At 69.0% G+C, this 55,566-nt stretch carries 55 protein-coding genes and 2 tRNA genes (3 of these 57 only partly in view); 30 read left to right on the top strand and 27 right to left on the bottom strand.

What is annotated here, in order from left to right; translation table 11 throughout:
- Both codB and TBIF_RS14285 read right to left on the bottom strand, forming a co-directional pair.
- On the bottom strand, nt 1-1,268 hold the 5' portion of the coding sequence (gene codB / locus TBIF_RS14290; protein ID WP_024795463.1) for a cytosine permease. 67 nt of this gene lie to the left of the window's left edge; the window shows 1,268 of its 1,335 coding nt (coding positions 1-1,268); its start codon is at nt 1,266-1,268; its stop codon lies beyond the left edge, outside the window.
- Entirely contained in the window at nt 1,265-1,729 is a 465-nt protein-coding gene (locus TBIF_RS14285) for a nucleoside deaminase (protein WP_024795462.1), read from the bottom strand. Before TBIF_RS14285 ends, codB begins: the two co-directional genes overlap by 4 nt.
- 142 nt (nt 1,730-1,871) lie before the next feature.
- Between TBIF_RS14285 and TBIF_RS14280 the strand changes: the two genes are divergently transcribed.
- Entirely contained in the window at nt 1,872-3,428 is a 1,557-nt protein-coding gene (locus TBIF_RS14280) for a helix-turn-helix domain-containing protein (protein WP_024795461.1), read from the top strand.
- 17 nt (nt 3,429-3,445) lie between these two features.
- Here the strand turns inward: TBIF_RS14280 and TBIF_RS14275 are convergent, their stop codons facing one another.
- The gene (locus tag TBIF_RS14275) at nt 3,446-4,717 is read right to left on the bottom strand and encodes an Nramp family divalent metal transporter (RefSeq protein WP_038171311.1); all 1,272 of its coding nucleotides are present in this window, start codon (nt 4,715-4,717) and stop codon (nt 3,446-3,448) included.
- A gap of 131 nt (nt 4,718-4,848) precedes the next feature.
- Here TBIF_RS14275 and TBIF_RS14270 point away from each other — a divergent pair, with 131 nt between their 5' ends.
- The 4 genes from TBIF_RS14270 to TBIF_RS14255 all read left to right on the top strand — a co-directional run bounded on the left by TBIF_RS14270 (nt 4,849) and on the right by TBIF_RS14255 (nt 7,702).
- Entirely contained in the window at nt 4,849-5,358 is a 510-nt protein-coding gene (locus TBIF_RS14270) for a MauE/DoxX family redox-associated membrane protein (RefSeq protein ID WP_024795459.1), read from the top strand.
- Nucleotides 5,359-6,120, top strand: coding sequence for a DsbA family protein (locus tag TBIF_RS14265; protein ID WP_024795458.1), 762 nt, complete (start codon nt 5,359-5,361; stop codon nt 6,118-6,120).
- Between the two features lie 166 nt (nt 6,121-6,286).
- A tRNA-Ala gene (locus TBIF_RS14260) sits at nt 6,287-6,359 on the top strand.
- Nucleotides 6,360-6,430: 71 nt separating this feature from the next.
- Nucleotides 6,431-7,702 (top strand): MFS transporter, encoded by a 1,272-nt coding sequence (locus tag TBIF_RS14255; protein ID WP_158506349.1) that lies wholly within the window; start codon nt 6,431-6,433, stop codon nt 7,700-7,702.
- A gap of 32 nt (nt 7,703-7,734) precedes the next feature.
- On the opposite strand, the gene TBIF_RS25435 is transcribed toward TBIF_RS14255, so the two are convergent.
- The 9 genes from TBIF_RS25435 to TBIF_RS25420 form a co-directional block, all read right to left on the bottom strand.
- Complete coding sequence (locus TBIF_RS25435) at nt 7,735-7,947, bottom strand: BBE domain-containing protein (RefSeq protein ID WP_051461555.1); 213 nt, start codon at nt 7,945-7,947, stop codon at nt 7,735-7,737.
- 33 nt (nt 7,948-7,980) lie between these two features.
- On the bottom strand, nt 7,981-8,577 hold the full coding sequence (locus TBIF_RS25430) for an FAD-binding oxidoreductase (RefSeq protein WP_051461554.1): 597 nt from the start codon (nt 8,575-8,577) through the stop codon (nt 7,981-7,983).
- Complete coding sequence (locus TBIF_RS25425) at nt 8,505-9,002, bottom strand: FAD-binding protein (RefSeq protein WP_158506348.1); 498 nt, start codon at nt 9,000-9,002, stop codon at nt 8,505-8,507. The genes TBIF_RS25430 and TBIF_RS25425 overlap by 73 nt, the downstream gene beginning before the upstream one ends.
- A gap of 293 nt (nt 9,003-9,295) precedes the next feature.
- Nucleotides 9,296-9,970 carry a response regulator gene (locus TBIF_RS14245; RefSeq protein ID WP_024795456.1) on the bottom strand — a complete coding sequence of 225 codons (675 nt, stop codon included), beginning with the start codon at nt 9,968-9,970 and terminating at the stop codon, nt 9,296-9,298.
- Entirely contained in the window at nt 9,967-12,453 is a 2,487-nt protein-coding gene (locus TBIF_RS14240) for a DUF4118 domain-containing protein (RefSeq protein WP_024795455.1), read from the bottom strand. Before TBIF_RS14240 ends, TBIF_RS14245 begins: the two co-directional genes overlap by 4 nt.
- A gap of 5 nt (nt 12,454-12,458) precedes the next feature.
- Nucleotides 12,459-13,049 carry a potassium-transporting ATPase subunit KdpC gene (gene kdpC / locus TBIF_RS14235; protein WP_038171305.1) on the bottom strand — a complete coding sequence of 197 codons (591 nt, stop codon included), beginning with the start codon at nt 13,047-13,049 and terminating at the stop codon, nt 12,459-12,461.
- Between the two features lie 5 nt (nt 13,050-13,054).
- Nucleotides 13,055-15,052 carry a potassium-transporting ATPase subunit KdpB gene (gene kdpB / locus TBIF_RS14230; protein ID WP_038171229.1) on the bottom strand — a complete coding sequence of 666 codons (1,998 nt, stop codon included), beginning with the start codon at nt 15,050-15,052 and terminating at the stop codon, nt 13,055-13,057.
- Nucleotides 15,049-16,707, bottom strand: a complete 1,659-nt coding sequence (kdpA, locus tag TBIF_RS14225) for a potassium-transporting ATPase subunit KdpA (protein ID WP_024795452.1) — start codon at nt 16,705-16,707, stop codon at nt 15,049-15,051. The genes kdpB and kdpA overlap by 4 nt, the downstream gene beginning before the upstream one ends.
- A complete protein-coding gene (locus TBIF_RS25420; protein ID WP_148302276.1) occupies nt 16,707-16,796 on the bottom strand; it encodes a potassium-transporting ATPase subunit F in 90 nt (29 codons plus the stop codon). Before TBIF_RS25420 ends, kdpA begins: the two co-directional genes overlap by 1 nt.
- A gap of 159 nt (nt 16,797-16,955) precedes the next feature.
- Between TBIF_RS25420 and TBIF_RS14215 the strand changes: the two genes are divergently transcribed.
- Nucleotides 16,956-18,374 carry a bifunctional phosphatase PAP2/diacylglycerol kinase family protein gene (locus TBIF_RS14215; RefSeq protein WP_024795451.1) on the top strand — a complete coding sequence of 473 codons (1,419 nt, stop codon included), beginning with the start codon at nt 16,956-16,958 and terminating at the stop codon, nt 18,372-18,374.
- Between the two features lie 29 nt (nt 18,375-18,403).
- Here TBIF_RS14215 and TBIF_RS23670 read toward each other — a convergent pair whose 3' ends face one another.
- Both TBIF_RS23670 and TBIF_RS14205 read right to left on the bottom strand, forming a co-directional pair.
- The gene (locus TBIF_RS23670; RefSeq protein WP_038171226.1) at nt 18,404-19,117 is read right to left on the bottom strand and encodes a Clp protease N-terminal domain-containing protein; all 714 of its coding nucleotides are present in this window, start codon (nt 19,115-19,117) and stop codon (nt 18,404-18,406) included.
- A 56-nt stretch (nt 19,118-19,173) separates the two neighbouring features.
- On the bottom strand, nt 19,174-19,734 hold the full coding sequence (locus TBIF_RS14205; protein ID WP_024795450.1) for a TetR/AcrR family transcriptional regulator: 561 nt from the start codon (nt 19,732-19,734) through the stop codon (nt 19,174-19,176).
- A 173-nt stretch (nt 19,735-19,907) separates the two neighbouring features.
- Here TBIF_RS14205 and TBIF_RS14200 point away from each other — a divergent pair, with 173 nt between their 5' ends.
- On the top strand, nt 19,908-20,969 hold the full coding sequence (locus tag TBIF_RS14200) for a hypothetical protein (RefSeq protein ID WP_200182715.1): 1,062 nt from the start codon (nt 19,908-19,910) through the stop codon (nt 20,967-20,969).
- Between the two features lie 74 nt (nt 20,970-21,043).
- Here TBIF_RS14200 and TBIF_RS14195 read toward each other — a convergent pair whose 3' ends face one another.
- Entirely contained in the window at nt 21,044-22,390 is a 1,347-nt protein-coding gene (locus TBIF_RS14195) for an NAD(P)/FAD-dependent oxidoreductase (protein ID WP_084611712.1), read from the bottom strand.
- A gap of 101 nt (nt 22,391-22,491) precedes the next feature.
- Between TBIF_RS14195 and TBIF_RS23665 the strand changes: the two genes are divergently transcribed.
- Nucleotides 22,492-23,358: a LysR family transcriptional regulator gene (locus TBIF_RS23665; RefSeq protein WP_038171223.1), complete on the top strand. Its 867-nt coding sequence runs from the start codon at nt 22,492-22,494 to the stop codon at nt 23,356-23,358.
- Between the two features lie 102 nt (nt 23,359-23,460).
- On the opposite strand, the gene nadE is transcribed toward TBIF_RS23665, so the two are convergent.
- Entirely contained in the window at nt 23,461-24,315 is an 855-nt protein-coding gene (nadE, locus tag TBIF_RS14185; protein ID WP_024795447.1) for an NAD(+) synthase, read from the bottom strand.
- 44 nt (nt 24,316-24,359) lie between these two features.
- Here nadE and TBIF_RS14180 point away from each other — a divergent pair, with 44 nt between their 5' ends.
- Nucleotides 24,360-24,917: a nucleosidase gene (locus TBIF_RS14180; RefSeq protein WP_024795446.1), complete on the top strand. Its 558-nt coding sequence runs from the start codon at nt 24,360-24,362 to the stop codon at nt 24,915-24,917.
- Between the two features lie 17 nt (nt 24,918-24,934).
- Here the strand turns inward: TBIF_RS14180 and TBIF_RS14175 are convergent, their stop codons facing one another.
- Entirely contained in the window at nt 24,935-25,780 is an 846-nt protein-coding gene (locus TBIF_RS14175) for an alpha/beta hydrolase (protein WP_024795445.1), read from the bottom strand.
- Between the two features lie 522 nt (nt 25,781-26,302).
- On the opposite strand from TBIF_RS14175, the gene nrdH reads away from it, so the two are divergent.
- From nrdH to nrdF, 5 genes are all read left to right on the top strand, one after another.
- Entirely contained in the window at nt 26,303-26,536 is a 234-nt protein-coding gene (nrdH, locus tag TBIF_RS14170; protein WP_024795444.1) for a glutaredoxin-like protein NrdH, read from the top strand.
- Between the two features lie 71 nt (nt 26,537-26,607).
- Complete coding sequence (gene nrdI, locus TBIF_RS14165; protein WP_024795443.1) at nt 26,608-27,087, top strand: class Ib ribonucleoside-diphosphate reductase assembly flavoprotein NrdI; 480 nt, start codon at nt 26,608-26,610, stop codon at nt 27,085-27,087.
- The gene (gene nrdE / locus TBIF_RS14160; RefSeq protein ID WP_235174762.1) at nt 27,063-29,204 is read left to right on the top strand and encodes a class 1b ribonucleoside-diphosphate reductase subunit alpha; all 2,142 of its coding nucleotides are present in this window, start codon (nt 27,063-27,065) and stop codon (nt 29,202-29,204) included. The genes nrdI and nrdE overlap by 25 nt, the downstream gene beginning before the upstream one ends.
- Nucleotides 29,205-29,794: 590 nt before the next feature.
- Nucleotides 29,795-30,259: a GNAT family N-acetyltransferase gene (locus tag TBIF_RS25715; RefSeq protein WP_158506347.1), complete on the top strand. Its 465-nt coding sequence runs from the start codon at nt 29,795-29,797 to the stop codon at nt 30,257-30,259.
- 65 nt (nt 30,260-30,324) lie between these two features.
- Nucleotides 30,325-31,332 (top strand): class 1b ribonucleoside-diphosphate reductase subunit beta, encoded by a 1,008-nt coding sequence (gene nrdF, locus TBIF_RS14150; protein WP_024795440.1) that lies wholly within the window; start codon nt 30,325-30,327, stop codon nt 31,330-31,332.
- 26 nt (nt 31,333-31,358) lie between these two features.
- On the opposite strand, the gene TBIF_RS14145 is transcribed toward nrdF, so the two are convergent.
- On the bottom strand, nt 31,359-32,447 hold the full coding sequence (locus tag TBIF_RS14145; protein WP_024795439.1) for an HtaA domain-containing protein: 1,089 nt from the start codon (nt 32,445-32,447) through the stop codon (nt 31,359-31,361).
- A gap of 43 nt (nt 32,448-32,490) precedes the next feature.
- The gene (locus TBIF_RS23655) at nt 32,491-33,627 is read right to left on the bottom strand and encodes an ABC transporter substrate-binding protein (RefSeq protein ID WP_051461552.1); all 1,137 of its coding nucleotides are present in this window, start codon (nt 33,625-33,627) and stop codon (nt 32,491-32,493) included.
- Between the two features lie 320 nt (nt 33,628-33,947).
- On the opposite strand from TBIF_RS23655, the gene ctaD reads away from it, so the two are divergent.
- From ctaD to TBIF_RS14125, 3 genes are all read left to right on the top strand, one after another.
- The gene (gene ctaD / locus TBIF_RS14135; RefSeq protein ID WP_024795438.1) at nt 33,948-35,711 is read left to right on the top strand and encodes an aa3-type cytochrome oxidase subunit I; all 1,764 of its coding nucleotides are present in this window, start codon (nt 33,948-33,950) and stop codon (nt 35,709-35,711) included.
- 80 nt (nt 35,712-35,791) lie between these two features.
- Nucleotides 35,792-37,066: a phosphoserine phosphatase SerB gene (serB, locus tag TBIF_RS14130; protein WP_051461551.1), complete on the top strand. Its 1,275-nt coding sequence runs from the start codon at nt 35,792-35,794 to the stop codon at nt 37,064-37,066.
- Nucleotides 37,066-37,836 carry an aminoacyl-tRNA hydrolase gene (locus TBIF_RS14125; protein ID WP_024795436.1) on the top strand — a complete coding sequence of 257 codons (771 nt, stop codon included), beginning with the start codon at nt 37,066-37,068 and terminating at the stop codon, nt 37,834-37,836. Before serB ends, TBIF_RS14125 begins: the two co-directional genes overlap by 1 nt.
- A gap of 108 nt (nt 37,837-37,944) precedes the next feature.
- Here TBIF_RS14125 and TBIF_RS14120 read toward each other — a convergent pair whose 3' ends face one another.
- Genes TBIF_RS14120 through TBIF_RS14110 form a run of 3 tightly spaced genes read right to left on the bottom strand, consistent with a single transcriptional unit; the run spans nt 37,945 to nt 41,921 of the window.
- On the bottom strand, nt 37,945-40,002 hold the full coding sequence (locus tag TBIF_RS14120; RefSeq protein ID WP_024795435.1) for an ATP-dependent DNA helicase: 2,058 nt from the start codon (nt 40,000-40,002) through the stop codon (nt 37,945-37,947).
- A 25-nt stretch (nt 40,003-40,027) separates the two neighbouring features.
- Entirely contained in the window at nt 40,028-40,603 is a 576-nt protein-coding gene (locus tag TBIF_RS14115) for an isochorismatase family protein (protein ID WP_024795434.1), read from the bottom strand.
- A 25-nt stretch (nt 40,604-40,628) separates the two neighbouring features.
- A complete protein-coding gene (locus TBIF_RS14110; RefSeq protein WP_024795433.1) occupies nt 40,629-41,921 on the bottom strand; it encodes a nicotinate phosphoribosyltransferase in 1,293 nt (430 codons plus the stop codon).
- A 106-nt stretch (nt 41,922-42,027) separates the two neighbouring features.
- On the opposite strand from TBIF_RS14110, the gene clpS reads away from it, so the two are divergent.
- The 8 genes from clpS to TBIF_RS14070 all read left to right on the top strand — a co-directional run bounded on the left by clpS (nt 42,028) and on the right by TBIF_RS14070 (nt 47,963).
- Nucleotides 42,028-42,324: an ATP-dependent Clp protease adapter ClpS gene (clpS, locus tag TBIF_RS14105; protein WP_024795432.1), complete on the top strand. Its 297-nt coding sequence runs from the start codon at nt 42,028-42,030 to the stop codon at nt 42,322-42,324.
- A 35-nt stretch (nt 42,325-42,359) separates the two neighbouring features.
- Nucleotides 42,360-42,944, top strand: coding sequence for an oxidative stress transcriptional regulator AosR (gene aosR, locus TBIF_RS14100; RefSeq protein ID WP_024795431.1), 585 nt, complete (start codon nt 42,360-42,362; stop codon nt 42,942-42,944).
- The gene (locus TBIF_RS14095) at nt 42,941-44,041 is read left to right on the top strand and encodes a P1 family peptidase (protein WP_024795430.1); all 1,101 of its coding nucleotides are present in this window, start codon (nt 42,941-42,943) and stop codon (nt 44,039-44,041) included. The genes aosR and TBIF_RS14095 overlap by 4 nt, the downstream gene beginning before the upstream one ends.
- The gene (locus TBIF_RS14090) at nt 44,038-44,670 is read left to right on the top strand and encodes a rhomboid family intramembrane serine protease (protein ID WP_024795429.1); all 633 of its coding nucleotides are present in this window, start codon (nt 44,038-44,040) and stop codon (nt 44,668-44,670) included. Before TBIF_RS14095 ends, TBIF_RS14090 begins: the two co-directional genes overlap by 4 nt.
- Before the next feature lie 14 nt (nt 44,671-44,684).
- A complete protein-coding gene (gene murI / locus TBIF_RS14085) occupies nt 44,685-45,500 on the top strand; it encodes a glutamate racemase (protein WP_024795428.1) in 816 nt (271 codons plus the stop codon).
- 91 nt (nt 45,501-45,591) lie between these two features.
- The gene (locus TBIF_RS14080; protein WP_024795427.1) at nt 45,592-46,392 is read left to right on the top strand and encodes a cyclic nucleotide-degrading phosphodiesterase; all 801 of its coding nucleotides are present in this window, start codon (nt 45,592-45,594) and stop codon (nt 46,390-46,392) included.
- Between the two features lie 144 nt (nt 46,393-46,536).
- On the top strand, nt 46,537-47,322 hold the full coding sequence (gene rph, locus TBIF_RS14075) for a ribonuclease PH (protein WP_024795426.1): 786 nt from the start codon (nt 46,537-46,539) through the stop codon (nt 47,320-47,322).
- A complete protein-coding gene (locus tag TBIF_RS14070; RefSeq protein WP_024795425.1) occupies nt 47,322-47,963 on the top strand; it encodes a non-canonical purine NTP pyrophosphatase in 642 nt (213 codons plus the stop codon). The genes rph and TBIF_RS14070 overlap by 1 nt, the downstream gene beginning before the upstream one ends.
- Nucleotides 47,964-48,077: 114 nt before the next feature.
- On the opposite strand, the gene TBIF_RS14065 is transcribed toward TBIF_RS14070, so the two are convergent.
- Together TBIF_RS14065 and TBIF_RS14060 are read right to left on the bottom strand one after the other, a co-directional pair.
- The gene (locus TBIF_RS14065; protein WP_024795424.1) at nt 48,078-48,470 is read right to left on the bottom strand and encodes a DUF3817 domain-containing protein; all 393 of its coding nucleotides are present in this window, start codon (nt 48,468-48,470) and stop codon (nt 48,078-48,080) included.
- Nucleotides 48,467-48,958, bottom strand: a complete 492-nt coding sequence (locus TBIF_RS14060) for a hypothetical protein (RefSeq protein ID WP_024795423.1) — start codon at nt 48,956-48,958, stop codon at nt 48,467-48,469. The genes TBIF_RS14065 and TBIF_RS14060 overlap by 4 nt, the downstream gene beginning before the upstream one ends.
- Before the next feature lie 64 nt (nt 48,959-49,022).
- Here TBIF_RS14060 and TBIF_RS14055 point away from each other — a divergent pair.
- The 3 genes from TBIF_RS14055 (at nt 49,023) to TBIF_RS14045 (ending at nt 52,247) form a co-directional block, all read left to right on the top strand.
- Nucleotides 49,023-49,107, top strand: a tRNA-Leu gene (locus TBIF_RS14055).
- Between the two features lie 206 nt (nt 49,108-49,313).
- Nucleotides 49,314-51,023, top strand: coding sequence for an AMP-binding protein (locus TBIF_RS14050; RefSeq protein WP_024795422.1), 1,710 nt, complete (start codon nt 49,314-49,316; stop codon nt 51,021-51,023).
- A gap of 87 nt (nt 51,024-51,110) precedes the next feature.
- A complete protein-coding gene (locus TBIF_RS14045; protein ID WP_200182716.1) occupies nt 51,111-52,247 on the top strand; it encodes a zinc-binding dehydrogenase in 1,137 nt (378 codons plus the stop codon).
- Here the strand turns inward: TBIF_RS14045 and TBIF_RS14040 are convergent.
- Nucleotides 52,228-52,845 (bottom strand): TetR/AcrR family transcriptional regulator, encoded by a 618-nt coding sequence (locus TBIF_RS14040; RefSeq protein WP_024795420.1) that lies wholly within the window; start codon nt 52,843-52,845, stop codon nt 52,228-52,230. The genes TBIF_RS14045 and TBIF_RS14040 overlap by 20 nt on opposite strands.
- Nucleotides 52,846-52,958: 113 nt before the next feature.
- Here TBIF_RS14040 and TBIF_RS14035 point away from each other — a divergent pair, with 113 nt between their 5' ends.
- Both TBIF_RS14035 and TBIF_RS14030 read left to right on the top strand, forming a co-directional pair.
- Nucleotides 52,959-54,530: an MFS transporter gene (locus TBIF_RS14035; protein WP_024795419.1), complete on the top strand. Its 1,572-nt coding sequence runs from the start codon at nt 52,959-52,961 to the stop codon at nt 54,528-54,530.
- A 10-nt stretch (nt 54,531-54,540) separates the two neighbouring features.
- Complete coding sequence (locus TBIF_RS14030) at nt 54,541-55,077, top strand: nuclear transport factor 2 family protein (protein WP_024795418.1); 537 nt, start codon at nt 54,541-54,543, stop codon at nt 55,075-55,077.
- A gap of 8 nt (nt 55,078-55,085) precedes the next feature.
- On the opposite strand, the gene TBIF_RS14025 is transcribed toward TBIF_RS14030, so the two are convergent.
- Nucleotides 55,086-55,566, bottom strand: partial view of a MarR family winged helix-turn-helix transcriptional regulator gene (locus TBIF_RS14025; RefSeq protein WP_024795417.1) — the 3' portion only. 2 nt of this gene lie beyond the right edge of the window; only the last 481 of its 483 coding nucleotides appear in the window; its start codon straddles the right edge of the window (only 1 of its three bases is visible, at nt 55,566); the stop codon is at nt 55,086-55,088.
- Nucleotides 55,561-55,566 carry the end of a hexameric tyrosine-coordinated heme protein gene (locus tag TBIF_RS14020; RefSeq protein ID WP_024795416.1) on the bottom strand. The gene runs 228 nt beyond the window's last position, so 6 of the gene's 234 nt are visible here — the last part of the coding sequence; its start codon lies off the right edge, out of view; its stop codon occupies nt 55,561-55,563. Before TBIF_RS14020 ends, TBIF_RS14025 begins: the two co-directional genes overlap by 8 nt.

Raw genomic sequence — 55,566 nt, 5'->3', positions numbered from 1 at the left:
GCGATGGCCGCCACGATGCCGATCAGCGGGGGGATCCCGATCTCGAGCTCGCCGGAGAGCCACGCGAGAATCGTGGCGATGGCGTAGACGCCGAGGTTGCGCCAGTGCATCGGCTGCGGGGTGTGGTCCTCGGGGATACCGCGGCGCCAGCGGCACAGGAAGTCTCCGATGATCACGCCGCCCAGCGGGGGGATGAAGGTGCCGAGCAGGCTCAGGTAGTCGACGAGGTGGTTGTGCACGCCGGTGAGCGCGAGCACGGTGCCGATCACGCAACCCCCGATGATGAATGGGGTCTTGCGCGGGTTCCGGAACATCTCGGCGCCGGCCACTCCGAAGGCGTAGGCGGTGTCGGCGTTGCTCTTCCACAAGTTGCCGAACAGCAGCACCAGGCCCCAGCCAACCAGGCCGAGGTTGTAGAGCACCAGAACGAAGTCGCCCTCGTGGAAGGTGATGGCGCCGATGGCCCCGAACAGGATCATCATCCCGTTGCCGAGGAGGAAGCCGATCACGCACGCCCACGCCGCCTGCGATCCGGAGCGGGCGAAACGGGTCCAGTTGGGCGCCTGCGTCCCGGCCGACACGAAGGTGCCCACCACCGTGGTGATCGCAAGTGTGATCGTCATCGTGGTCGTGGGCGTCGCCGAGGTCAGTCCGGAGAACCCGCCGACCTCGTCGAGGGACTTCGACACGACCCAGCACGCCAGCGCGATGATCAGCGGCGTCGAGACCAAGGACACCCAGTACATCCCGCGGTATCCGTAGCACGCGGTGACGCACATCAGCACGCTCGCCGCGATCATCACCGCGGCACGGGCGGAGTATGACTCCCAGCCCAGGGCTTGCGCGGTGAGTGCGCCGATAGTGCCGATGATGACGCCGTACCACCCGATCTGGGTCCCGCCGAGCAGCAGCGAGGCGAGCTTGGACCCGCTGGTGCCGAAGCTGTAGCGCGCCATCACGACCGTGGTGAGCCCCGTGCGGGCCCCGACGTAGCCCATCATCGCGACATACACGCCCAAGATCGCCGAGCCGGCGGCGATCACGATCATCAGCTTTCCGAATGAGAAGGCCGTGCCGAGTGTCGCTCCGGCCAACATCGTCGGGGTGAAGATGGTGAACCCCAGCAGCACCACGGCCATCGAGAAGAAGGACTTGCGCGCGCTGAGCGGAACTGGCGAGACGGGGTAGTCCGGGTCGATGGGGTCCGCGGGGGCTATGTGGGCGGGCGGACCCGTGTCGACGGCCACTGGGTCGTCGACGCTGCTCATGCCTCCTCGCCGATGTCCTCGAGCCATACGCTCGGGCGCTCGGCCAGCATGCGTTCCATGAGCGCGACGCACTCGGCGTCGTCGACGACGTCGACCTGGAGGCCGGCGCTGCGCAGCCACCCCTCGGAGACCTCGAATGAGCGGTTCTCGCCGACCACGATGCGCGGGATCTCATACAGCCGCGCGGTCCCCGCGCACATGTAGCACGGCGACAGGGTCGTGTAGAGGACAGAATTGCGGTAGACGGAGGCCGGGAGCCGGCCAGCCTGCTCGATGCAGTCTGTCTCGCCGTGCCGGATCGCGCTGTTCATCTGGACCCGGCGGTTGCGGCCGACGGCGAGGACCTCGCCGTTGTGGACCAGTGCCGCGCCGATCGGCACCCCACCCTCCTCCCAGCCGATCCTCGCCTGTTCGATGGCGAGTTCGAGGAAGTGTGCGTCGGACGGTGCGGGATTGCTCATGTGGGCTCCTGGCGACTTCGATGAGGTGGGTATGGCCTGTGTCACAGTCTGGCCAGGGGTGCAGTGGGCTGCCAAGGGACAACCTGTCAGTTCGGCAGAAGTCACCCTATGACGAACTGTCCCCCTGGCCGAAAATGAAGTAATGCTGCCCACACTGCGTGAGGTCTTGGCGCTGCCGTCCTTCAAGGCCGCCGACATCGAGGTGCTGGCGGGCTCCCCGGACACCACGGTGGTCCGCTGGGTCCACTCCTCCGAGGTGTACGAGATGGGCGGGCTGCTCGCCGGCGGGGAACTCCTCCTCACGACGGGCCTCGGACTCCACGGGCGGTCGCCCGAGCAACTCACCGCGTATCTCGACCTGGTGGCCGACGCGGGCTGTGTTGCGCTGGCGATGGAGGTGGGGCGCTCGTTCCTCGCGGCACCGCCTGAGCTGGTGGAGGCTGCTCGACGCCGCGACTTGGTGTTCTTGGTCCTGCGCGCGGTGGTGCCGTTCGAGCGGATGGGCGAGGACTTCCACGACCTGCTGCTCCGCCGCAGGCTGGGCTCGGCGCGGACCAGCGAGGCGGTCTGGCGGGAGCTCCTCGATCTTGTCGTGGCGGGGCAGGGGATGACCGCGCTGCTCAACAGGGTCGCTCGCCTCGGAGACTGTGGCGTCGACCTCCTCGACGAGGAAGGTCGGGTGATCGAGCGCGGCAGGGGCGTGGGCTCGGAGGGTGGGGAGGCGGGTGCCGAGCACATGGCTCTTGACGTCCGCGGACCCACCGGCTCACTCGGCCGGCTCGTCCTGAATGGGCGGGCGACCGCGCGACGCAAGGCGGTCGGGAATTGCGCGGCCGTCGCGGTGGCGCTGGAACTCGGCCGCCACCCCGACCTCGGTCCACGCCAGTCGCTCGCCCAGTCGGTAATCACCGACCTGGTTGGTGGTGTCCTCACCTCGCACGCTGACCTGTCCGAGCGTTTAGCCGCGGCTGGCTGGACGCCGCTGGAGGGCCAGCATGTGCTCGTCGCCGCCGTCGACATCGATCAGCGGACACCGGTCCGCGAGCTCTCGAACCCGGTCCGGGAGGCGGTCCAGGCGGTGCTCGGTCGCTGCCTGGTGGGGGTGACCGCCAACCACGTCGTGGTGCTGGCCCAGGGCTGGCTGCCCGCAGCCCCTGCACGGGTGCGGGCCGCCTTTGTCGAGGTCGACGGTGTGCTGCGCGGCGGCCCCGGCGGTGCGGCTGTGCGCGCGGTGGGGGTGGCGGCGCCGGTCCAGCAGCTGTCCGACATCTCGGCGGCAGTCGGCCAGTCACGCGAGGTCGTCCAGATCGCTCGTCGGTTCGGCACCAGGACCGGGGTGATCCTTGCGCGGGACGTCGGGATCCAACGGATGCTCGGGTCCGATGTGGAGCCGGCCACGCTCACTGCATACATCGCGGAGCAACTGGGCGCTGTGATCGCCTATGACACAGAGCATTCCGCAGACCTCGTGCGGACCCTCGACGCTCTGCTCGCGAACCGGGGCAGCAAGTCCGAGACCGCCCTCCGGCTGGGGATCCGCCGTCAGTCCCTCTATGCGCGATTGGCGCGCCTGGAGAATCTGCTGGGCGCCTCGCTCGATGACCCGACACAGTTGGCGGGCCTCGGGCTTGCCCTCATCGCGTGGCGCATGCGGACGGGTCTCGACCCGCAGGCCGCGTTCGAGCGCCCCCTGCGGTGAGGGGACTGGTGGGGGAGCTAGAGCCCCGTGAACGTCAGCACGATCAGCGCCACGTTCAGCGCCGCGATGACGGCGGTCGTCAGCCAGCCGGCGGTGCGCACCAGCAGGTTGTTGCGGTACTCGCCCATCACATCGCGGTCCGAGGTGAGGCGCACCAGCGGGATGAGCGCGAATGGGATGCAGAAGCTGAGCACCACCTGGCTGATGATCAGCGCATGTGTGGGCTCCGCGCCGAGCGCTAACAGAACCAGGGCTGGGGCGAGGGTGACGCAGCGCCGGGCGAGCAGCGGCACCTTGACCTTGAGCAGGCCCTGCATGATCTCGGCGCCGGCCGCGGAGCCGACGGAGGTCGAGGCCAACCCGGACGCCAGCAGGCCGACGGCGAAGATGACGCCGACGGCAGGGCCCAAGGCTGCGACGATCGCGCTGTGCGCGCCCTCAATGGTGTCGGTGCCGGATTGCCCGTAGAGGGCGGCGCCGGCCAGCACCAGCAGCGCGATATTGACGGAGCCGGCGATCACGAGCGCGATGCCGACGTCCCATTTGGTGGCCTTGAGCAGTCGTCGGAGCGCGGGGCCCTTCTCTGGCTGGCCGTGGCGGTCGCGGGCCAGGGCGGAATGCAGGTAGATGGCGTGCGGCATGACGGTGGCGCCGAGCATGCCGGCCGCGAGCAGCAGGGTCTCGGAGTTCTCGAAGCGGGGCACCAGGCCGCCGAGGACGGCGCTGGGGGAGGCGTCGACGAAGAGTAGGCCGCAGGTGAAGCCGAGCGCGATGATCGCGAGCATCGCCATAATGACAAACTCGAAATGCCGTGGGCCCCTACGATTCTGGATGGCAAGGATGACCATGGAGACCACGCCGGTGAGCACGCCGCCCCATACGAGGGGTAGGCCGAACAGCAGGTGCAGGGCGATGGCGCCGCCGATGACCTCGGCGACGTCGGTCGCGATGGCGCCGATCGCAGCCTGCGCCCAGAATGCGCGGCGACCGTGCGTGCCCATTCGTAGGCCGAGCAGCTCGGAGAGCGAGCGGCCGGAGACCAGGGCGAGCTTCGCGGACAGGTACTGCACCAGCACCGCCATGGCGTTTGCGGCGACGAGGACCCACAGGAGCAGGAAGCCGTATTTCGCGCCCGCTGTGACGTTTGCGGCGACGTTGCCGGGGTCCACGTACGCGATCGCCGCGACGAAGGCCGGGCCGAGCATGCCGATAATCCGCGGTTGTTTCCGCGACGGCGTTGAGCCGTCGTGCTCGGAAACCGATGGCGTGACGGCAAGCGTCGGCTCCATGATCACCTCCAGTACAGCAAAGTTCGGTGACACGAACTCTATCGCAATGGCCATACGAATAACGAGTCGGCGACGTGAAATTGATGATGCCGTCCCGCACCGCGAGGCTCCTAGTCGGTATCGTCGGCTGCGTGTGGATACGTGTTGTCAGCCTGCTAGCTCGCCTTGGCCTGGCCGCTGTCTGGCTGGCGTCGGGCTGGGCGAAGGCGTCTGACCCCGCGCAGACTCTTCTCGCCGTGCGCGCGTATCGATTGCTGCCCGAGCCGGCGGTTCAGGCCGTTGCCATCGGATTGCCGTCGCTAGAGCTCGCGCTGGGGGTGTTGTTGCTCATCGGCCTGGCCACGCGTTGGTCCGCCATCGCCTCTGCCCTGCTGCTGGCGATCTTGATCGCGGGCGTGGCCTCAGCCTGGGTGCGCGGGCTGCAGATCGATTGCGGCTGCTTCGGCGGCGGGGGCGAGGACGCCTCGGCGAACTGGCGGACCTATGGCGTGGAGATCCTCCGCGACGTCGGATTCCTGGCGTTGGCCGGCTGGCTGGCAGTATTCCCCCGCAGCACTTGGTCGCTGGGGGCGGGCTCGCGTCCGGCCCTGGAAGAATATGAAGAACTCGAACCGGCCAACCAATACCAAAGGACTGACTAGGTGACCTCGAACAAGCCCCCCAAGAAGTACAACGCCGCGAAGCTGGGCTCCAATAAGGAGGACAGCAACCTCACCTACATCCTGGGTGGCGTCGCAGTGGTGGCCATCATCGCGTTGATCATTATCTTCGTGGTGCTCCCGGGGAAGAAGAGCGACGAAGCCCTGGTGGTCGACTACGGCACCCCGACCGCGGCCGAGGTGCAGCTGATGAGCAACGGCATCATCCGCTCCGGCAACCAGGACGTCCCCGTGACCCTCGACATCTACGAGGACTTCATGTGCCCCGCGTGCGCGGGCTTCGAGGCGCAGTATGGCGCGGACGTCACGCAGGCCATCGAAGACGGCAAGATCGCCGTCCGATTCCACATGCTCAACTTCCTGAACAAGTCGTCGGCCTCCGGCGACTACTCGACGCGCGCCGCGGCCGGCGCCCAGTGCATCGCGGACAGCGGCAACCGCGCCGCATTCACCGCCTACCACTCCCAGTTGTTCGTCCAGGGCGTCCAGCCCGCGGAGGGGGGCCCCACGGACCACTCCAACGAGGACCTGGCCGCATTGGCGAAGGCCGCCGGTGCCGACGATGCCACGGTGGAGTGCGTCTCCACCGGCGCGAACGTCGACGCCGCCGCCACATCCGCGGAGTTCAGCACCAACGAGCTCTCGAAGAAGACCGGCGGCCAGGTCAGCACGCCGTCCGTGTTCAACGGCGGCGACAAGATCGACCCGAGCAACGGCGCGTGGCTGACCGACATCATCGGCTAGCGTGACCGAAGTCCCATGCCCGCGTCGCTGATTTGGTCGGCGGCGCGGGCATGGTGTAACTTCGCTTAGGCAACGAGGTGCAGGGCCCAGCCCGAAACCGCGATGTGGCGGACCGCAGTTAGGTGGCGGTGCGAGCCTGAAGTAGGATGAACAAGTAATTGCATACGGGGCTATGGCGCAGCTGGTAGCGCACCACACTGGCAGTGTGGGGGTCAGGGGTTCGAATCCCCTTAGCTCCACCCACAGAGAACCGCCTCACCAAGGTCTACACCCTGGTGAGGCGGTTTTTTGTCTTGATATGAGGAGTCCTATGGCCGCGGCCGCGCTTCCGAACCCAAGGGCCGACGCCCTCGCGGACCTGCAGCGGCGGACTCTGGCCGTGGTCGTGGCCAGCCAGGTGCTCGGCGGGGCCGGGCTGGCGGCGGGCATCACGGTCGGCGCGCTGCTGGCCCAGGACATGCTCGGCGACGACAGCCTCTCGGGGCTCCCCGTCGCGCTGTTCACGCTCGGCTCCGCGCTGGCCGCCTTCCTGATCGGCCGCATCACCCAGACCGCTGGTCGCCGCCGCGGCCTCGGCCTGGGATTTGCCGCCGGCGGCATCGGCGCGGCGGGCGTGGTGCTCGCGGCCGTCGCCGACAACATCCCACTGCTGTTCGCCTCGTTGTTCGTCTACGGCGCGGGAACCGCGTCGAATCTGCAGGCCCGCTATGCGGGGGCGGACCTGGCATCGCCCGCGCGGCGTGGAACCGCGGTCAGCATCGCGCTGGTCGCGACCACTATCGGTGCGGTGGCCGGGCCCAACCTCGTGCAGCCGATGGGGCGCTTCGCGGAGGGCCTGGGGATCCCGCCGCTTGCGGGGCCGTTCCTGCTGGCCGGCGTCGCCTATCTGGCGGCAGGTGGCATCCTGTTCGCGCTGCTGCGCCCGGATCCGTTCCTCGTGGCACAACAAGTGGCGGTGCGGGCAGCTGCGAAGGATGGGACGCCGGCGGTGGGACCTGCGGCACCGCTGGGCTCGGGCGTGCTGATCGGCGCGACGGCCATGGTGCTCACGCAGATCGCGATGGTCGCCATCATGACGATGACTCCGGTGCACATGCGCGCGCACGGTTATGGGCTCGGTGAGGTGGGCCTGGTGATCGGCATCCACGTCGGCGCGATGTACCTGCCCTCGCTCCTCACCGGCGCGCTGGTGGACCGGGTCGGCCGGATTCCCATGACGGTGGCCGCGGCCGGCACGCTGCTGCTGGCCGGACTCACCGCGGCGTTCGCCCCGATGGACTCGCTGGGCCTGCTGATCCTGGCGCTCGGGCTGTTGGGCCTCGGCTGGAACTTCGGCTTGATCGCCGGCACGGCCCTAGTGGTCGACGGCACTGTCCCCGCCAATCGCGCCCGCACCCAGGGCTCCATCGACGTGTTGATCGCGATCAGCGGCGCGGGCGGGGGCGTGCTGTCCGGGGTGCTGATGGCGGGCACGAGCTACGCGACGCTATCCCTGGCCGGCGGGGCGATCTCGCTATTGCTGATCCCGACACTGTTCTGGGCGCGCAGAGCCTACGACGGCGGTCCTGCTCAGCAGTCCTAAACAGCAGGCAACCGCGGCCTTCGTCGTCGGGGCTAGTCCATCTCGTAGCCGAAGCGGAAGCGGCGCTCGGGATCCCAAGCACGCTTGACGGCCTGCAGGCGCTCGAGGATCGGTTGCGGCCAGACGAGCCGCACGTTGTCCGGCTCCGACGCGCGGCCCAGGAAATTGATGAGCACCCCGCCCGCCGACCACGGGGCCATCGCGTCCAACACGGCGGCGCCCGCGGCATCGACGGCGTCGCGCAACGGCGGCGGGTAGGGGCCGAATCTCGGCGATGATCAGGGGCACGTCCACCCCCGGGCCAGCGGTGGCGAGCAGGGCGTCGATAGTGTCGGCGGTGAGCTCGCGGAGCAGGATGCCCCCGTCCCACGCGGGCATCGGGTCGGTCGGATCCTGGGCACGGAGTCGATGGCGGCGTAGGGGATGCGGCCGACGAGGTCCACTATCGGCGGGCAGACGGCGCGCATCGGGGCGAGCAGCGCGGCACCCCCGTCGTCGTCCCCCACGTGCACATAGCGCAGGTGCACCGACAGCCGCCCGCGCAACGGCGGCGGCACGGCCTCGATATCGGGCAGCCGGAGCAGCGCGATGGAGGTGGTCGTGGACTCGGGCAGGGTCGGCGCCCAGCCGCGATAGGCGTGCAGGACCGCGGGCGCGTCGGCACCGGGGAAGAAGACCCCGCCGGCGTAGATGTCCGAGAGCGCCATCAAGTTGAACTCGATCTCGGTGACGATGCCGACGGAGCACTTTCCGCCGCGCAGGGCCCAGAACAACTCCGGCTCGGTCTCGGCGTCGACATCCACTATGCCGCCGTGCGCGTCGACGAGCTGGATGGCACGCACGTGATCGGCGGCGAAGCCGAAGGTGCGGCCCATCGGCCCCATGCCGCCGCCGAGGGTGTAGCCGACGAGGCCGACAGTGCCCGACGAGCCGTTGAGCGGGGCGAGGCCGTGGGGGACGCCGCGCCGATGACGTCGCTCCACAGTGCTCCCGCAGCGACGGTCGCCGTGCGGCGTTGCGGGTCGATCGACACCGCCCGCATCTCGGCGGTGTCGACCAGGACCCCGCCGTCGGATGGCACTCCCATGCCGTGCCCGGTCCCGTGGACCTGCACCTGCAGGCCAGCCCGGTGGGCGGATCGAACCGCCGCCGCGACGTCCGCGGCGGAGCGGGCCATCACGACCAGTGCCGGCAGGTGGGCGGACGTGCGGTTGAAGCCGTTGCAGGCGTCCTCGAAACCGGCGTCGCCGGGCCAGAGCAGGCGTCCGCTCAGACTCTCCTCGTCAAACTCGGTGGTCATGGTCATGATATCGGGCCTCTCCGGTCGAGCTGAATCAGCTTCCTCGGGGGCGCTTGATGTTTTTGCTCCAGCCTCGCCCAAAGATGCGTCGTGGGGGCGTGTGGTCCCTGCCGTGGAGTTGAGTGCAATTCTTGCCCCTGAGTGCAGTAAGTCAAGGTTTTCTACCGGGACGATGCGGTCTTCGAGGAGGTCCTCGCACACGCCGGGCCAGGCTGGCCCGACTGCTCCGCCCTGGGATTCATGCAGACACCGGGAGTTGTGCTCACGGTGGAGAACGCGACGGCGTCAGCTCATCAGCCCGGCCGCATCCGGTAGCCCAGCCCCGTCTCGGTGATGAAGATGCGGGGATGGCCGGGGTCGGCCTCGAGCTTGCGGCGGATGCTCGCCATGTGCACGCGCAGGTAGTTCGTCTCGCTGTCATACGACGGGCCCCACACCTCGTGCAGCAGCTCGCGCTTGCGCACCAGGGTCCCGCGGCGACACGCGAGGGTCTCGACGATGCGCCACTCGGTGGGGGTCAGGTGGATGTCGACGCCGTCGCGGCTGGCCCGCGCATCGGCGAAGTCCAGGCTCAGCCCGTCCACCTCGAGCACCTCGCGGGACGGGGGCGCGCCGGCGCGGGTGGCGGCACGGACCCGGGCCAGCAACTCGTCCATGCCGAAGGGCTTGGTGACGTAGTCGTTCGCACCGAGGTCCAGGGCCTCCACCTTGTCGTCGGACTCGGCACGCGCGGACAGCACGATCACGGGCACGGCGCTGGACACGCGGAGTCGGCGCAGGATGGTGATGCCGTCCAGGTCCGGCAGGCCGAGGTCGAGCAGGATCACGTCGGGCATCCGCTCATCGACAATCTGCAGGGCCGAGCGCCCGTCCGAAGCGGTCTCGACGTCGTAGTCTCGGGCCCGCAGGTTGATGGCGAGGGTGCGCAGAATTGCCGGGTCGTCATCGACCACCAGCACGAAGGTCATAGCGCCACCTTTCCCGCCGCGAGCTCCAGAATCAAGGTCAGCCCGCCGCCAGGAGTGTCCTCCGCGGTGAGGCTGCCGCCCATCGCCTCCGTGAGGCCGCGCGCGACGGCCAGGCCGAGGCCCACCCCGTCGCCCGCGGGCACATCCCCGAGGCGCTGGAACGGGACGAACAGGGCCGCGTGCTGGGCCTCCGCGATGCCCGGACCGTGGTCGATCACCCGGACCTGGACGCGGTGGCCGACGTGGACGGCGTCGATCGCGATGGGGGTGTCCGCGGGGGTGTGGCCCAGCGCGTTCTCGCACAGGTTCGCCAGCACCCGGTCCAGGAGTCCGGCGTTGGCGCGCACGGTGAGGCGCTCGTCGGCCACGCGCACGGCGATGCGCTCGGCGCCGGGGATCGCGGACAAGGTCCAGCGGATGGCGGAGCCCAGGCCCAGGTCGGCCAGGCTGGGGGTCACCGCGCCGAGCTGGATGCGGCTCATATCTAGGAGGTTCGCGATCAGCGCGCCCAGCCGGTCGGCGGAGTCCTCGACGGTGGCCAGCAGCTCCGCCTCGTCCGCGGGGGACCAGGTGATCTCCGTGTTGCGAAGGCTGCTGGCGGCGGCCTTGACGGCGGCCAGCGGCGAGCGGAGATCATGCGAGACGGCGGCGAGCAGGGCGGTGCGCGTGCGGTCGGTCTCCGCCAAGCGCGCGCGCTCGATGTCGGCGAGGCCGGCGCGGTGGCGGTCGGCGAGCACCGCGGCGTGGATCGCGTACGCGTTGAGCAGTCGGCGGTCGGAGGCGTCAAGGGCAGGTCCGCGCAGGATCAGCGTGGTGTCCGCGTCGACGGCTGCGGTGGTGTCGGCCAGCCGGGGCGGGGCGGGCGGATGGCCGTGGCTGGCAAGCACCTCGCCGTCCGTGCGCACGATCGCCGCGCCGCTAGCCGCGAACATCTCGCAGGCGCCCGAGAGCAGCTGGTCGAGGCTGCCCCCGGCGTGCAGCAGCCCGTGCGAGAGGACGGTCAGCGCGTCGGCCTCGGCGCGGGCCTTGCGGGCGCGTGCGGTCTCCCCAGCAGCGTGGTCGACAACGGTGGCCACCGCGACGGCGACTCCGACAAACAGCGCGATGGCCACGGCGCTGCTCGAGTTCGCGATGTCGAGGGTCCAGATGGGCGGCGCGAACAGGAGGTTCAGAAGTACCCCGCTGAGCAAAGCGGCCAGGACGGCCGGGATCAGGCCGCCGATCAGCGCCACCCCGACGACGACGGCCATCAGCGCCATCGAATCGGTGGGCAGGCCCTGCTCCGCGTCGATCGCCCAGAGCAGCGCGCTGACAGCGATGGGCGCGAGGACCCCGCAGGCGTAGCCGGCGATGAGCCGGCGCCGGCCGAGCAGGTTGGCACGGCGGGGCAGGCGGGCGCGTCGGCCCGCGTACTTGTGGGTGACGATGTGGATATCGATGTCGCCGGATTGGGCGATGAGCAGCTCTCCGATGCCGGGGCGCAGCGCCGAGGCGGCGCGCCCGCGGCGGCTGGCGCCGATGAGGACCTGGGTGGCGTCCTCGGCGCGGGCGAAGTCGAGGACTGCGGCGGCAGTCTCGTCGCCGACGACCGTGTGAAAGGATCCGCCCAATTCCTCTGCGAGCGTGCGCAATTGGTGGAGCTGGCCGGGGGAGACGCCGGCGAGGCCGTCCCGGCGAGCCACGTACAGCGCCATCCAGACCCCGCCGGACGCGCGCGAGGAGATCCGGACCGCGCGCCGCATCAGGGCGGCGGACTCGGGGCCGCCGGTGATGGCGACGACGATGCGCTCACGTGCCGCCCACGTCGCATCGATGCCTTGCAGCCTGCGGTAGTGCTCGAGACCCTCGTCGACCCGGTCGGCCAGCCACAGCAGCGCGAGCTCCCGCAGCGCCGTCAGGTTGCCCTCCCGGAAGTACTGCGCCAGAGCGGCATCGGCCTTCTCACCCGAGTAGATGTTGCCGTGGGCCATGCGGCGGCGCAGGGCCTGCGGGCTCATGTCCACCAGCTCGATGGCGTCGGCCGCGCGCACGATCCTCTCCGGCACCGTCTCCTGCTGCCGCACGCCGGTGATGGCCTCCGCGACGTCGGTGAGCGACTCGATGTGCTGGATGTTCACGGTGGTGATGACGTCGATGCCGGCGTCGAGGAGGTCCTCGATGTCCTGCCAGCGCTTTGCGTGCGTCAGGTCCCCGATGTTGCTGTGGGCGAGCTCGTCGATGAGCGCCACGTCGGGGTCCCGCGCCAGCACCGCGGCCAGGTCCAGCTCCTGGTATGTGTTGCCGCGGTAGGGGACTGGCCTGCGCGGGACGACTTCGAGGCCGTCGATCAGCTCCGCGGTGTGAGGCCGCCCGTGCGTCTCGACGAGGCCGATCACCACGTCCGCGCCGCGGCCGAGCCGACGGTGGCCCTCGTCGAGCATCGCGAAGGTCTTCCCCACGCCGGGCGCGGCGCCGAGGTAGACGCGTAACCGGCCTCTCTGCATGGCTACTAGTGTGCCCCCGCCGCAGCCTGCACGGCGATATTGAGCGTGAGCACGTTGACCGTCGGCTCGCCGAGGAGCCCGAACATGCGCCCCGCCGTGTGCGCCGCGACCAGATCCGCCACGGTCTGGGTCGGCAGGTTGTTCGCCGCGGCCACCCGCGCCACCTGGATCTGCGCGTAGGCGGGGGAGATGTCGGGGTCCAGGCCCGACGCGGAGGCGGTCAGCGCGTCCGCCGGGACCTGCTCCGGCGACACCCCGTCCTGCGCGGCGATGGCTGTCCGACGCTGGTCGATCTGGGCGATCAACTCCGGGTTGGACGGGCCGAGGTTGCTGGCCCCGGAGCCGAGCCCATCGTAGTCGACGGCGGATGGCCGCGGCTGGAACCAGCTGATCCCCGAGGGGGACGGCTGGGCGATCAGCGCGGAGCCGACCACCTGCCCGTCCACGCGGATAAGCTGTCCGGTCGCGCGATCGTGGAACGCGAAGCTCGCGCCCCAGATCGCCAGGGGGAACAGCACCCCCAGGATTATGGTGAGCACCGCGAGCACGCGCAGCCCCGCGAGGGACTGGCGGCCGAGGTCATGGAGTGTGCGCACGAGATTCACCTGATTCCGGGAAGGGTGGAGACGAGAAGGTCGATGAGCTTGATGCCCAGGAATGGCGCGATCACGCCGCCGACTCCGAAGACTAGGAGGTTGCGCCGCAGCACCGCCGCCGCGGACGCTGCCCGGAACTTCACCCCGCGCAGGGCCAGGGGGATCAGCGCGATGATGATGAGCGCGTTGAAGATCACGGCGGACAGGATCGCGGACTCCGGGCTGGATAGGCGCATGATGTTCAGCGTCGACAGCGGGGGATAGGCGACCATGAACATCGCGGGGATGATCGCGAAGTACTTGGCGATGTCGTTGGCGATGGAGAACGTGGTCAGGGCGCCGCGGGTGATCAGCAGTTGCTTGCCGATCTCCACGATGTCGATCAGCTTGGTGGGGTCCGAGTCCAGGTCCACCATGTTCCCGGCCTCCTTCGCGGCGGAGGTGCCCGTGTTCATGGCCACCCCGACGTCGGCGGCGGCCAGCGCGGGCGCGTCGTTGGTGCCATCCCCGGTCATCGCGACGAGGCGCCCACCCGCCTGTTCCTGGCGGATGAGGGTGAGCTTGTCCTCGGGGGTGGCCTCGGCGAGGAAGTCGTCCACCCCGGCCTCCGCGGCGATGGACTTGGCGGTGAGCGCGTTGTCCCCGGTGACCATCACCGTGCGGATCCCCATCGCCCGCATCTGCGCGAAGCGTTCCGCCATACCGGGTTTGACCACGTCCTTGAGGTGGATCACGCCGAGCGCCCGGGCGCGCGTGGCGGTCTTCTCGGCGACCACCAGCGGGGTGCCGCCGTCGCGCGCGATGCCCTCGATGGTGCGTGCCAGCTGGGGGCTGGCGCCGGGACTGCCTAGCCAGGACTCGACGGCCGAGCCCGCGCCCTTGCGGATCTGGGCGCCGTCCTCGAGGTCGACCCCCGACATGCGCGTCTGCGCCGTGAACTCGAGGTACTCCGCGCCAGCGGGCTCAGCCTCGTCGGCGCCTCCGGAAGCCTGCGCCAGCGCGACGATTGAACGGCCCTCCGGGGTCTGGTCTGCCAGGCTGGAAAGCCGTGCGGCCGTGCGCAACTCTTCGGCGCTCACCCCGTCCAGCGGGATCAGCCGCGACGCCTCCCGGTTGCCCAAGGTGATGGTCCCGGTCTTGTCCAGCAGCAGGGTCGACACATCACCGGCGGCCTCGACCGCGCGCCCGGACATGGCGAGCACGTTCACCCGCACCAGGCGGTCCATGCCCGCGATGCCGATGGCCGAGAGCAGTGCGCCGATCGTGGTGGGGATCAGGCACACCAGCAGCGCGATGAGCACCACGACCCGCTGTGGGGCGCCGGCGTAGACGGCCATCGGGGCGAGGGTCGCGACGGCCATGAGGAACACCAGCGTCAACGCGGCGAGGAGGATCGAGAGCGCGACCTCGTTCGGGGTCTTGCGCCGGGACGCGCCCTCGACGAGCGCGATCATCTTGTCTAGGAACGTCTCTCCGGGGGCGGAGGTGATCTTCACGACGATCTCGTCCGAGAGGACCCGGGTGCCGCCGGTGACGGAACAGCGGTCCCCGCCGGCCTCGCGGATCACGGGCGCGGACTCGCCGGTGATGGCGGCCTCGTCCACGGAGGCGACGCCCTCGACCACGTCCCCGTCACCCGGGATGACCTCGCCGGCGGAGACGATCACCCGGTCGCCCACCTTGAGTTGGGTGCCCGGCTCGAGGGTCTCGCCGCCGTCGTCGCCGAGCACCCGGGCCATGGCGATAGAGCGCGCCGCGCGCAGCGACGCGGCCTGCGCCTTGCCGCGGCCCTCGGCGACGGCCTCTGCGAGGTTCCCGAAAATCACTGTGAGCGACAGCCAGCTGGTCAGCGAGATGGTGAACACACCCGGGTCGGCGATGGCCGCGACCGTGGTCGCTACCGAGCCGATCCACACGATGAACATCACCGGGCTGCGCCATAGGTGCCGCGGGTCTAGCTTGCGCAGCGCTGAGGGCAGTTGCGTCGCAATCATTCTCATCATTTCAGGGCCTCCGCGATGGGTCCGAGGGCGAGTGTGGGGAAGTACGTGAGGCCGGTGATCAGCAAGATCACGCCGACCACGAGCCCCGCGAACAGGGGGGTGTGGGTGGGGAGGGTGCCGGCGGTGACGGGCACCTTGCCCTGTTTGGCGAGCGAGCCGGCCAGCGCCAGGACGAGCGCTATCGGCAGCAGCCGACCCAGCAGCATGGCCGCGGCCAGGGCGTACTGGAAGTACGGGGAGGTCACGGTGAGCCCGCCGAACGCGCTGCCGTTGTTGTTGGCGGCGGAGGTGAACGCGTAGACCACCTCGCTGAATCCGGGGGAGCCCGGGTTGCCCATCGCGGCGGGGGTGGCGGGCAGCGCGATCGACGAGCCGATCCCGACGAGCACCACGGCCGGCGTGGCCAGGGTGTACAGCGCGACGAAGGTCATCTCGCGGGTCCCGATCTTCTTGCCGAGCAGCTCCGGGGTGCGGCCCACCAGCAGCCCGGCGATGAACACCGCGACGATGGCGGCGATCAGGATGCCGTAGAGCCCCGAGCCGACGCCGCCCGGCGACACCTCGCCCAGCATCATGTTGACGATCGTCGCGCCGCCGCCCGTGGGGGTCAGCGAATCGTGGGCGGCATTGACCGCCCCCGTCGAGGTGTTGGTCGTGGCGGTGGCGAACAGCGCAGAGCCGAACTCCCCGAACCGGACCTCCTTGCCCTCCATGGCACCGCCGGCCGCCTGCGCCGCGAGCGAGCGCCCGCCCATCTCGGCCCAGGCGGTGACGGCCAGGGAGCCCGTCAGCAGCGTGACCATCGCGCCCAGCAGGGCCAGGCCCTGGCGGCGGTTGTGCAGCATCGTGCCGAGGGTTCGGGTGAGGCAGATCGGGATCAGCAGGATGAGGAAGATCTGGAAGAAATTGCTGAACGCGTTCGGGTTCTCCAGCGGGTGCGCCGAGTTGGCATTGAAGAGGCCGCCACCATTGGTGCCCAGCACCTTGATGGCCTCCTGGCTGGCGACGGGCCCGCCTGGAATCATCTGGCTGCCGCCGCCGAGGGTGTTCACCGTGACATCGGCGAAGTTCTGCACCACGCCGCTGGCCAGCAGCACCAGTGCCCCGATCACGGCGAGGGGCAACAGGATTCGCAGCGTCGCGCGGGTGAGGTCCACCCAGAAGTTGCCGAGCTCGCCGCTCCGCACGCGGACGAAGCCGCGGATCAGGGCGACGGCCACCGCGATGCCGACGGCCGCGGACAGAAAGTTCTGCACCGCCAGGCCGGCCATCTGCGCGGTGAACCCGAGGGTGGACTCGCCGGCGTACGACTGCCAGTTCGTGTTGGTGACAAAGGAGACCGCGGTGTTGACCGCCATCGGCGCGGGCATCCCGGGCAGCTCCCGTGAATTCGGCAGGTGTTGCTGCAGCATGAGGATGGCCACGAGCACGGCGATGCCGACGGCGCTGAACGCCAGCACACTGAACGTGTAGGCGCGGGGGCTCTGCTCGGCGTCGGGGTCGATGCCGCAGACCCGGTAGATGCCGCGCTCCACACGGGAGTGCTTGGGGGAGTTCAGCACCCGCGCCATATAGTCGCCCAGCGGCGCATAGACGGCCGCTAGCGCGATCACCAGCACCAGGACGGTCACCGCCGCGGCCCAGCCGGCGGACATCAGAATTTCTCCGGGAGGACCAGGGCCGCCAGCAGGTATGCCGCGAGGGCGGCCACCGCGATAAGCAGGAACACGCTCAATAAGCTCATGTAGGCGATTCAAGTCCTGCGGACCGGCGGCGGCCGCGACCTTTACGGGTTCTTAGCGGTTGTTGACCACTTCTTGACGGGCATGGATTCTTGAACTTCACGCGCGCGATTTGTACGCAGATAGACCCCGGCCTGAACCACACCGTCTAGCGTGGAGCTGTGACGAATCAGGAAGCGATCAATGTCGGGTCGAGGACGTGGGTCGACAGCGGATTACGCGCCGCCAGCCGCGCGGCCGACCACGGTCTATTGTGGTTCGCGGTCGGGGCCGCCGCGTATGCGGTGGGTGGACGCACCCGGCGCGCAGGCGTTCGCGGTGTGCTGTCCCTTGCCGGGGCCAGCGCACTGACCAACGCGTTGCTCAAGCCCGTGCTCCCACGTCCTCGCCCGTCGCAGGAGCTCATTGCGCTGGGCCGGCGGCCGCGGCGGGTTCCCGCGTCGTCGTCGTTCCCGTCGGGGCACGCAGCCTCGGCGGCCGCCTTCGTCACCGGAATGAGCCTGGAGTCGCCTGCTGCCGGGGCGCTCGTCGCCCCGATCGGCGCTGCGGTCGCGTACTCGCGAGTCCACATCGGCGTGCACTGGCCGTCGGATGTGCTGGCTGGAGCTGCGATCGGAGCGGCGGTCGCAGTTGGCACCCGGCGCTGGTGGGCGGTCCGTGCGGACGAGTCCGCCGCTCTCGGCCCCGCCATATCCGCGCCGGCCCTGCCGGATGGCAGCGGCATGCTGATCTTGGTCAACCCAGGGGCGGGCTCCGGCGACGAGGACCCCAGCATCCGCTTGCGGGATCTGCTGCCGGCAGCCACCATCATCCTCGCCGACGTGGACGGTGACGTCGGCGCGCAACTCGACGCCGCCGTCGAACGCAGGGCGCCCCGCGCGCTCGGGGTGTGCGGCGGCGACGGCACAGTTGTGACCGCGGTGGAGGCCGCGCTTCGGCACGATCTCGCATTGGCGGTATTCCCCGGCGGCACGCTGAACCACTTCGCGCGCGACGTCTCCGTGGAGGACATCGCCGCCACGCGCGATGCGGTGGCGGCGGGACGTGCGGTCCGGGTTGATGTCGGCGCGGTGCAGTGCGACGGGAAACCTGCGGAGGCCTTCGTCAATGTTGCGAGCCTGGGCGGGTATCCCGAGATGGTCCGGCTCCGAGAACGATGGGAATCGCGACTTGGCAAGTGGCCGGCCGCCGCCGTCGCTATGGTCCGGGTGTTGGCGACGGCGGAGCCGATCCCGTTGTCGTTGGACGGCCGGTCGATGTCGATCTGGATGCTGTTCGTCGGCAACGGCCGGTACGCGCCGTCGGACCAAGTTCCGCTGTCCCGACCGGCGGTGAACGAGAGCACCCTCGACGTCCGGTGCCTGCGCGCGGACCGGCGCTGGTCGCGTGTCCGGCTGTTGTGGTCTGCAAGCACCGGGACCTTGGCGAGCTCGGCGGCATACATGCACCAGAATGTCGATGCCGTCACGGCTGAACTGCATGGCGACCCGATTCCGCTCGCAGTGGACGGGGAGGTGACCGGCCGCGGGCGCGACTTCCGGTTCGCGAGCCGACCCGCCGCGCTTAGTCTCTACCGATGATTCGCCATCTCGTGGGAGACACGGATCGATCAATCCAGCGAGGCGAGGACTTCGAGGATGGTCTTCTCGGCGGCTGCCTTCGTGATCCCGACCGTGTTCAGTGGGCCCTCGCCCTGCTCTTGCTCGAGCAGGGCGAGGAGCAGGTGCTCGGTGCCGACGTAGTTGTGGCCCAGGCGAAGTGCCTCCCGGAAGGTCATCTCGAGGACCTTCCGGGCACCCGCGTCATAGGGGATGAGGTCCGGGACGGACTCCGCTTTCGCAGGCAGCGCCGCCGTCGCCGCGGCGCGCACCTGATCGAGGGTGACGGACTGCGCCGTGATGGCGAGCGCGGCGAGGGATTCCGGCTCTGTCAGCAGGCCGAGGACCAGGTGCGTGGCACCGATCTCGGCGTTGCCGGCGGCGCGGGCCTCGTCCATCGAGCGCACCACCACGTTCTTGGTGCGCTCGGTGAAGCGGGCGAAGCCCTCGTTCGGATCCAGGGTCGACGGGGAGCCCTTGGGGACGAAGCGCTTCTGCGCGGCCTGCTTGCTCACGCCCATGCTCGTGCCGATCTCGGTCCACGACGCGCCGGCGCGTCGGGCCTGGTCCACGAAATGGCCAATGAGGTGGTCGGACACCTCGCCCAGGTGGGCGGCGGCGATCACGGCGTCGGAGAGTTGGTCGAGCGGCTCGGACTGGACTCTCCTGATGGCGTCGATGAGGTCGTCGAGGCGGATGGGGTGCGCGGGCTGCTGTGGGGTCATGCGTCAACGATAGGTTGACGACTGGTAGATCGTCAACCCACGGTTGACGATGAAGGCTAGTTGTCCAGCAGCGTCTGGATCGCGCGCCCGTAGTGTCGCGCGATCAGCTCCTGCGGCGCGGCCAGCAGCCCTGGGTCCTCGATCGCGAATAGCGCCGCCATCAGCCCGGTGATCTGGGCGGACACCAGCCGGGAGCGGAGTTCCGCGTCGGGGCCCTGCAGCCGCGGCGCGAGGAGGGCGACGATCATCTCGTCCACCGACTCGCGCAGGTGCTCCTGCACGGTTGGGCGGTCAGAGGCGCGCAGCAGTGCCACGAAGACGCCGGTGGCCATGGGGGCGGGCGGGGGGAGGGTCTTGCGGATCACGACCGCGACCAGCGACTCGCCGAGGTGGGCCATCGGGCCCTGCATTGCGTCGGCGAAGGCGCTCGACATCGTCATGGTGCGCAAGAACAGCTTCTCCTTGGAGCCGAAATAGCGGATCACCAGGGCGGGGTCGACGCCGGCGCGGCCCGCGATCTCCCGCACCCCCGTCGCGGCGAAGCCCTGCTCGGAGAACAACTCTGCGGCCGCCTCCTGCACCGCGTCCCTGTGGTGCTGCGAACCGGCTGTGGTCATCGGCGCTCCTCGTGTGTCTGAACGGGATCTTCTCGTGCCTAGCCAACGCCACCGGCCCTGCTGTGTCAACAGTGTTGACCGTCACCGTCAACGACGTTGACAGTGGTTTGTCAACACTGTTGACTGTCGAAATCAACAATGTTGACAATGATTGCCGACGAAGGGTGGAGCACATGGCCGAACAGCACGGAACCAATGACCTCGAGGAGTTGACGGCCGCGGCCCCGGCGCGGGCCATCCCGCTCGCAATGATCGCCAAGGGGATGGCCTTCCCGGTGTTCTTCGTGGTCATGTTCGCGCTCTGCTACGTCAGCGCCTTCCATAACCCGGTCCCGCACAACGTGCAGCTCGCGCTCGTCGGACCGGCGCAGCAGACGTCGATGATCGCGGACCAGATCGCCCAGTCCTCGCCCGGCGCGTTCGAGATCACCGCCACCACCGACCGCGCGGGGGCACTCGAGGACCTCGGCGCACAGCGGGTGGCCGGCGTGATCGAGCTCGGCCCAACCGTCACCGCGCACATTGCCTCCGGGGGCGGCATCACGGTGGCCCAGGCCGTCGAGCACGTGGCGCAGCCCCTGGCAGACGGGCTCGGCACCACTGTGACCGTGCAGGACGCCGCCCCGCTCGGTGCCGGCGACTCCACCGGCATGGGGCTGTTCTACTTCATGATCGTGTGCACCATCGGCGGCTACATCACCGTCATGGTCCTCTCCCAGGTGGCGGTCGGGATGACGCTGCGCCGCCAGGTGGGCATCCTCGGCGCGATGTCGGCCGGGTTGCCCCTGTTGGCCTACGCGGTCTCGTCGATTTTCGTGGGTGCCTACGGCGCGTCGGCCGCGGGGCTCGTGGCGCTGCTCCTGATCGGCATGGCGTACACCTTCGCCGTCGGGCTCGTCTCCCTCGGGCTCAACAAGCTTGCCGGGCAGTCCGCCATCTTCCTGATCATGACGTTCGCGATCTTCTTGAACTTCCCCAGCGCGGGCGGCGCCATTCCGGCGTCGTTCCTGCCTGGATTCTGGAACGGCATGCACAGTTTCTGGGTTGGCTCCGGAGCGATGCAGTCCATGCGCTCGGTGATCTTCTTCGGCGGCTCGGGACTGGGCACAGGCCTGCTGATCCTCGGCGGCTGGATCGTGGTCGGCGCGCTGCTCCTCCTGGCGCTCGATCAGCGGGGCCGTCGGCGTGTGACTGCGGCGGCGGAGCAGCCCGGTGAGCTGGTCGCGGCGAGATAGCCAGCGGACCGGAGACCACAAGACGTTGTCCGGATAGAGCAGCCGCTCTATCCGGACAACGTCTTGTGTTGTGGCTAGGAGGCGATGCGGACGGGCGGCTTCTGCTCGGCTTCGCTGTCCGCCATGGCGTTCGCGGGGGCCTCGGTGAGGGTCTGCGCGTAGTAGAAGTGCGCGCGGTTGGTGCCGAGGAACGAGCCGCACCAGGACATCACAGCGACGTAGCGGTTGCGGAAGCCCACCATGTACGCCAGGTGCACGGCGAGCCACGTGACCCAGGCGATGAAGCCGGTCAGCTCGATCTTGCCGACGCGGGTGATGGCGCGGAAGCGGTTGATAATCGCCATCGAGCCCTTGTCGCGGTACTTGAAGGGCGTGCCGGCGTCATGCTTGCCGAGGACGATTCGCGCCACGTGGCGGCCGCCCTGCATGGCGACGGGCGACTGGCCGGGTAGCCCGTTGAGCGAGGTCATGTCGCCGACGGCGTAGATGTCGGCCCGCGCGCCCACGGTCAGGTCGGGGTTCACGAGCAGGCGGCCGGCGCGGTCGGTCTCGCAGCCGGTGCGCTCGGCGAGGATGCCGGCGAAGTCGTTGGCCTGCACGCCCGCAGACCAGATGATGGTCTCCGCCGTCACGCGCCGCGTCTCGGCGGTGGCGGCGTCCTTGAGTTCCGCGCCGTGGCCGTCGATCTCGGTGACGAAGGTGCCCAGCACCACGTCCACGCCGCCCTTCTCGAGCGAGCGCAGCGTGTACTCGCTGAGCTTGCCGCCGAATGCGGGCAGCGCCTCGTTCGCGCCCTCGATGAGGGTGACGGTGACATCGTCGGGGCCGAGGTCGTCGAGAGAGGCCGCGAAGTAGCGCTGAGCCAGCTCCTTGATCTGGCCGGCGAGCTCGACGCCCGTCGCGCCGGCGCCGATGACCAGGAAGGTCAGCAGGTTGCGGCGGTGCTCGGGGTCGGTGGTGGTGTGCGCCTCCTCGAAGCAGCGGAGGATCTGCTGGCGCAGCGACTCCGCGTCGTCGACCGTCTTGAGCGCGTAGGTGAACTCGGCGAACTCGTCGCGGCCGAAGTAGGCCTGGCGGGCGCCGGTGGCGGCGATCAGCGAGTCGTAGCCGATGCGGAGGCGCTCGCCGCCAGCCTCATAGGTCAGCACGTTCTCATCCGGGTCCACATCGACCACGCGTCCCAGGCGCACGTCGGCATTGGGGTGCTTGGCCAGGATCGTGCGGATCGGCGGGGCGATCTCGCCGGCGGAGATGACGCCGGTGGCCACCTGGTAGAGCAGCGGCTGGAAGAGGTGCTCGGTGGTCTGGGAGATGAGAACGAAGGGGGTCCCGGCCTTGGCGAGCTTCTTGGCCGCGGCGAGGGCTCCGAAGCCCGAGCCCACGATGACCACCTGGGTCCGTTCAACGTTCGTGTTTCTCATGAGCTCTAGTCTGGTACCGGCGGCTGGGTTTAGCCAGCAACCTGGTGATAACGATGGACTCTTATCTTGATCGCTCATATATAACGCGTATCGTGTGTGGCATGGAGTTTCGTCAGCTACGGTATTTCCTCGCGGTCGGTGAGATGTCGAGTTTCTCCCGCGCGGCGGAGCGCTGCTACATCTCGCAGTCCGCGATCAGCCACCAGATCAGCAAGCTCGAGCGCGAGCTGGGGGCGTCGCTGTTCGAACGCTCTACCCGCGTGGTGTCTCTGACCCCGGCGGGGGAGCGGCTGATGCCGATCGCCGCCGAGGTCCTCGCCCTCGAGGCCAAAGCCCTCGCGGTGGGCCGCGAGCCGCGCAACCGCATCCGCGTCACCGCGAACATGAGCTTCGCGGCGCAGAGCCTCGATGCGATCGCCACCGTCCGGGAGCAGCACCCCAACTTGGACATCGAGTTCGTCATCAAGGATTTCGCCGACCGGATGGATGCCGTCGTCTCCGGCGACGCGGACCTCGCCCTGATCCGCGGGGAGGTCGATCGGCCGGGGGTGGAGACGGTGGACCTGGGCAACCAGGACCTGCTGATCCTGCTATCGCGGCGACACCCTCTCGCCACCCGGGACCGCGTCGACCTGGGGGAGCTCGCCGAGTTCCCACTGCTGCTGCCGCCGCGCCACCAGCAGGTGCTCATCCACCAGGTCATCGAGGGTGCGTTCCGGGAGATCGGCCGCAAGGCCCTGCTGGGCCCGGCGATCCCCGCGGACCACACCGCGCCGCTCGAGGTCATCACGCACCCGCGCGCCTGGACCGTGCTCTACCCGGAGTCCGCGATCGGCATGCCGCCGGCCGGGGTGCGCGTGCTGTCCGAGGCGCGCGACCGGCTCCGGGTGCCGGTCCGCGCGGTGCTACGCACGGGGATGGAGCCCGGGCCGGGGCTGCAGGACCTGCTCACCGCGCTGCGGCCGTAGTCCGTGCTGCGCTTCGGCCCCCGAACATGCGCAACTGCAGGCGACACGCCGGGAGGCGCCTGCAGTTCTGCATGTTCGGCGGAGCTGGGGCCTGAGTGGGAGTCAGCGCCACCATTGGTCGTGGGGGTTCGCGGGCATCGCGCGCTTATGCCGGCTGATCCGGTGCAGGTGCTCGATGCGCTTGGCGGCGGCGTCGGGGACCGTCCTGCCCTCCAGGTAGTCGTCGATGTCGGTGTAGCCGACGCCGAGCGCGACCTCGTCGGGCAGCGCGGGGCGCTCCTCTTCAAGATCGGCCGTCGGCACCTTCAGCCAGGTGCGCTCCGGTGCGCCGAGCTCGCTCAGCATCGCCGCACCCTGGCGTTTGGTGAGCCCGGTCAGCGGCGTCAGGTCCGCCGCGCCGTCCCCGAACTTGGTGTAGAAGCCGGTGACGGCCTCAGCCGCGTGGTCGGTGCCGACCACCAGCAGGCCGAGCTGCCCCGCCATCGCGTACTGCGTGACCATCCGGACCCGCGCCTTGATATTGCCGCGCACGAAGTCTCGCAGCTGCGCCTGGCCCGCGTCGGGGCCCTCTGTCAGGTGCGCGATCCCGGCCGCGGTGTCGGTGGCGACGGCCGAGGTGGCGGGCTCGATATCGACGACGGTGACCTCGTCCGCGTCGATGAACGCCAGGGCCAGCTGTGCGTCGTCCTCGTCGGCCTGCACGCAGTGGGGCAGTCGCACGGCGATGAAGCGCGCGTCGTGCATGCCCTCCGCGCGCAGCTGCGTCACCGCCAGCTGGCACAGCCGGCCCGCGAGGGTGCTGTCCTGGCCACCGCTGATGCCCAGCACGAAGCCCGTCGCAGGCGTCGAGCGCAGATAGTCCTTGAGGAATTGGACGCGTGCGGCGATCTCGGCGGCGGGGTCGATCTCAGGTCGCACGCCGAGTTCTTGGATGATCTGTGATTGCAGCGAAGCCATAGGGTGAACCTTAACGTCCACACTCAGACCTGGAGATATCGCAAGTGAACCGAGCAGACCTGTTGGTGGTCTCCGCGACCGCATCGGAGGCCGCCCATGTGCCGGCCGGAGTTGAGACCGTGATTTGCGGGATCGGCAAGGTCGACGCTGCTGTGGCTGTCGCCGCCGCAGTGCTGCGCCACGGCGGGCCGCGGCCGCCGACCGTGGTGAATATCGGCACGGCGGGCGCGCTGCGGCCCGAGCTCACCGGCCTCTACGTGCCGTCCGTGGTGCGCAACCACGACATCAGCGCAGACGTCCTGCGCTCGCTGGGCTACCCGGTGCGCGACGTCCTTGAGCTACCCGGCGGCGACGGCACCGCGCTGGCCACCGGCGACCACTTCGTCACCGATCCCGCGGTGCGCGACGCGCTGGCCGAGCACTCCCACCTGGTGGACATGGAGGGCTTCGCGATCGCCCGGGCCTGCGCGGCGCTCGGGGCGGTGTGCTTGCTGGTCAAGCACGTGAGCGACGACGCCGACGCCTCCGCGATGGAATGGCCCGAGCGCGTCGACCACAGCGCCCGCGTGCTGGGCGGGTGGCTCGAGGAGTACCTGGGCTGAGCAGTCCCTGGGTCGGGTCAGGCTGGGAAGTGCTGCTCCAGCCAGTCGGTCAGGTCCCCGAGCACCTGCGCCCGGTCCACCTCATTGAAGATCTCGTGGTACATCCCGGGGTAGACGATGCGCTTCTTGTCCGTGGACGCGGCCTTCTCGAACAGTTCCAGCGAGCCGGCCGGGGGCGCGAGGGTGTCCAGCTCGCCATGCTGGACCAGCAGGGGCATCGTCAGTTTGGAGGCGTTGGCCTGCACCTTCGCCACGCCCGCCGCCAGCTCGCCGACAGTGCGGGCGGGCAGCTTGCCGGCGAAGATCAGGGGGTCCGCACGGTAGTCGGCCCCCACCTGGGGGTCGTGGCTCAGGGCGCTCGCGTCCACCGCGATCAGGGGCAGCGACGGCACGGCCGCGGACAGCACCTTGGCGGCGATCCGTGTGACGGGGTTCGCGGCGTCCAGGGCTGCCAGGGGGCCGCTGAGGGCGAGGGCGTCGAGCTTGGCCCGGTTGTCCTCGGCCCACAGGGCGGAGGAGAGCCCGCCCATGCTGTGCCCGAGCATGACCACGGGTCCGTCGGGGACGGCGGCGCGGCCGTGGTCGAAGGCGATGCCGATATCCGCGACGAGGTTGTCCATCCGGTCGATGAAGCTGCGCTTGCCGCCGGAGCGGCCGTGCCCGCGGTGATCGTGCGCGTGGACGGCGAAGCCCTTCGCGGTCAGCGCCTCGGCGACATGGCCGTAGCGGGAGCTGTGCTCGCCCATCCCGTGCACCAGCACGACGAGGCCGCGCGGCGCGGCCGGCGTCCAGGTCTGCCAGTAGAGCGTCGTCCCGTCGATCCCTGCGAGCTGTCCGTCGGTGTGTTGCGCGGGCGCGACCATCGTCAGATCCCCTTAGCTAATGCCTCGCCCCGGCGGGTCGAGCGTGCCCGGCCAATCTAGCCCCAAAAACCCGCGTTCGGGGCGAGTTCGGGGAGCTGCCGCGAGGCGCGCCAGGGCGACACGCCGGACGGCGCCGCGCGACACGCCGGGGCGGGTTCCGCCACTCATGTGAAACAGCCAAAGTCAAACTGTTGAACGGGGGTGTCGCAAGCCACCTCACGATGGGGCGACCAGGGAATATCATGTGTGTAACTCACAAATTGTGGTAACTCTTGCAAAGCGCACCACTAGGTGTAGTGTCTACAACGTGCAGCGGCCATACGGTCGCAGAGGTCGAGACAAGCCGGATCGCCCCGGTGGTCGATAGCCCGGAGAGGGCAGATCGGCGGTCTCGAGAGGGGTGCGACAGTGGTCCGTGAGGGCCTCGGAAGCCCCAGAACTTAAGGCAGAAACGGTCGAGAAGTTGGCGCAGGCCAACCCCACACCGGGTAGGTGCAGAAACTTAGAGAGGCCCTGACAAATATGAGCATCACCGTCTACACCAAGCCCGCCTGCGTCCAGTGCAACGCGACCTACAAGGCTCTCGACAAGGCCGGCCTGGAGTACGAGCTGATCGATATCAGCGAGGACGCGGACGCCCGTGACTACGTGATGGCGCTGGGCTACCTGCAGGCTCCCGTCGTGGTCGTCGGTGACTCGCACTGGTCGGGCTACCGCCCCGATCGCATCAAGTCGCTGGCCACCCAGGCCGCGTAGACAGCAGTACTCGCCCCCGCATTACCAGCCCGGAGTGCCGGGACCGGAAGCATCTCGTCGTGGAGCATCAGATGGTGTCTGTGGTTTATTTCTCCAGTGTCTCGGAGAACACACACCGGTTTGTCCAGCGACTCGAGATCCCCGCGGCGCGGATCCCGTTGCATGACCCGCGCGGCGAGTTCACAGTGCAGTCCCCGTACGTCTTGATCCTGCCGACCTACGGCGGCGGCACCACGGCGACGGGCCGGGATACGCGATACGTCCCCAAGCAGGTCATCAAGTTCCTGAACAACCCCCTCAATCGGGGGTTGATGCGGGGCGTCATCGCGGCGGGCAACACGAATTTCGGGGAATCTTTTTGCGCTGCGGGTGACGTGATCGCACAGAAATGCCAGGTCCCGTACCTATATCGATTCGAATTAATGGGAACAACTGAGGACATCTTGCGCGTGCGCGAGGGTCTCGAAGAATTTTGGGAGAGGGAACAGTGGCACCGACCATCACAGACGAGGCAACCGGAACCCGCATCGAGAGTCTCGACGTCGATGTGACGGACAGCGAGCTTGATTACCACGCGCTCAACGCCATGCTGAACTTGTATGACGCCGACGGCAACATTCAGTTCGAGAAGGACAAGGCTGCGGCGCGTCAGTACTTCCTGCAGCACGTCAACCAGAACACCGTCTTCTTCCACAACCTCGACGAGAAGCTCGACTACCTCGTGGAGAAGCACTACTACGATCCCGCAGTGCTGGACAAGTACTCCCGGGCCTTCATCAAGGAGCTCATCGACCACGCCTACGGGAAGAAGTTCCGCTTCCCGACGTTCCTGGGCGCGTTCAAGTACTACACGTCGTACACGCTCAAGACGTTCGACGGCAAGCGCTACCTCGAGCGCTTCGAGGACCGCGTGTGCATGGTGGCGCTGAGCCTGGCTGACGGCGACGAGAAGCTGGCCCTGGAGCTGGTCGACGAGATCATCGACGGCCGCTTCCAGCCCGCGACCCCCACCTTCCTCAATGCCGGCAAGATGCAGCGCGGCGAGCCCGTGTCCTGCTTCCTGCTGCGCATCGAGGACAACATGGAGTCCATCGGACGCTCCATCAACTCCGCGCTGCAGCTGTCCAAGCGCGGCGGCGGCGTCGCCCTGCTGCTGAGCAACATCCGTGAGACCGGCGCGCCGATCAAGAAGATCGAGAACCAGTCCTCCGGCGTCATCCCCATCATGAAGCTCCTCGAGGACTCGTTCTCCTACGCGAACCAGCTCGGCGCGCGACAGGGCGCCGGCGCGGTCTACCTGAACGCGCACCACCCGGACATCTACCGCTTCCTCGACACCAAGCGCGAGAACGCGGACGAGAAGATCCGCATCAAGACGCTCTCGCTGGGCGTCGTCATCCCGGACATCACGTTCGAGCTGGCGAAGAAGAACGACGACATGTACCTGTTCTCGCCGTATGACGTGGAGCGCGTCTACGGCAAGCCCTTCGCGGACATCAACGTGTCCGAGAAGTACTACGAGATGGTCGACGACAAGCGCATCCACAAGACCAAGGTCAAGGCGCGCGAGTTCTTCCAGACCCTCGCCGAGCTGCAGTTCGAGTCCGGCTACCCGTACATCATGTACGAGGACACCGTGAACCGCGCGAACCCGATCGCCGGCAAGGTCACGCACTCCAACCTGTGCTCGGAGATCCTCCAGGTCTCCACCCCCTCGACCTACAACGAGGACCTGAGCTACGACGAGGTCGGCAAGGACATCTCCTGCAACCTGGGCTCGCTGAACATCGCGAAGGCCATGGACTCGCCGGACTTCGGCAAGACGATCGCCGTCTCGATCCGCGGCCTGACCGCGGTCTCCGACCAGACTCACATCAACTCGGTGCCCTCGATCGAGCGCGGCAACAGCGAGTCGCATGCCATCGGCCTGGGCCAGATGAACCTGCACGGCTACCTGGCGCGCGAGGAGATCCACTACGGCTCCGAGGAGGGCGTGGACTTCACCAACATCTACTTCTACACCGTGCTCTTCCACGCGCTGCAGGCCTCGAACCAGATCTCCATCGAGCGCGGCAGCCACTTCGCGGGCTTCCCGGATTCGAAGTACGCCAGCGGCGAGTTCTTCGACAAGTACACCGACCAGGTGTGGGAGCCGGCGACGGACAAGGTGCGTGGGCTCTTCGCGGGCGCGGGCATCGAGATCCCCACGCAGGAGGACTGGGGCGTGCTGAAGGCCTCCGTGCAGGAGCACGGCATCTACAACCAGAACCTGCAGGCCGTGCCGCCGACGGGCTCGATCTCTTACATCAACAACTCGACCAGCTCGATCCACCCGGTGGCGTCGCGCATCGAGATCCGCAAGGAAGGCAAAATCGGGCGCGTCTACTACCCGGCGCCGTACCTGACGAACGACAACTTGGAGTACTACCAGGACGCGTACGAGATCGGCTTCGAGAAGATCATCGACACCTACGCCGCGGCCACCCAGCACGTGGACCAGGGACTGTCGCTGACGCTGTTCTTCAAGGACACCGCCACCACGCGCGACGTGAACCGCGCGCAGATCTACGCCTGGCGCAAGGGCATCAAGACGCTCTACTACATCCGCGTCCGCCAGATGGCGCTCGAGGGCACCGAGGTTGAGGGCTGCGTCTCCTGCATGCTGTAGGACTGGGGGATGGACAAGCTGAGACGACAGCACCCCCGGACACGAGGTCCGGGGGTGCTGCGATAGAAACTCGGCGGTCCTTGTCCACCGTTGTGTAACTCAGGGTAGTCCGCTGCCAGGGGGAGGGCAAGATCGGCATCTTCGACGCTTTGGCTGATGCGCGCCGCGAGACGTATCTGGCTGCGGCGGGAGGCGATGTCGTGCTGGCTCAACTGAGCTTCGGCGTGTGGAAACGTCTGGTTCCAGCGCGTGGTCGCGGCGCGAGGGTCCAAATGGGTCTGTGGGATGAGTGTCTCGCTCGAGCCTTCCCCGGAATCGAACCCAGCCCCTCTGCTCCTCACCTGTTGCAACATCGACTTGCGAATCTTCATGCATTGCGAGATCGAGTTGCGCACAATGAAAACCTTCTGCGGGTTGATGTAGAAGCCAGGTTTGTCGATGCGTTGGGCGTGATGGCGGCGATCGACCAGTCGTTGGCAGACGAGCTTGCGAGTCTGGCCAGTGTGCGTCGGGTAATGCGCGAGGATCCGCGGGTGGTCGTGTCTACGCGAGGCGTGACCCGGGACTCTGGCGATACTGTGGTGCGGCCATTGACGGAAAACCACGGCTTCGTACTCGCGCAGGCCACCCTGGACAACATCCGTAGAGACGACCCCGCCGCGACGCATCGGACGGTGGCGGAGGATTCCCGGCTCGTCGCGTACACGCGACTAGTGGTGGCCCGAGGCGACTACGGCTGGCTCGCGACCATCGGGGATCGGACGGTGGGTGTGGCCTGGGCGCAGTTCCATCCGGCTTCGAGTCCGGGTTACGGATACGTGGCCGCGGGGACCCCGGAGTTATCCGTCTCGGTGTTCCCCGGTTGGCGCGGAGCGGGCATCGGAGAGCGGCTGATCCGGCAGGTGCTGGCGTCGGCCGCAGACCGAGGGCTGTCCGCGGTGAGCCTGAGCGTTTCGCCGGACAACCCTGCCCGACGCTTATATTCGCGGCTAGGCTTCCGCCGGAGCGCGGACGGGGTCATGATGCTCGCACCGCAAGCTCTCTCCGGCACGTGACGGCCGCCCACTAGAATTTCACGCAGGTCAACCCCGCCCAGCGCGGGAACTTCGAAAGGATCACCATGGTCAGTTTGCCGAAGGCCCACTCACCCGCGGACGGCGCGCGGATCAAGCTGGTCGACCGTGTCTCGGCGATCAACTGGAACCGGGTCCAAGACAGCAAGGATGCCGAGGTCTGGGACCGCCTGACTGGCAACTTCTGGCTGCCGGAGAAGGTGCCGGTCTCCAACGACATCCCGTCCTGGGCGACGCTGACCCCGCATGAGCAGCAGCTCACCACACGGGTGTTCACCGGCCTGACGCTGCTGGACACGATCCAGGCCACCGTCGGCGCCGTGAGCCTGATCCCCGACGCGATCACCCCGCACGAGGAGGCGGTGTACACCAACATCGCGTTCATGGAGTCGGTGCACGCCAAGAGCTACTCGACGATCTTCTCGACCCTGTGCTCGACGCCGCAGATCGACGACGCCTTCCGCTGGTCGGAGGAGAACGACAACCTGCAGAACAAGGCGCGCATCGTGCTGGACTACTACCAGGGCGACGATCCGCTCAAGCGCAAGGTCGCGTCCACGCTGCTGGAGTCCTTCCTGTTCTACTCCGGCTTCTACCTGCCGATGTACTGGTCCAGCCACGCCAAGCTGACCAACACCGCCGACGTGATCCGCCTGATCATCCGCGATGAGGCCGTGCACGGCTACTACATCGGCTATAAGTACCAGAAGGGCCTGGAGCAGCGCACCCAGGCGGAGCGCGACGCGCTCAAGGAGTACACCTTCGAGCTGCTCTTCGAGCTTTACGAGAACGAGGTCGAATACACCCAGGACCTCTACGACGAGGTCGGCCTGACCGAGGACGTCAAGAAGTTCCTGCGCTATAACGCCAACAAGGCGCTGATGAACCTCGGCTATGAGGGCCTGTTCCCCAAGGACGAGACCAACGTGAACCCGGCGATCCTCTCGGCCCTCTCGCCCAACGCGGATGAGAACCATGACTTCTTCTCCGGCTCCGGCAGCTCCTACGTGATCGGCAAGGCCGTCACCACGCAGGACGAGGACTGGGACTTCTAGCGAGGCCCCTCAGTACGAGAAGCCCCTCAATAGGAGAAGCTCAGCGGCGCGATCGGCTGGCCCGAGTAGGGGAGCAGCGCCGTGGGTTGGCTCAGTGGCAGCGTGAACGCGCCGGTGACGCCCTCGAATGAGGTGCGCGACGGGTCTGCGTCGAGGTTAAGCCGCGCGACGCGGACGCGGGCCACGTGGTCGTTGCCGACGGTGTTGCCGGTCGAGGTCTCCGCGGACAGGTACGTGCCGTCGGCGGTGAACTCGATCCATGGGTTCTCCAGCGCGATCTCCGCGAGGTGGAAGCGGGTGAAGGAGACGACCGAGCCCGTGAACCGGACGGTGCCATGGCCGGTGGCGGCGTCGATGTCGGCGCCGTCGGCCTGGAAGGTCAGCTGGCCGTCGGGTCGCACGCTCGCGCCCTCCGCCCCGGTGACCCCACCCTGGAGGTCCTTTTTGACCAGATTGGTGTAGCCGGGCGCGAAGCCCCATACGAGGTCCTCGGCGGCCGGCTGCGGCGCGTTGGGCCCGGGCGCCGGGTCGAAGTTGACGGGAACGGAGAGCTCCTCGTCGGCATTGACGGCGTCCGCGGCGGCATAGCTGTACACCCCGTAGACGGCGTCGGGCGCGGCGGTGGCGGGCTTCTTGACGGTCAGCGTGGCGGTGAAGGAGCCGTCGTCGGCCAGCGGCACCCACTGCTGGCGGATAGTGCGGCGGAAGTCGAAGGGGGAGTCGGGGACTCGGCCCAGTGCATCCTCAGACATGACCCAGGCGGTCGCGGCGCGCTGCTGGCCCACCCGGGCCTCGGCGGGCGCGTCCTGGGACGGGCGCCAATCAGGGGCGAAGGCGCCGAATGCGACGAACGTGCCGTGCGGGACGCCGGGCGGCACGGGGACGGGCAGGCCGTCGGTGTTGGCCATGGGGTCGAAGCCAGTGCCGTGCACGACGATCGTGTCGCCTTCGTGCACGGCGGTTTGGCCCAGCGGGGTCGTCCCGTCGGCCGCGAACAACTGGATCGAGGCGGGGGAGTCGGGCGTGGCGCTCGCGAGGGGGGCCGAGCCCAGGATCAGGGCGGCCACTAGGGGGATGGCGGCGCCCATCCGCCTCAGCAAATGAGTGGTAGTCATTCCGACATAATGGCGCCCCCTGAACAGCGCAGGTTAGGCAGCCCTAAAGAGAGTGCTGGATGTCCTGCACGATCAGCCGTGCGGCGATCAGTCCGCCGCCGTCGACCCAGATGCCGTCGTCGACAACCATGGTGCGGCCGGCGGTGACGCCCAGCGCGCGCCAGGCATCGGAATCCATCACCAACGAGCCCTGGGCGACGGCGGGGGTGTCCCCCCCGCCGTCGGAGCGCCCGCTGTTCTTGTCCTGGAAGGCGACATACATGACATCCCCCTCGGCGGGGCTCAGGTTGGACTCGTCCACGGCCTTGGCGGTGGGGGAGTTGAAGCGCTGGCTGGCGGGCCGGCTCAGGCCCAACTCGGTGAACACCTGCCCAGGCAGGCTGGACACGCCGAGGATCTCGGCGCCGTCGGGGGTGAAGCGGAGCATCGACACCTCGGTCTGGGAGGCCGCCATGCGCACGCCGGCCGCAGTGGTCTCCGCGTCATACGCCGCCAGGGCCGCACGGATCGCCGCGCCGCGCCCGACGCCGTCGCCCACTGTGACGACGGATTGCTGCCAGCCGCCCGAAGCAGGGGCCACGACGGTGGGCGCGATGGCCTGGAGGGCGGCCAGTTCTGAATCGGCGCCGGGACCGCTGATGATCACATCGGGATTGGCGGCCCGGATGGCGTCTATATCCGCGACCCCGTCCGCGCCGGCGAGCGTGACCTCGGACACCCACTGACCGAGGTAGCGCGGCGTCAACTCGGGGGCTCCGCTGGGAGTCAGCGCGACCACGCGGTCCTGCAGCCCCAGGGCACACAGAGTGTCCAGGGGCGCCTGGCCGACCACCACCACCCGCTGGGGGTCGTTCGGCACGGCCAATCCAGGTCCAGATCCGGCCGCCACCAGGTGGGTGCCGTCGGCGCTCATGCCGGGATCGAGCGGGGCGAGCTCGCCGCAGGCCTGCTCCGGCTTATGGGTGTTGCCGAGCACCCCGGCGCCGACGATCGAGCTGGTGCTGTGCGTGATCGACGCGTCGGCCGGAGCCGAGGAGCCACTACCGCAGCCGGCGAGCACCAGTGCGGAGACGGCAAGGACGGTTGCCGTGATCGCGGGAGTGGAGGCGGTCCGGCGCGCGGCGCGTTGCGGCCTCCGGGCTGGGTGTGTCGAGCCGTCGGCGGAGTTGGGGCGAGGCAACTGGACATCTCCACGAGGTAGGGGGTGCGCGCCCGCCGGAATCGGGAGGCGTCACGGTCGGAATGAGGCTAACATTTCGGGCGATCGGTCCCAGGCTCGTCAGAACGCGCGCCGGATGGCCGGTCGGGGAGGGCGATTGTGCCTTACGCACCGTGCTCGGTATGGTCACTCACCAGCAGGTACGACCTGAAATACTACGATGTGTAGGGCCAGCTCGTGAGAACCGGCTATGAGGGTTTAGTATCAACCACAGCGCAAGCCGTTTTGACGTTCCCCCGGCTGGATAACCGGGGTAGGGAACGCATAGTCAGGAGGAGCAGTTGACCGCCGTAGCGCCTAAACCAGTTCTTGCTCGGCCTAATCCGCCGGGTCAGGGGCTCAAGGGCTCCTTCATTTATAAGATGGTGACCACCACCGATCACAAGCTGATCGGCATCTTGTACATGGTGACCTCATTCGGCTTCTTCCTCGTCGGCGGGCTCATGGCCCTGCTGATGCGCGGGGAGCTGGCTCGGCCGGAGCAGCAGTTCCTGTCGAACGAGCAGTTCAACCAGCTGTTCACCATGCACGGCACCATCATGCTGCTGCTCTACGCGACGCCGATCGTGTTCGGCTTCGCGAACTACATTCTTCCGCTGCAGATCGGCGCGCCCGATGTGGCGTTCCCGCGTCTGAACGCGATGGCCTACTGGATGTACCTGTTCGGCGGCCTCATCGTCCTGGGCGGCTTCATCACGCCCGGCGGTGCCGCGGACTTCGGCTGGTTCGCCTATACCCCGCTCTCCGATGCGATGAACTCGCCAGGGGCAGGCGCAGACCTCTGGATCATGGGCTTGGCCCTGGCCGGCGTCGGCACCATCCTTGGTGGCGTCAACATGATCACCACCGTGGTCTGCCTGCGCGCCCCCGGTATGACGATGTTCCGCATGCCGATCTTCACCTGGAACATCCTCGTGACGAGTGTGCTCGTCCTGCTGATCTTCCCCCTGCTCGCCGCGGCGCTGCTGGGCCTGATCGTGGACCGACACTTCGACGCGAACCTCTATAACCCGGCCAACGGTGGCGTGATCTTGTATCAGCACCTGTTCTGGTTCTTCGGGCACCCAGAGGTCTACGTCGTGGCACTGCCGTTCTTCGGCATCGTCTCCGAGGTCTTCCCCGTGTTCTCCCGCAAGCCGCTGTTCGGCTACGTGGGCTTGATCTACGCGACGCTGACCATTGGTGGCCTGTCGATGGCAGTGTGGGCGCACCACATGTTCGCCACCGGCTCCGTGCTGCTGCCGTTCTTCTCGCTGCTGAGCTTCATGATCGCCATCCCGACAGGCATCAAGTTCTTCAACTGGATCGGCACCATGTGGAAGGGCCAGATAACGTACGAGACGCCGATGCTGTTCTCGGTCGGCTTCCTCATCACGTTCCTGTTTGGTGGCCTGACCGGCGTCATCCTGGCCAGCCCGCCCCTCGACTTCCACGTGACGGACACGTACTTCGTCGTCGCCCACTTCCACTACGTGCTCTTCGGCACCATCGTGTTCGCCACCTATGCGGGCATCTACTTCTGGTTCCCGAAGATGACGGGCCGGATGATGGACGAGAAGCTCGGCAAGTGGCACTTCTGGTTGACGTTTGTGGGCTTCCACGGCACGTTCCTGATCCAGCACTTCCTCGGCAACGCGGGCATGCCCCGTCGCTACGTGGACTACCTGGACACGGACGGCTTCACCACTCTAAACACGATCTCGACGATCTTCGCGTTCGTCCTCGGCGCCTCCACGTTGCCGTTCCTGTGGAACGTGTTCAAGAGCTACCGCTACGGCGAGGTCGTCACGGTCGACGACCCGTGGGGCTACGGCAACTCCTTGGAGTGGGCCACCAGCTGCCCGCCGCCGCGCCACAACTTCACGGAACTGCCCCGGATTCGTTCGGAGCGTCCCGCGTTCGAGCTGCACTACCCGCACATGGTCGAACGAATGCGCACGGAAGCGCACGTCGGCCAGGGGCACGGCACCAAGTCCAACGAGCTGCACGAGGCGGACCGGCTGCCGCCGCCCGTGTTCCCGGAGCCCGACACAAAGTCCGACTAGCAGTCCAGCTCCTGAGACCGATTTGTGATTTGCCTGCAACGGCCCTGCCCGATCGTCTGGGCAGGGCCGTTGCAGTTGTAATGAGCCCGCGAGCATCAACCCCGCAGAACGAGGAGTACCGCACGGTGGACACGACCGAGTCGACTTTGCTTGTGACCATCACCGGCCCCGATAAGCCAGGGGTGTCGTCGGCGGTGTTCACCGCGCTGTCCCAGCACGAGGTGAGCCTCCTCGACGTCGAGCAGGTGGTCATCCGCGGCCAGCTGATCCTCGGCGTGCTGGTCACCAAGCCATCCGACCCGGAGCCGCTGCGCATGGCCCTCGAGGCGGCGTCGGCGGCGGTCGGCATGTCCGCCACCATCTCCATCGGCGAGGACCAAGCGAAGGCGCCCGCCGTGTCCACCCACGCCGTCGTGATCCTTGGCCGGCCCGTCACCGCGCGGGCCTTCACCGCCATCGCCGGCGCCATCGCCGCCTGCGGGGCGAATATCGACTCCATTCGCGGCGTCGCCGACTACCCGGTGACGGGCCTCGAGCTGCAGGTCAGCGCGCGCAACGTCAGCGTCCGCGAGGACGCCCAGCTGCGGGCCGCACTCGCCCACGTCGCCGCGGGGGAGGACGTGGATGTCGCTGTCGACCGCGGCGGCCTGGCCCGACGCTCCAAGCGCGTCATCGTCTTCGACGTGGACTCCACGCTGATCCAGGGCGAGGTCATCGAGATGCTGGCCGCCCACGCCGGCAAGGAGGACGAGGTCCGGGAGATCACGGAGGCCGCGATGCGCGGCGAGATCGACTTCGCCGAGTCCCTCCACCAGCGGGTCGCGGTCCTCGAGGGGCTGCCCGCGTCCATCGTGGCGGAGGTCGGCGCGTCGATCGAGCTGACCCCCGGCGCCCGCACCACCGTCCGCACCCTCAAGCGCATCGGCTACCGCTGCGGCGTCGTCTCCGGCGGCTTCACCCAGGTGATCGCGGGGCTCGCGGAGGAGCTAGATCTGGACTTCGTCCAAGCCAACACCCTCGAGATCGTCGACGGCGTCCTCACCGGCAAGGTCGTCGGCACCATTGTCGACCGGGCACAGAAGGCCGTCGCGCTGCGGCAGTTCGCCGGCGAGGCCGGCGTGACTATGGAGCAGACCGTGGCGGTCGGCGACGGCGCGAACGACATCGACATGCTCGCCGCCGCCGGTCTCGGCATCGCGTTCAACGCCAAGCCGGCCCTGCGCGCCGTCGCGGACACCGCGCTGAACTACCCGTTCCTGGACGCCGTGCTGTTTATCCTGGGCGTCACGCGCGACGAGGTCGAGGCCGCGGACGCGGTCGACGGCCTGGTTCGCCGCGTCCCGATTGTCGACTGATGGGCATCTTCGACTGGCTGCGACGAAGCGAGCCCCAGGACTCCGTGAACGAGTTCGCCGCCCGGCACAAGTGGCTGGCCGGCGGGTATGGGAATAGCGAAGACCCAGCGGATCCTTCTCAGGTCCTCGCGATGCAGCTGGTGCTGCACATCGAGAAGAAGGACCCGCCGCGGCGCAGCGACGTCCTCGCTGCCGCGGCTTCGTCCGCCGTCGCGCTGTGCCTGGACGAGCGCTGCGGCCCGGGTGGGGGGTGGGAGCAGGAGTTCAAGGCGTGGTCGGGCGCCCGGATCCGCAAGGTGTCCCGCCGCGCCCGCGGCATAGCGTGGGACGCCGCGCAGGAGCTGCCCGGCGTGACCATCCAGAGTGACGGCGCCGAGGCCCGTGCCTACGTGCCCGGCAAGGTGGGGGAGCTGGAGCAGCGGCTGCGGAAGCTGCAGATCAACGGTACCGACCTCGTCGACGACGAGCCGGGCGAGCCCGATGCGGCCTATCCCGTGCTGTGGCTGCAGGCCGAGCTCGGCATGACTGTCGGCAAGGCCGCCGCACAGGTGGGCCACGCGTCGATGTTGCTGGCCGGCGCGATGAAGGTCGATCAGGTCCAGGCCTGGGCGGAGTCCGGGTTCCGGTGTTCCGTGCGCGACGCGGGTGCCGAGCAGTGGGCGGGGCTGGCGAAACTGGTCCGTGCTGGCAAGGCGATCGCCGTGCGGGACGCCGGGTTCACCGAGGTGGCCGCCGGCTCGATGACCGTGATCGCGGTGCCCGGCAAGTAGCGAGTTCTCCCAGTGGCGGGCGGGGCCCGGCAACTTACGCGCATCCCTGCAGATCTGACCGCGCGGATATCTGCGTAGCTGCGCGTAACCGCAGGGGCTGCAGAGCGGCTACTCCGCCAACCGCTCCAACGCCCCGCGTACCACCTGGGGGTCGGTGGTGTCCCAGAACGGCGGCAGCGAGGCACGCAGGTAGGAGCCGTAGCGGGCGGTGGCGAGGCGGGCGTCGAGGATGGCGATCACGCCGCGGTCATCCGTGGCGCGCAGCAGCCGGCCCACGCCCTGGGCGAGGAGGAGGGCCGCATGGTTGGCGGCCACGGCCATGAACCCATTGCCGCCGCGGGACTCCACCGCGCGCTGGCGGGCGCTGAGCAGCGGGTCGTCCGGGCGGGGGAACGGGATGCGGTCGATGATCACCAGCGACAGTGACGGCCCGGGCACGTCCACGCCCTGCCACAGGGACAGGGTGCCGAACAACGAGGTCGCGGGGTCGTCGGCGAAGCGCTGCACCAACTGTCCGGTGGCGTCGTCGCCCTGGCAGAGCACGGGGGTATCGAGACGCTCGCGCATTGCCTCTGCGGCGGCCTTGGCACCGCGCATCGAGGAGAACAGGGCGAGAGTGCGCCCGCCGGCGGCTTTGACGAGCGCCTCGATCTCGTCGAGGAACTCCGGCGCCTGGCCCTCACGGCCGGGCGCGGGCAGGTGCTTGGCAACGTAGAGGATGCCGGCCTTGCCGTGATCGAAGGGCGAGCCGACGTCGAGAGAGCTCCAACGCAGTGGCCCGTCCACCTCCTTGCCGGTGGCCAGCGCCGGGTCGGGGGAGCGCTCGGGGGCCGGGCTGGTGGCTCCGGGGCCCTGGGGCGGCAGACCCCACGCCCCGGCGAGGCCGTCGAAGGAGCCGCCGACTGTCAGGGTGGCGGAGGTGAGGATGGTGGTGACCTCGCCGAACAGGCGGGTGCGCAGCAGCCCGGCCACGGACAGCGGGGCGACATGGATGAGCCGGCCGCGCCGGTCGTCCTCCGCGAGCCAGACCACGTCGTGGCGCTTTGCGGGGTCGGGGTCCTCGAAGGCGGAGAGCACGCGCACACAGGTGTCGTGCAGCTCCTCTAGGAGGTTCAGTGCCGCGTTGCGGGAGGCGGCAGCCTCGGGGTCTGCGGCGGTCATGCCCGGTTTGACGGGGCCGATGGCGGTGCGGGCGGCCCACAGCGCGTCGCGGAGGCCGGCGAGGGACGGCGGGACGGCGTCGGGCAGGCGTTCCCAGCGGCCCACGGGCATCTCGGCGAGGACACCGGCCCAGTCCTCGGCGGCCTCGGCCAGCCGGTCGACCTCACGTTCGTCGATCAGTTTGGCGCTGCGCTTGCTGGCCGCGGAGATGCCGGCGCTGGACAGCTCTGCGGTCGCGACGCCGGTGACGCGGTCGACCAGCTCGTGGGCCTCGTCGATCACCACCACGTCATGCTCGGGGAGGATCTGGATGCCGGTGATCGCGTCGATGGCGAGCAGGGCGTGGTTGGTGACCACGACGTCGACCTGGGCGGCTGCAATCTTCGCCTTCTCCGCGAAGCAGTCCTGGCCGGAGGGGCAGTGGACCGCGCCGAGGCACTCGCGGGCGCTGACGCTGGCCTGCCGCCAGACCTGGGCGCTGACGCCGGGCACGAGGTCGTCGCGGTCGCCGGTGTCGGTCTTGTCGGACCACTCGCGCAGGCGCTTGATCTCGCGGCCCATCCGGGAGACCTCGAACGGGTTGAACAGCTCCGCCTCCGTGTCCTCCTCGGCGGCGCCGGAGTGGATCTTGTGCAGGCACAGGTAGTTGGCGCGGCCCTTGAGGATTGCGAACTCGGGGCGGCGGGGCAACAGGGGCGCGAGGGCGTCGGCCAGGCGCGGCAGGTCCCGCTCCACGAGTTGGCGCTGCAGGGCGATCGTGGCGGTGGAGATGACGACGGTGCGGCCGGTGTCCATCGCGTGCAGGATGCTCGGCACCAGATAGGCGAGCGACTTGCCGGTGCCGGTGCCCGCTTGGACGGCGAGGTGCTCGCCGGTGTCGATCGCGTGGGCCACGGCCGAGGCCATGGTGACCTGCCCGGTGCGCTCGGACCCGCCGAGAGCCTGCACCGCGGCGGCGAGGAGGCCGGGGACGGTGCGGGCGGCGGGTGTTTCGGGAGCGGGCATCACACTAGGTTACTGCCCAAGATTACTAGGCTCCGCCGACACTGCCGACCAGCGTCACACCCGCCGCGGCGAGCTCGGCCAGCGCACGCTCGGTGGTCGCCGCCGCCACACTCGCAGTCTCGCCGAGCAGCACCCGCGCGCGCAGGCCATGCCCGACGGCGTCCAACGCCGTCGCGCGGACGCAGTGGTCGGTCGCGATGCCCACCACGTCGACGTCGGTGACCCCGCGCTCGGCGAGCCGCTGGGCTAGGGGCACACCGGCAGTGTTCACGCCGTCGAAGCCGGAGTAGCCATCGCTGTACTGGCCCTTGTAGAAGGCCTCGTCGATGACGGTGGCGTCCAGCTCGGGGTGGTAGTCCGCGCCGGGGGTGTCCGCGCGGCAATGCACCGGCCAGGTGGTCACGTAGTTCGGCTCGGCGGCGAAGTGCGCGCCCGGGTCGATGTGGTGATCGCGGGTGGCCAGCACTGCGGCGTAGTCGCCGCGCGCGACCGCCAGGCGGGTGGTGATGGCCCGGGCCACGGCCGCGCCGCCGGCAACGGCCAGGGCACCGCCCTCGCAGAAGTCGTTCTGCACGTCCACGATGATCAGCGCACTCGGCATGATGGGCTCCCTCTCACAAGGCGGACTAGACGAACCGGGTGGGCACCGCGGGCTCGCCGCGGGTCAGGCTCAGCCCCTCCCAGGGCAGGCACCCCAGGGACTCGGCCGCCAATCGGCGTGCCCCGTCCAATCCTGCCAGCCCGGACACGGTCTCGCCGCCGCGCACCAGTGGGTACACCAGTTGGCGAGCGGTCAGGCCATGGGGGATCGCGGGCTCGCCCGCCTCCTCCAGGTAGATGATCTCCTCGACGAAGGTTCCGGTGGGCCGGGCCGTGCGCACCGCCCGCTTGATGCCGCCGCGGGAGGTCTTGTGGCTGCTGCGCTTGGCGACGGGGATGCCATCGACCTCCACCAGCTTGTAGACCATGCCCGCGGTGGGCGCGCCTGAGCCGGTGACCAGGGAGGTGCCGACGCCATACGCGTCGACGGGCTCGGCGCGCAGCGCGGCGATCGCGTACTCGTCGAGGTCCCCAGAGACGACGATCTTGGTCTTGGGCGCGCCCAGCGAGTCGAGCTGCGCGCGCACCTGGCGGGCCATCACGCCGAGGTCGCCGGAGTCGATGCGGACCGCGCCCAGCTCCGGCCCGGCCACGGCGATGGCGTTGCGGACGCCCTCGGCGATGTCGTAGGTGTCCACCAGCAGGGTGGTGCCGACGCCCAGCGCGTCGACCTGCGCGCGGAAGGCCGCCATCTCGTCGGGCCCGTCGGGCGTGGTGTGCAGCAGGGTGAAGGAGTGCGCGCTGGTCCCGGTGCCGGGCACTCCGTGGCGGCGGACGGCCTCCAGGTTGGAGGTGGCGTCGAACCCGGCGAGGTAGGCGGCCCGCGACGCGGCGACGGCGGCCTCCTCGTGCGTGCGTCGCGAGCCCATCTCGATCATGGTGCGCCCGGCCTTGACACTGGCCATGCGGGCGGCGGCGGACGCGATCGCGCTGTCGTGGTTGAGGATCGACAGGATCAGCGTCTCGAGCACCACGCACTCGGCGAAGGTGCCGCGCACCGACAGGATCGGCGAGCCGGGGAAGTACAGGTCGCCCTCGAGGTAGCCGTCGATGTCGCCGCGGAAGCGGAAGTCGGCCAGCCAGTCGAGGGTGGGGGCGTCGAGGAAGTCGGCGACGGTCGAGAGCTCCTCGTCGCCGAAGCGGAACGCGCGGACCGCGTCGAGCACCCGCCCGGTGCCGGCGACCAGCCCGTAGCGGCGCCCGTCCGGCAGGCGGCGGGCGAAGGCCTCGAACCCGCAGTGGCGGTCGGCGGACCCGCTGGCCAGCGCGGCGCGCAGCATCGTCAGCTCATACATGTCGGTCATCAGCGCAGTGCTCATTGATCGGCTCACAACTACACACCGTAAGCGTTGCACCCGAGGGAGGTTCGGGATCTGGAAGGAATTACTTTCCGGAGGGTCGTAGTCTTGGGCTATGGCTGCACCTATGCCGAGCGCCCCCGTCGCGGTCCCCCAGGTCGATGAGAAGCTCGACGAGCTCGAGTCGATCGACAAACCCTGGGTCACCATCGTCTGGGATGATCCGGTCAATCTCATGCACTATGTCGCGTTCGTGTTCCAGAAGCTGTTCGGCTACAGCAAGGCGAAGGCGAACGAGCTGATGCTGCGAGTCCACAACGAGGGCCAGGCGGTTGTCAGCTCTGGCTCGCGGGACAAGATGGAGAGCGACGTCAAACGCCTCCACGCCGCGGGCCTCTGGGCCACTATGCAGCGCGGCGAATAATCCACCCACCGCTATAGAAGGAGCCGGGATACACAGTGCGCCCCTGGACTAGGAAACACTCGCTGGGCGGGGTCAAGTTCCGCTCCGAGCTCGACGTCCATGAGGCGGCGGTGCTGCGCTCCCTCGTCGCATCCGTGTTGGCGATGCTCGACGCCCGCGACGCCGACGCGCCGCAGGATGACTTAGCGGCGCTGACCGGGCTGCGCTCGGGCAACAACCAGGCGCCCACGGACCCGATCCTCAAGCGGCTCCTGCCGGACTTCCACCGGCCGGACAAGGACCCCGACTCCAGCAGCGCCCGCTCAGACGAGAACGTCGACATCAACGGCGCGTTGCGCGGGCTCCACGAGCTCGACATTATCGACGCCAAGCGCCAGGTCGCCAAGGAGCTGCTGCGCACGCTGCCCCCCGAGGGCGGGCGCGTGACGCTGTCCATCGAGGAGGCGGACTGCTGGCTGACGGCGGTCAACGACGTGCGGCTGGCCCTGGGCTCGGCGTTGAAGATCGACGTGGACACCCCTGACGAGCTGCCGGAGGGCGATCCCCGCGCGGCCGACATGGACGTCTACCACTGGCTCACCTGGTTGCAGGACAGCCTGGTGCAGGTGATGATGCGGTGAGCGGGCCCCGATCTAGACCGGAGCCCGGGCCGCGCAACGCGATCACCGATGTGCCGGGGATCCTCGTCGGCCACCATCATCGGCGCGACGCGGACGCGACCCTGGGCTCGGGCGAGACGGCGGGCAGCGGCTGGGCGACCGGCTGCACCGTCGTGCGCGCGCCGGGCGGGGCGACGGCCGCGGTGGACGTGCGCGGCGGCGGCCCCGGCACCCGGGAGACTGACCTCCTCGACCCCTCGCACACCGTGCAGAAGGCCGACGCGATCCTGCTCGCCGGCGGCAGCGCCTACGGACTGGCGGCCGCCGATGGCGTGATGCGCTGGCTCGAGGAGAACGGCGAGGGCATCCCCATGGGCGGCCCCGGCATGGTGGTGCCCATCGTGCCCGGCGCGGTGATCTTCGACCTGCCGGTCGGCGGCTGGACCCAGCGGCCCGACGCCGAGTTCGGCTACCGCGCCGCGGCAGCCGCCGGCCAGGACTTCGCAGTGGGCTCCGTGGGCGCGGGCGTCGGCGCGCGGGCGGGCGCGCTCAAGGGCGGCGTCGGCACCGCGAGCCTCGTGATCGAGTCCGGCCCGGCCGCGGGCCACACGATCGGCGCGGTGGTCGTCGCGAACCCCGTCGGCTCCGTGCTCGACCCGCGCACCGGACTTCCGTGGGGCTTGGGGCTGCCAGACGAGTTCGACCTGCCCACCCCCACCCTGGACGAGATCGCCGCACTCGCGGACCTCGCGGCGAAGGGCACCGTCCTCAACACCACGATCGGCGTCATCGCCACCGACGCGAGCCTGAGCCGCGCCGCCTGCCGCCGCCTGGCGGTCGCCGCGCACGACGGCCTCGCCCGCGCCATCCGGCCCGCGCACTCGCCCCTGGACGGGGACACGATCTTCGCGCTCGCCACGGGCACCGGCAGCGTTGCCCGGCCCGACGGCGTGCCCGGGGCCCTGCCCGCCGAACTGCCCCTGCTGGCGGCGCTGTGCGGCCCGGCCGCCGACTGCTTCGAGCGCGCCATCGTGCACGCGGTGCTCGCGGCGACCACGGTGGCGGGGATCCCGGCCTACCGAGACATGATTACCAACAGACGGGGAGCGGACAGTTGACGGTTGATCCGATCGGCACGGGCGGGACCAAGGCAGAGGACCGGGCGCACTGGCAGGTGTGCGGCATCATCATCCTCGGGTTCGTCGCGGCGCTGTATGTGCTGGAGTTGATCGACACCATCGCCAGCAACCGGCTCGACGGCCTCGGCATCGAGCCGCGCTCGCTCGACGGGCTGTGGGGCGTGGCGTTCTCGCCGCTGCTGCACTTCGGTTGGTCCCACCTGCTGGCGAACACCATCCCACTGCTGGTCCTGGGCTATGTGCTGCTGCTCTCGGGGGTTCGCCGGGCGGTGTTGGCGACGGCCATCGTGTGGCTCGTCGGCGGCGTCGGCGTGTGGCTGATCGCGCCGGCGGGCTCTATCACCCTCGGCGCGTCGGGCCTGGTCTTCGGCTGGTTGGCCTACCTGCTGCTGCGCGGGCTATTCACCCGGCAGTGGCTGGACATCCTGGTCGGCGTCGTGATGCTGGTGCTCTACGGCTCGCTGCTGTGGGGCCTGTTCCCCGGACAAGAGGGCGTCTCGTGGCAGGGGCATCTGTTCGGCGCGATCGGCGGGGTGCTCGCCGCCTGGCTGCTGGGGCGCGGGGACCGGGTCCAGAGGTCTGCGGCGGCCGCGGCGCCTGGCCTCTAGTGCATGATCGGGGAGTGCCTGTACCGATCTCCGAGCTGGACCCCGACGGCCCCATCGGCATCTTCGACTCCGGCGTGGGCGGGTTGACCGTCGCGCGCGCCGTGATCGACCAGCTGCCAGACGAGAACATCCTCTACGTGGGCGACACCGCGAACGGGCCCTACGGCCCACTCACCATCCCGGAGGTGCGCCGGCATGCCCTCGCGGTCGCCGACGACCTGGTGGACCGCGGTGTCAAGGCCCTCGTCATCGCCTGCAACACCGCGTCGGCCGCGTGCCTGCGCGATGCCCGCGAGCGTTACCCGGTGCCTGTCGTGGAGGTGGTGCTGCCGGCTGTGCGCCGCGCCGTCGCGACCACCCGCTCGGGCCGCATCGGTGTGATCGGCACCGCGGCCACCATCTCCTCCCGCGCCTACGAGGACAGCTTCATCGCCGCGCGCGACGCGGTCATCACCTCCGTCGCCTGTCCCCGCTTCGTGGACTTCGTCGAGCGTGGCATCACCAGCGGCAGGCAGGTGCTAGGCCTCGCCGAGGGCTACCTCGCGCCGCTGCAGGAGGCGCAGGTGGACACGCTGGTCCTCGGCTGCACGCACTACCCGCTGCTGTCGGGGGTCATCCAGCTCGCGATGGGGGACTCGGTCACGCTCGTCTCCAGCGCGGAGGAGACGGCGAAGGACGTGCTGCGCGTGCTGACCGAGCTCGACGCGCTGCGCCCGCATGGCGGCAGCGAGCCGGTCCGGCGCTTCATGGCCACCGGGGACCCCGAACAGTTCTCGCGACTTGCCGGGCGCTTTCTCGGTCCCGCGCTCACATCGGTGTCACATGTGTAACCTCAAACACACTAAAGTGGCATTGTGATCTGAAGTGTCATTTGCCGAAAGGTTTCACCGTGTGGCAGGAGGGCATGGGACGATGGCCGCCGTGCGATTGACAGTTTTGGGGTGCTCCGGCAGCGTCACCGGGCCGGACTCACCGGCGTCCGGCTACCTTTTGCGATCCGAAGGCTCTCCGCCAGTGGTGATCGACTTCGGCGGCGGCGTGCTTGGCGCGCTGCAGCGGCATGTGGATCCGAGATCCGCGGTGGTGCTGCTCTCGCACCTGCACGCGGACCACTGCCTGGATGTGCCCGGCCTGCTCGTCTGGCGCCGCTACGCGCCGGGGCCGGTGGGGGAGCGGGGGCTGATGTACGGACCCGTCGGCACCGCCCACCGAATCGGCGCGGCCTCCGCGGAGACCCCCGGCAACATCGACGACATCTCCGACACCATCGACCTGCGCACCTGGGTCGAGGCCACGCCGGTGCAGATCGGCGACCTCACCGTCACTCCGATGGGGGTGTGCCACCCGCCGGAGTCCTTCGGCCTGCGCGTGACCGCCCCGGACGGCGCGATCCTGGTCTACAGCGGCGACACCGCGATCTGCGAGGACATCGTTGAGTTGGCTCAAGGGGCCGACGTGTTTCTCTGCGAGGCGTCCTGGGAGCACGATCCCGAGAACAACCCGCCCGGGCTGCACCTGTCGGGCCGCGAGGCAGGCGAGATCGCGGAGCGCGCGGGGGTCAAGCGACTGCTGCTCACCCACATCCCGCCGTGGACCAGCCGTGAGGCGGTGCTCGCCGAGGCGCGCGCCGCGTTCTCCGGCCCCGTGCACGCCGTCTCCGCGGATGAGTCCTTCGACATCGTGCCGAGCCATGTCGGAGAGAACGTGGCGACCCGCAGCTAGCCCCGGACGCTTCGGCTCGCCCAACGTGAAGAAGATCCGGCGTTCCGCGAGAGCGGTGCGGAATATCTTCACGTTCGAGCGAGCGGGGCCGACATCCGCGCGGGAGAATCGACAATCGGTGGCTGCGCTCCTAGGCTTTGGCTCGTGACCACACGTGTAGATGGCAGAGCTGACAACGAACTTCGCAACATCAAGATCACCCGCGGCTTCACCGAGAACCCGGCCGGCTCCGTGCTGGTCGAGTTCGGCAACACCCGCGTGATGTGCACCGCCAGCGTCGAGGAGGGCGTGCCCCGCTGGCGTCGCGGCTCCGGCAAGGGCTGGCTCACCGCCGAGTACGCGATGCTCCCCGCGGCCACCCACACCCGCAACTCCCGCGAGTCCGTGCGCGGCAAGGTCGGCGGGCGCACCCAGGAGATCAGCCGTCTCGTCGGCCGTGCGCTGCGCGCCTGCATCGACCTGTCCGCGATCGGGGAGAACACCATCGCCCTGGACTGCGACGTGCTGCAGGCCGACGGCGGCACCCGCACCGCCGCGATCACCGGCGCGTATGTGGCCCTGTGCGACGCCATCACCTACCTGGAGGCCGCCGGCCGCCTGACCGACCCGCAGCCGCTCTCCTGCATGATCGCCGCGGTCAGCGTCGGCGTGGTCGACGGCAAGGTGCGCCTGGACCTGCCCTACGAGGAGGACTCCCGCGCGGAGGTGGACATGAACGTCGTCACCACCGACACCGGCACCCTCGTGGAGGTGCAGGGCACGGGCGAGGGCGCCACGTTCGCGCGCTCGACGCTCAACACCATGCTCGACATCGCGCAGGAGGGCTGCGAGGAGCTGTTCAAGCTCCAGCACGAGGCCTTGGCACTGCCGTACCCGGGCGTGCTGCCGGAGCCGAAGAAGGCCGCCAAGAAGAAGGGCTTCGGCAGCTGATGCGGCGCCTTCTCGTGGCCAGCCGCAACGCCAAGAAGCTCGCCGAGCTGCGCCGCGTGGTCGAGGCCGCCGGAATCGTGGGCCTGGAGGTCGTGGGCCTCGACGAGGTGCCGTCGTTCCCGGAGACTCCCGAGACCGGGGCGATGTTCGAGGAGAACGCTCTGGTCAAGGCGTATGACGGGGCCATGGCGACGGGCCTGCCCTGCATCGCCGACGACTCCGGTCTTGCCGTCGACGCGTTGTCCGGCATGCCCGGGGTCCTCTCCGCCCGGTGGAGCGGGGGCCACGGCGATGACGCGGCCAACACCGCGCTGCTGCTAGGCCAGCTGGCCGACGTGCCCGATGAGCGCCGCGGGGCCGCCTTCGTGTCCGTGTGCGCCCTTGTGGTGCCCACTCGCGAGCTGTTGGCGGACGAGGACGGGCCACAGGTCAACGAGACTGTGGTGCGCGGGGAGTGGCGGGGCTCGATCGCCCGCGAGCCCCGCGGGGCCAACGGATTCGGCTACGACCCGGTCTTCCTCCCCGAGGGCACCGATCGCACCGCCGCCGAGCTGACCGCGGTCGAGAAGGACGCGAGCTCGCATCGGGCACGGGCGCTGGAGCAGCTGGTGCCGATGCTGCGAACGCTCGCCGAGAGCTAGCCGGAGTTCGCCGCGGTTGTCGTTACCGCAAAGTCGCCGCGGTTACGCAGCCGCACCGCGATTGCAAGCGCGGGGAACCTGCGTAACTGCGGCGAACGTGAAATAGACGGGCTGTCAGGCCAGGCCGAACTGCGCCTTGACCTGCTTGGTGCGGATGTGCTCGAAGACGAACGAGAGGAACGGCACGGTCCCGGCCAGCGCGGTCCAGATGGTGGTGCTGGCCTTCCATCGGGCCTTGATGGCCAGGTCGATAGTGAACGCCAGGTAGAGCATGTAGAACAGCCCGTGCACCTGGGCGACGTAGAAGAACCAGCCGGGGGCGTCGGCCTTGTCCGCCAGGATGAAGTACTTGAAGATCATCTCGCCGGTGAGGAACAGCAGCCACAGGCCGGTGATCCAGGCCAGGACCCGGAACCGGGCGAGCGCGCCAGGGATCTTAGCCGCGGTGGCCTGGCTGGCGGACTGCTTCTTGGCGCTGGTCTTCTTCGCGCTGATGGCGTCGGTCATCGACGTTGCCCTTCCGTGTCGCGCTCTCTGAGTTGCGCGAGGTAGTCGTTGTATTCGCTAAGAGACCGGCCGGCGCGGTCCGCTTCTCCGGGCACGTCCGCGGCGGCTGACCGCGAGGCCGCGGCCGCTGACGCGCGCTTCGGCAGCAGGTACTCGGGGATCTCGGTCATCTCGGACTTGTCCCGGACCCAGACCTTCTTCTTGGGCTTCGAGGGGCTCACGGCGAGATCGTCTGCGTCCGCGTCGTCCTCATCGCTGGAGTCCTGCTCCGCGTCGACGTCGGCCTCGAGGCGGATAAAGCGGCGGTAGGCGTAGATGAAGAAGGCGGCGAACGCCGGCCACTGGAACGCGTAGCCGAGGTTCTGGGCCGTGCCGGTCGCGGACTCGAACCGCGAGAGCTGCCAGTAGCCGAGCAGCAGGCACGTCGCCGCGGCGGCGACCACAAAAATGATCAGGCCGATTCGATGCTGCTGCTGAGTTTTTGCCACGAGTCAAAGGTACCTGACCTGCGCGGTGGACCCGCCCGAGCCTGCAGTAAGCTAGCTCACGCACGCGCGAGTGGCGGAATTGGCAGACGCGCTGGCCTTAGGAGCCAGTGTCTTCGGACGTGGGGGTTCAAGTCCCCCCTCGCGCACCACAGCACGACAGCAGGCCCGGCTCTCGGACATCGAGAGCCGGGCCTGCCGTCGTTTCGCACGAGGTTTTCACGGCTGCTCCCCGGGTCTGTGATGGATCCGGCCAGGTGTCGGCGACTGTGATCGGGCACACTTACGTGAAGGCGGTGGCCCATGTGGGCGGGCGCTGCCGCCGTCCTCGAATCGCACGACAACCAGGAGTGAGAACATGGCGAGCACAGCAGCGCACACAGAGTTTCGGGTTATGCGTGACGTCCTGCTCGCGAATCACGGGGACTACGACGGCGCTGTCGACGCGTTCTCCTGGCCGCAGTTCGACGGCAACTTCAATTGGGCGGTCGACTGGTTCGACCAGATCGCCCGCGGCAACCCCGAGACCGCGCTGTGGATCGTCGAGGAGGACGGCCGGGAGGTCAAATACAGCTTCGATGAGATGGCCGGGCGGTCGGATCAGGTCGCACGGTGGCTGGAGAGCGTGGGCGTCGGGCGCGGGGACGCCGTGATGCTGATGCTCGACAACCAGGTGGAGCTGTGGGAGTCCATGTTGGCGCTGATGAAGATCGGGGCCGTGGTGATGCCCACGACCACCGCGATCGACCCCGACGGCCTCCGGGATCGGGTGTCCCGCGGCAATGCGCGTGCGGTCATTGTCAACGCGGAGGACGCGGCTAAATTCGCGGATGTCGGCGGCGGCTATGTGCGAGTCGCGGTCAACGGCGCGAGCGAGGGTTGGCTGGACTACGGGGCGGCGTATGACGTGCCCGACGCGGCGCCCTTCGAGTCGCGGACGAAACCTGGCGACCCGCTGCTGTACTACTTCACCTCGGGGACCACGAGCCAGCCGAAGCTGGTGGAGCACACACAGGTGTCCTATCCGGTGGGCCACCTGTCGACGATGTTCTTCCTCGGTCTACGCCCCGGCGACGTGCATCTGAACATCAGCTCTCCGGGCTGGGCGAAGCACGCGTGGAGCTGTTTCTTCGCACCGTGGATCGCCGAGGCGACGATCTTCATCTACAACTACTCGCGCTTCGACGCCGCCGCGCTGATGCGGGAGATCCGCCGGGCGGAGGTGACGACGTTCTGCGCCCCGCCGACCGTGTGGCGCATGCTCATCCAGGCCGATCTGGCAGGCGGCGCGGGCAAGCTGCGCGAGGCCATCGGCGCCGGCGAGCCGCTGAACCCCGAGGTGATCGAGCACGTCCAGCGGGAGTGGGGCCTGACGATCCGGGACGGTTTCGGGCAGACGGAGACCACCGCGTTGGTGGGCAACACCCCCGGCGCGGAGCTCAAGTCCGGCTCCATGGGCCGGCCCCTGCCCGGCGTGCCCGTGGTGATCGTGGATCCGGCGACCGGGGAGCTGGCCGACGAGGGCGAGATCTGCCTGGACCTGGCCCAGTCCCCATTCAACCTGATGACCGGCTACGTCCACGACGAGAGCAAGACGGCCGACGTCATGGCGGGCGGCTACTACCACACGGGCGACGTCGCGAGCCGGGACGGCGATGGCTACATCACCTATATCGGCCGGACGGATGATGTGTTCAAGGCGTCCGATTACAAGATCTCCCCGTTCGAGCTGGAAAGCGTCTTGTTGCAGCATCCCGCCGTGGCAGAGGCTGCGGTGGTGCCGGCCCCGGACGAGACGAGGCTGGCGGTGCCGAAGGCCTACATTGTGGTCGCGGCGGGTTGGGCGCAGAACGAGCAGACCGCGTTCGAGATTCTGAAGCACGCGCGCGATAACCTCGCGCCGTACCTGCGAGTGCGGCGGATCGAGTTCTTCGACCTGCCGAAGACGATCTCCGGCAAGATCCGACGGGTGGAGCTGCGCGGCCGCGAGAACAGCGCCGAGGGCCGCATCGCGACCGAGTACCGGGACGACCAGTTCCCGGAGCTGCGGGCGGCCGCGACGAGCTGACCAGGCTGGACCTGGCCGCGGCTTAGGGTGGGGCTGGGCGGCCCCACGGCCACCCGTCACCGTCATGCCGACCAGGGAGAACGTCACATGGGAACGATTCGCACAGGCCTGCAGCTGCGCTCGCTCGTCACGGCGCAGGGGGAGCTAGAGCTGTCCCTCGCGGACGTCGAGGTTTCGGGTCCCGGTCCCGACGAGGTGGTGGTGCGCGTCGAGGCCGCGCCGCTGAACCCGTCGGACCTGGGACTGCTCCTCGGCCCCGCGGACCTGTCCACCGCGCGAGTGTCCGGCACGGCCGAGCGGCCCGTGCTCACCGCCACGATCCCGGCTGCGGCGCGGGGTGCGCTGGCGGCCCGGGTGGGCGTGCCGATGCCGGTGGGCAACGAGGGCGCCGGCGTGGTCGTGGAGGCCGGCACGTCCGATGCGGCGCAGGCGCTGTTGGGTAAGACCGTCGCGCTGCTCGGCGGCGGGATGTACTCGCAGCTCCGGTGCGTGCCGGCGGCGATGTGTCTGGAGCTGGCCGCTGGCACAACGCCCCAGGAGGGCGCGTCGGCTCTGGTCAACCCGATGACCGCGCTGGGGATGGTCGAGACGATGCGGCGAGAGGGGCATTCCGCGCTGGTGCACACGGCCGCGGCGTCGAATCTGGGCCAGATGCTGAACCGGGTCTGCCGCAAGGACGGCGTCGGCCTGGTCAACGTGGTGCGCAGGCCGGAGCAAGAGGTGCTGCTGCGGGAGCAGGGCGCGGTGCACGTCGTGAACTCCACGTCGGAGACGTTCCGCCAAGACCTCGACGAGGCGGTCGCGGCGACAGGGGCGACGATCGCGTTCGACGCGACCGGCGGTGGGACCTTGGCTGGGGACATTCTCAGCGCCATGGAGCGGGCACTGAGCGCGGGCGCGGACGCGTACAGCACGTATGGGTCCGCGACTCACAAGCAGGTGTACCTGTACGGCGGGCTGGACAGGTCGCCGACGGTGCTCCACCGCGACTTCGGCATGGCCTGGGGGATCGGAGGCTGGCTGTTGATGCCGTTCCTGGGCAAGATCGGGGCCGACGCGGCGGGCGTGCTGCAGCGGCGGATTGCGGCGGAGCTGACGACGACGTTCGTGAGTGGCCATGCCCGTGAGGTGTCGTTGGCCGAGCTGCTGGACCCCGCGGTGGCCGCCGTCTACAACAAGCGCGCCACCGGCGAGAAGTTCCTGGTCAATCCGCAGCGGGCCTAGCGCTGCGGGCGGCGAGGAAGTCGTCGACAATCTGATGGCGCTGCGCTTGCGTGATGGCCGGCAGCACGGCCAGCCGCGCGAACACGATCGGCCCCGCCAGTTGGGCGATGGCGAGGTTGTTGTCGAAATCGCCCAACTCGGCCCGCACTGCGGGGTCGTTGAACAGCGCGTCCGCGGGCTCGCGGTACTGGTTGATCACGCGCGTGCGTAGGGAATGTGTCGCGTCGGCGGGTCCTGGCTCCCCGGGCCGGGTGGAGCCGAGAGCCAGCCAGCCGAGCGTGGTCAGCTGCAGGGGCGCGTCCTCCACCGAGGCGGCCATGTGGTCGATGAGCTGGATGAACCGCTCGCGCACGGTGCCTTCGGTGAGCGGCCCGTCGATCTTCGGCACCAGCCGTTCGAACGCCGCCGTGATCAGCTGGGTGTTATCCGGGAAATGCCGGTAGAGCGTGGTCCGGGCGACTTTGGAGGCCCGGGTGACAGCCTCGATGGTCACGGCCTCGACGCCGCCCGCGGACAGCAGCGAGGCCGCCGCGTCCAGCAGCCTCGAACGGGAGCGGACACGTCGCGGGTCGATCTCAGGCGAGTTCATCGAGTTCATCGAGTTCCATTCTGCACGATGGGCTAGACAGGGTGGCGCTTGTGCTACAAACTGTAGCGAAACGCTACCGTCGGTATCGAAAGATGGCGGCGGCACACCTTCGATGACGGGCGATGACGATGGTCGAGCACGGCAAGTTGACCCGGCCGCAACTGTGGATGCTAGGGGTGTCCTGCCTGGCGGTGGTGCTCGTCATCGCGTCGATGGCCGCCCTCTACACCGCGCTGCCGGACATCGCGATCGACACCGACGCGACGCAATCCCAGATGACCTGGCTAGTCGACGGCTACACCCTGGCGCTGGCCTGCCTGGTGCTGCCGGCGGGATCCCTCGGCGATCGTTACGGCCGGCGTGCCGTGCTGGTAGTGGGGCTGGCGATCTTCACGGTGGGCTCCGGGTTGCCGCTGCTGCTCGGCACGCCCAACTGGATCATCGCGGCACGCGTCGTGGCCGGGGTTGGCGCCGCGTTCGTGATGCCGTCCACCCTCTCGCTGCTCACGTCAGGCCTGCCCGCCGGACAACGCGGTCGGGCGGTGGGGCTGTGGGCCGGAGTCGCCGGCGCAGGCGCGATGGTGGGGGTCCTCGGCTCCGGGCTGCTCCTGCTCTGGTGGTCGTGGGAGTCGATCTTCATCGGGCTCACAGTGGTGGGCGCGGCGCTCCTGGCCTGCGCGGTGACGCTGCCGGAGTACCGCGCCGAGCAGCCGCCCCGCATGGACCCGGTGGGCTCGGTCGCGGTGGCGGTGGGCATCGGCCTCGGCGTGCTGGCGATCCTCGAGGGGCCCATCCGCGGCTGGACAGAGCCCCTGGTGCTGGGCGCCGGAGCGGTGGCGGTGCTGGCCTTGATCGGGTTCACCCTGTGGGAGCTGCGGTCCACGCATCCGCTGTTGGACGTGCGGCTGTTCAAGGATCGGGGCTTCGCCAGCGGCTCCGTGTCCTTGACCATCCAGTTCATGGTCACCTTCGGCATCTTCCTCATCATCATTCAGTACCTGCAATTGGTGCTCGACTACAGTCCCCTGCGCGCCTCCGTGGCAACGGCGCCGATGATGGTCCCGCTGATGGTGTTCGCCCTGATCGCGCCGTGGATCGCAGGCAAGGTCGGCCTCAAGGCGATCACCGTGACGGGCCTGTTGGCGATGGCCGCCGGCTTCTACTTCCTGCGGGAGTTGCACGTTGGCTCCGGCTACTCCGACCTGCTCTGGCCCCTCCTCGTCATGAGCAGCGGGTTGGGGCTGTGCGCCTCCCCGGCGACGGTCGCCATTGTCAACGGCACGCCGGCCGACAAGCAAGGGGTCGCCGCCGCGGTCAACGACGCGACGCGGGAGATCGGCGCGGCCCTCGGCATCGCCGTCGCCGGCAGCCTGCTGGCCGCCGGCTACGCGCGTGGCATGGACCCGGTGCTGCCGCAACTGCCCGAGGCCGCGCGGGGGCCGGCGGGCGACTCCCTGGCAGGGGCCCTAGAGGTCGGGCGGCAGGCGGGGCCGCTGGCGGACCCACTGGTCGACGCCGCGAAAACGGCGTTCCTCGACGGCGCGGAGCAGGCGAGCCTGGTGTTGGCGATGATCACGGGCGCGGCTGCGGTGCTCCTGCTGTTGTGGGCGCCGGGCCGGCGTCGGGTCGCGGCGGACACGGGCGCTCCGGCACTGGTTGAGACGGCATCGGACCTCCTGTCCGGCCTCCGGTGATAATGCGGGGATGGACGAGACGGCGTTGAGCGGATTGCTAGCGAAGCAGGAGATCGGGGAGGTGGTGCTGCGGTACTGCCGCGGCGTCGACCGCCTCGACATGGATCTGGTGCGCGGCGCCTACCACCCTGGCGGCATCGACCACCACACCGGATTCGACGGCCCCGTGGAGGATTTCGTGGCCTGGGTGGAGCCGCTATTGCGCACGCTGGGCGGTACGCGGCACGAGGTGCACAACCACCTGGCGGAGGTGGTGGGGGACACGGCCGTTGCCGAGACGTATGTCACCGCCCGACATTGGACCATGCCCGACGCGCAACTGGGCCGTGGCGCCGAGCGGGCGAACTTCACGACGGGCGTGCGGTACGTCGACCACCTGGAACGCCGGGGCGGACGCTGGGGGATCGTCGAGCGGTTCGCCATCCGGGAGTGGCACCGGGTGGACGCCGCGCCGACCGCTGGGCAGGGGCTGCCAGGCCCGTCGGGGACGCGCGATCGCGACGACGCGGTCTACGCGCTGCGGCGGAGACTGTTCGCGTTGCCATAGAGATCGGCCTACGTCGATGCCCGCTGTTGGTCTGGCGGGATATGGGCAGCCGGGGCCAATGCCGCCCGCATCTCGGCGAGCAGTCGGCCAAGGGTGCGCTCATCGTCGGCGGAGAGCCCCACGCGGCACAGCATCGCATCGGGGATCGGCCGGGCGCGCTCGCGCAACTCGAGGGCGGCCGGGGTCACGGTGATGACGAGGCGGCGCACGTCATCACCGGCCCGGGCGCGGGACACGAGGCCCTTCGCCTGCAGTCGTCGGACGACGGGGGTGAGGGTGGGGGAGTCCAACAGCGTGTGGGCGCTCAGCGCATGCAGGCTCACGCCGTCGCGCTCCCAGAGCGAGAGCATCACCAGGTACTGGGTGTAGGTCAGCCCCAGCGGGTCCAGGAGCTCCCGGTAGGCCCGGGTGACCGCGTTCGCGGTGGTGAACAACGCGAAGCAGGGCTGCTCATGCAGGTTGAGCGAGAGGGGCGGCGGTGACTCAGTC

Source organism: Tomitella biformata AHU 1821, from assembly GCF_000524475.1.
GTDB lineage: Bacteria > Actinomycetota > Actinomycetes > Mycobacteriales > Mycobacteriaceae > Tomitella > Tomitella biformata.
This window is presented reverse-complemented; position numbering and strand designations above follow the sequence as displayed.

Bases quoted from the DNA above. Each gene is read 5' to 3' on its own strand.
- TBIF_RS14050 (WP_024795422.1), top strand. From the start codon at position 49,314: ATGGCGAGCACAGCAGCGCACACAGAGTTTCGGGTTATGCGTGACGTC.
- TBIF_RS25430 (WP_051461554.1), bottom strand. From the start codon at position 8,577: ATGGGCCGCACCTTCGGCTTCGCCGCCGATCACGTGCGTGCCATCCAG.
- TBIF_RS14255 (WP_158506349.1), top strand. From the start codon at position 6,431: ATGGCCGCGGCCGCGCTTCCGAACCCAAGGGCCGACGCCCTCGCGGAC.
- TBIF_RS14110 (WP_024795433.1), bottom strand. From the start codon at position 41,921: ATGAGCACTGCGCTGATGACCGACATGTATGAGCTGACGATGCTGCGC.
- nrdH (WP_024795444.1), top strand. From the start codon at position 26,303: ATGAGCATCACCGTCTACACCAAGCCCGCCTGCGTCCAGTGCAACGCG.
- TBIF_RS25425 (WP_158506348.1), bottom strand. From the start codon at position 9,002: ATGACCACCGAGTTTGACGAGGAGAGTCTGAGCGGACGCCTGCTCTGG.
- TBIF_RS14195 (WP_084611712.1), bottom strand. From the start codon at position 22,390: ATGAGAAACACGAACGTTGAACGGACCCAGGTGGTCATCGTGGGCTCG.
- TBIF_RS14240 (WP_024795455.1), bottom strand. From the start codon at position 12,453: ATGCAGAGAGGCCGGTTACGCGTCTACCTCGGCGCCGCGCCCGGCGTG.
- TBIF_RS14280 (WP_024795461.1), top strand. From the start codon at position 1,872: ATGCTGCCCACACTGCGTGAGGTCTTGGCGCTGCCGTCCTTCAAGGCC.
- TBIF_RS14245 (WP_024795456.1), bottom strand. From the start codon at position 9,970: ATGACCTTCGTGCTGGTGGTCGATGACGACCCGGCAATTCTGCGCACC.
- clpS (WP_024795432.1), top strand. From the start codon at position 42,028: ATGCCGAGCGCCCCCGTCGCGGTCCCCCAGGTCGATGAGAAGCTCGAC.
- TBIF_RS14175 (WP_024795445.1), bottom strand. From the start codon at position 25,780: ATGGTCGCGCCCGCGCAACACACCGACGGACAGCTCGCAGGGATCGAC.
- TBIF_RS14125 (WP_024795436.1), top strand. From the start codon at position 37,066: ATGGGCATCTTCGACTGGCTGCGACGAAGCGAGCCCCAGGACTCCGTG.
- nrdI (WP_024795443.1), top strand. From the start codon at position 26,608: ATGGTGTCTGTGGTTTATTTCTCCAGTGTCTCGGAGAACACACACCGG.
- TBIF_RS14120 (WP_024795435.1), bottom strand. From the start codon at position 40,002: ATGCCCGCTCCCGAAACACCCGCCGCCCGCACCGTCCCCGGCCTCCTC.
- nadE (WP_024795447.1), bottom strand. From the start codon at position 24,315: ATGGCTTCGCTGCAATCACAGATCATCCAAGAACTCGGCGTGCGACCT.
- TBIF_RS14070 (WP_024795425.1), top strand. From the start codon at position 47,322: ATGCGGCGCCTTCTCGTGGCCAGCCGCAACGCCAAGAAGCTCGCCGAG.
- TBIF_RS14205 (WP_024795450.1), bottom strand. From the start codon at position 19,734: ATGACCACAGCCGGTTCGCAGCACCACAGGGACGCGGTGCAGGAGGCG.
- TBIF_RS14275 (WP_038171311.1), bottom strand. From the start codon at position 4,717: ATGGAGCCGACGCTTGCCGTCACGCCATCGGTTTCCGAGCACGACGGC.
- TBIF_RS23670 (WP_038171226.1), bottom strand. From the start codon at position 19,117: ATGACCCCACAGCAGCCCGCGCACCCCATCCGCCTCGACGACCTCATC.
- TBIF_RS14145 (WP_024795439.1), bottom strand. From the start codon at position 32,447: ATGACTACCACTCATTTGCTGAGGCGGATGGGCGCCGCCATCCCCCTA.
- serB (WP_051461551.1), top strand. From the start codon at position 35,792: ATGAGCCCGCGAGCATCAACCCCGCAGAACGAGGAGTACCGCACGGTG.
- nrdF (WP_024795440.1), top strand. From the start codon at position 30,325: ATGGTCAGTTTGCCGAAGGCCCACTCACCCGCGGACGGCGCGCGGATC.
- TBIF_RS14285 (WP_024795462.1), bottom strand. From the start codon at position 1,729: ATGAGCAATCCCGCACCGTCCGACGCACACTTCCTCGAACTCGCCATC.
- TBIF_RS23665 (WP_038171223.1), top strand. From the start codon at position 22,492: ATGGAGTTTCGTCAGCTACGGTATTTCCTCGCGGTCGGTGAGATGTCG.
- kdpB (WP_038171229.1), bottom strand. From the start codon at position 15,052: ATGATGAGAATGATTGCGACGCAACTGCCCTCAGCGCTGCGCAAGCTA.
- TBIF_RS14030 (WP_024795418.1), top strand. From the start codon at position 54,541: ATGGACGAGACGGCGTTGAGCGGATTGCTAGCGAAGCAGGAGATCGGG.
- TBIF_RS14035 (WP_024795419.1), top strand. From the start codon at position 52,959: ATGACGATGGTCGAGCACGGCAAGTTGACCCGGCCGCAACTGTGGATG.
- TBIF_RS14115 (WP_024795434.1), bottom strand. From the start codon at position 40,603: ATGCCGAGTGCGCTGATCATCGTGGACGTGCAGAACGACTTCTGCGAG.
- TBIF_RS14045 (WP_200182716.1), top strand. From the start codon at position 51,111: ATGGGAACGATTCGCACAGGCCTGCAGCTGCGCTCGCTCGTCACGGCG.
- TBIF_RS25420 (WP_148302276.1), bottom strand. From the start codon at position 16,796: ATGAGCTTATTGAGCGTGTTCCTGCTTATCGCGGTGGCCGCCCTCGCG.
- TBIF_RS14065 (WP_024795424.1), bottom strand. From the start codon at position 48,470: ATGACCGACGCCATCAGCGCGAAGAAGACCAGCGCCAAGAAGCAGTCC.
- kdpA (WP_024795452.1), bottom strand. From the start codon at position 16,707: ATGTCCGCCGGCTGGGCCGCGGCGGTGACCGTCCTGGTGCTGGTGATC.
- TBIF_RS14040 (WP_024795420.1), bottom strand. From the start codon at position 52,845: ATGAACTCGATGAACTCGCCTGAGATCGACCCGCGACGTGTCCGCTCC.
- TBIF_RS14200 (WP_200182715.1), top strand. From the start codon at position 19,908: ATGGCCGAACAGCACGGAACCAATGACCTCGAGGAGTTGACGGCCGCG.